This is a genomic window from Tenacibaculum sp. 1_MG-2023 (genome assembly GCF_030547425.1).
In the GTDB taxonomy this organism is placed as follows: Bacteria; Bacteroidota; Bacteroidia; order Flavobacteriales; family Flavobacteriaceae; genus Polaribacter.
The window spans coordinates 1-57,671 of sequence record NZ_JAUORH010000016.1 but is presented as its reverse complement, the minus strand read 5'-3'; the positions used below and the strand labels follow the sequence as shown (position 1 = coordinate 57,671).

Genomic DNA, 57,671 nt, shown 5'->3' with positions numbered 1-57,671 from the left:
CAAACCTGCAAATTTTGACACAAGTAAAAAATATCCAGTGTTAATGTATCAATACTCAGGACCAGGTTCTCAAAATGTAAAAAACAGCTGGAACGGTTCTAACGATTATTGGCATCAAATGTTAGCACAAGACGGTTATATAGTTGTTTGTGTTGATGGTAGAGGAACAGGCTTTAAAGGTCGTGATTTTAAGAAAGTTACTTACATGAACTTGGTAAAGCATGAAACTGAAGACCAAATCTCTGTGGCTAAAGAGTTAGCAAAATTACCGTATGTTGACGCGAATAGAATTGGTATTTGGGGATGGTCTTTTGGAGGACATATGAGTACTAACTGTTTATTGAAAGGAAATGATGTTTTTGCTGCAGCAATTGCAGTAGCTCCAGTTACTACATGGCGTTTTTACGACACAATTTATACAGAGCGTTACATGCGTACACCAGAGGAAAATCCAACAGGATATGATGATAACTCACCATTAAATTATCCAGAGTTATTAAAAGGAAAATATTTACTAATTCACGGAACTGGTGATGACAATGTACATGTTCAAAATGCTTATAGAATGGCAGAGGCTTTAATTCAAGCAAATAAGCAATTTGAATGGGGAATGTATCCAGATAAGAATCATGGTATTTATGGAGGCAACAATCGTTTACACCTGTATACCAAAATGACCAACTTTATTAAAAACAACTTATAAACTAAAACAATATATTATGGCTAAAAATATAGCAACCGAACGGGAAATATTTGGACACCCAGTAGGATTATTTATGTTGTTCTTTACAGAAATGTGGGAACGTTTTTCATACTACGGTATGAGAGCTTTACTGGTTTTATATTTAATTAGCGAAGTAGCAAGTGATAATCCAGGTTTAGGATGGACTAAAAGCGACGCTAGTAGTTTATACGGTTGGTATACAATGCTTGTTTATATTACTCCAATTATTGGAGGAATTATAGCCGATAAAATTTTAGGATTTAGAAAAGCAATTATCATAGGTGCTATATTAATGACTTTAGGGCACCTATCGTTAGCTTTTGAACCGATGCCAGCGTTTTACCTAGGACTTGGTTTATTAATTATAGGAAATGGTTTTTTTAAGCCAAATATTTCTTCAATTGTAGGGCAATTATACCCAGAAGGAAGTGATAAAAAAGATTCAGGATATACTATTTTTTATCAAGGAATTAACGTAGGAGCTTTCTTGGGATCAATTTTATGTGGTTATTTAGGAGAAACCCTAGGTTGGCATTATGGTTTTGGATTAGCAGGTATATTTATGTTTATAGGATTAATCCAGTTTCATTTAGCACAAAAAATGTTTGGAGAAATTGGATTAGCACCAAAGAAAGAAGTTTCTAAAGAAACTACAGAAACAGAAAAAAAGCCATTAACAAAAGTTGAAACTCAGAGGTTAATAGTTGTTGGTGTTTTAGCATTTTTCTCTATCTTTTTCTGGGCAGCTTTTGAGCAAGCAGGTTCAAGTATGAATATTTTTGCAAGTGAATATACCGATAGAAGTTTAGAAGGAACAGGAGTAATTATTTTTAAAATTTTCGGAGCTTTACTATCAGCTTTACCAGTAATAATTTTAACATGGTTATTTATAGGAATGTTTAAAGCAATTGGTAAAATGTATGCTACAGCAATGATGTTTATGGCACTAAGTGTTGTTATTTTGTGGGGAATTATTGGGTATATGATTTATAATCAGTTTTTTAACGAAAACCCTGAGGTGCCAGCAACATGGTTTCAAAGTTTAAATGCGTTATTTATCTTCACTTTAGCGCCATTATTTTCTTGGGTTTGGCAAAAATTAGCAAAAACAAAATACAACCCTAACGGACCTCAAAAGTTTGCTATTGGATTAATATTACTTGGATTAGGTTTTATACCAATGGTGTTTGGAGCAGCAAATGTTGGAGGAGATTCCATACAAAAGGCTAGTATGATCTTTTTAGTTTTAGCTTACCTATTACATACTATGGGAGAGTTAAGTTTATCACCAGTTGGACTTTCTTATGTAAATAAATTATCACCAAAAAGATTATTAGGTATTATGTTTGGTATTTGGTTTTTTGCCTCTGCCATGGGTAATATGATTGCAGGTACTTTTTCAAGTTATATGGAAAAGATAGCTCAAGAATCTTCTATGTCTGATTTCTTTAACATCTTAGTTTGGATTCCAATAGGAGGAGGTATAGTACTATTCCTTTTAAGTTTCCCACTTAAAAAGTTAATGCACGGAGTAAAATAATAAGGAACATTTAACCTCATGATAGTTTTTATCATGAGGTTTGTTATATATAAACGATAAATAAATATGAGTTCAGTTACATCAAATGATTTTTTTAAATCTAAGGTATTAGGGCATCCATCTGGGTTATTTGTCCTGTTTTTTACAGAAATGTGGGAGCGTTTTTCGTTTTATGGAATGCGTGTATTATTAATAAACTTTTTAACAGCAGCAGCAGTTGGAGCTAACCCAGGTTGGGAATGGTCTGCAGAAAACGCAGGGGCATTATTTGGGACCTATGCAATGTTGTTGTACTTAACACCAATTTTAGGAGGTATTATAGCTGATAAATTAACAGGATATCGTTGGGCAGTGGTTATAGGGTCGATAATTATGACTTTAGGGCATGCTGCTATGGCAATTGAAACAGAGTTTTGGCTATACGTAGGGTTGGCTTTATTAGTAATAGGTACAGGTTTCTTTAAACCTAATATGACTTCTATTATTTCTGAAATGTATAAAGATTTACCAGAAAAGAAAGATGGTGCTTATACCATTTTCTATATGGGAGTTAATGCGGGAGCATTTTTCGGAATGATGTTATGCGGATATTTAGCTGAAAAAGTAGGTTGGTCTTGGGGATTCGGTTTAGCAGGAATTTTTATGTTATTTGGGACTCTACAATTTTGGTTAGCGAAACCATTATTTGGTACTATTGGCGATGTTCCTTCTACAGAAGAAAAGGAAGAAAGTAGTGAAGTGTCTGTTGTAGAAACGACTAATGAAAGTGACAAAGCAAACCCTTTTACAAGCTTAGATAAAATTTTAATCGTTATTTCTTCAGTAATTGGTTTAGGGTATGCAATTAATGATCCATTATCAAAAATTGGAGGAATAGATGTTTTTGGTGCGTTAAAAGTAGGAGATTTTGATGGACAGTATGTAGCAGTGTTGTTTGGTTTAGCTGTCTTTTTGTTTTTAACAATTTCTCGTATATCTCGATATACAAAAGTTGTTAGAGACAGGATGATAGCAGTAATTATTTTCGCATTTTTCACAGTTTTCTTTTGGATGAGTTTCGAGCAAGGGGCAACTTCATTAATACTTTTTGCTCGTGATAATGTTGACAGAGTTTTAACAGGAAATGCACAAACAATTTTTAACATCGTAAATACATTATTAACAGTAATTCCTTTAGTAATTATTACATGGGTGTTGTATTTATTAGGAAAAGAGACAGGTAAAAGAATTCCAGTATCAAACTTTGTTTTGGCTATATGTTTCTTAGGAGTTTGGGTGTTAGTAGGATGGATGTTATATGCTGAGTTTTCTGCAGAAGCTTCAGAAATTACAGTATCATGGTTCTCAATCTTAAACTCATTTTTTATCATAGCCTTTGCTAATTTATTCTCTAAGTGGTGGGATTCAAAATACAATCCGTCTGCAGCTGTTAAATATGGCTTAGGTTTAATTATTATGGCTGTCGGATTCGGTTTGTTAGCTTTTGGAGCTTATGGAATTACCGATGGAGTAAAAGTAAGTATGGTGTGGTTAATCTTAGCATATCTATTCCATACATTAGGTGAATTATGCTTATCACCAGTAGGACTTTCTTATGTTTCTAAATTAGTACCAGCACGTATGATTGCATTTATGTTTGGTATGTGGTACTTAGCTATTGCAATAGGAAACAAGTTAGCAGCAGTATTTGGAGGTCAAATCGAAAATATTACTAAAGAATACAGTTTATCAACGTTCTTTTTAATTTTTACGATAGTACCAACAATAGCAGGTTTATTAGTTATAGCTTTAAATCCAGTAATTAAAAAATTAATGCATGGAGTTAAATAACTCTAAATAAACGTTAAAAGAATATTTTACAACCTGTCAACTTTAAATATTGGCAGGTTTTTTTGTAAATTTGGAACACTTATTGAGACTTAAGAAGTATGAAAAAAATAATATTAGTAGTAGTTTTAACCGTTATTTCACTAGGGGTAAAGGCACAGGATAAAGTAAATTGGTTAAGCTTTGAAAAGGCAATGGAAATGAGCAAGAAAGATCCAAAACCAATTTTAGTAGATATTTATACCGATTGGTGTGGTTGGTGTAAAAAAATGGATAAAACCACTTATAAAAATAAAACAATTGTTGAGTATATCAATACGCATTATTACCCAGTAAAATTAAACGGAGAAGCAAAACATGATATTACTTTTCAGGGAAAAACTTTTAAGTTTGAAGCTCAAGGGAGAAGAGGATATCATCAATTAGCAGCAGCGATTATGAAAGGGCAGTTAAGCTACCCGTCAACAGCTTTTTTTAATGCTGAAAGACAATTGTTACAAAATGTACCTGGGTACTTAGAAGAAAAAAGATTTGAAAAAATACTAGCATATTTTAATAAGGATAATTACAAGAATACACCATGGAAAGAGTTTGAAAAAAGCTTTAAAAGCGCCATGTAAAATCTAATCTTTAAAAATATAAGCACCATTTTGGCCAGTATACCAAAATGGTGTTTTTTGTTTATAACAAGTTTCTTTCCATCTAATAACATACGATTTGTAGTTACTGCCATCAGCAATAATTTGTTGAGGTTTTAGCGTAGAAATAAGTCTAGTTAAATTTATTTTGGGACTGTTTTGTAGAATAACTATTGGATTTTGAACGCCATTTATTTGATACACTCCTAAACTATCCACAATCAAAATTTGTTTGTTTTTGTATGGGATGATGTTAAAAACTGAATCAATACTTTTTGAGGAAACATCTTCACCAACCCTGTAAGATTGTAATAGTTTTTGCTGCAGAAGAACAGAGTCATTTAAAGAACTAAAAATTGATAATTCCTTACCACTTCTTTTTCCTAAAACAGACTGGCGGCTTTTATGAAATACAATGAACTCATCTTTGTTACTAATTTGATGTTTTTCATAAAAATAGACTCCTTGTAGAACTATAATTGAAGTCAATAAGAGAGTGATCCTTTTTAATGTTTTATGTACACAAGCTTTATATAAGAGAATAATAAAAATATACCAAGCTACCATAGTAGTTAAAGACATGGGGATCTCTTTCAATAAAAATACTTCCTGATGCGAAACCCAGTTGACAAAATAATTCATCAAAGAAATAATGAATCCATATATATCCGCCATGAATTGAGGTAATATACTAAACGTTGCTAGTAGAATAATTACAATTCCACCAAACAAAATTGCACTCAAAAAAGGAATAATAATTAAGTTAGACAGAATAAACAACCCTGGAAACTGATGAAAATAGTACAAGCTAACTGGTAAAATTCCTATTTGAGCTGCTACCGAAACAGTAAATAGTTGCCAACCCTTGTCGAGAAATCGTAATTTAGGTGTCCAAAGATTATAAAGTAAAGGTTGTACCCAAACAATACCAAAAACAGCTAAATAACTCAATTGAAATCCAACATCGAATAAAAACATCGGTTTTATTAAAAGTAAAAATAGCATGGAGCTTATTAAAGAAAACTCAATAACCTTTTTTCGTTTAAAGGATAACCCGAAAGCTACAAAAGTAAACATAGTTACTGCTCTAACTACTGAGGCAGATAAGCCAGCTATAAAAGCAAATGACCAAAGTAAGAAGATAAGACAGACGGTTTTAATGATTGTTCCATACGGAAGTTTTTCTAAAGGTTTAAATAGATAGGATAGTAGCCATAATAAAATACCAATATGCAACCCAGAAATGGCAAGAATATGAATAGCACCTGCGTTGGTATAACTTTCTAATAATTCTTTTGAAATTTCTTGACGTTGACCAAGCAATAGAGCATTAATCACAGCAAATTCATCGTTTGTAAAATGATACTTTTTTAAGGAAGCTTGTATTTTACCTCTAATATGAGCAGATAAATTGATTAAAGAAAGTTTTGAGTTTTCAAGTTTTTTGAATTGATGATCATCTATAAATACTTGATGATATACATACTGTTTTGCTAAATACTGTTTGTAGTTAAATTGATGTGGATTTAAAGGCGGAATTAATTCTTTAAAAGGAGTTTTGATAAATATTCGATTACCCACCTTTAATATAGGTGATAAACTGTCCTTTTGAATATTTAGAAGAATATATCCAGTGGTTTTAGTAGAATCTACTTGTGAAACTTTAACTACATATTTTGTATAGTAGTTCCCTGGTTTTAATACTTTTTGTACATCAAGTATATAAGTAGAATTCTTAGTTAATTGATGTTTATAATGGCTTACATAATTCTTCGGATTGTGAATATATGTGGTGCTAATTCCGATAAAAACAAAGAAAAGTAATGTAGCTATACTAAAAGTTTTTCGTGCTTGAGTTCTTTTTAAAAAATAAAGAATAACGAGAAATCCTATTAAAGAATAGAACAAGTATATAAAATTAAATTGCCAAATTTGTGTGTAAAACTGAAGTGCTATGCCAAGAATAAGGCACAACAAAAAGTGAAAAAGAGGATATTCTAACAGTTTTTTCATAGCTCTCTAAAGTTATGAAAAAAATCACTAACTATTTAACAAATATATTTAATCAATAGAATTCCCCGATGCTTGTGCGTCGGGTGTAGCGTAAAGATATGTAATTTGGGGTTTATGAGTGAGCATATTCATAAAAGCCATAATAAGAGTTTGCTGTTGTATCATTTGGTTTGTCCAATTAGATATAGAAGAAAAGTTTTGAGCGAAGAAGTCTCTGAGACCTTACGAGAAGTTTGTTTAGAAATATCACATCGTTACGAGGCTCATTTTTTGGAGATAGGTTGTGATTAAGATCACGTACATTTTTTGATTCAAAGTGTACCGATGTTATCACCTCAAAAGATAGTTAATACCATAAAAAGCATAACAGGGCGTGAGATTTTCAGATTACATCCAGAAGTAAAGCGATTTTTATGGGGCGGTAAATTTTGGACAAGTGGTTATTACATCAATACTATTGGTCAATATGCGAATGAAGAGGTTATAAAGAAGTACGTTCAAGGTCAAGGAAAAGGACAAGAGTATCAAAAGATACACAAGTCACAGCTTAAATTGTTTTGATACCTCGTACCCTTGGGTCGAGGTAGTTCATTTTACAAGTCTTATGTTTCTATATTATATTTTTTAAGCTTTTAATTTTATTAATACCCCATGCTATTATAATAGAAATGAATAATGTTACGCAAAATTTAACTGGAATTCCAACTACAGGATTGTTTAAAGTGTTTATATTCATTGTTTTCAATCCATGAACGAATACATATAGAACCCCTGCATGTATTAGATATATGCCAAATGTTAGATGAGCAATTTTTGAAAATAAATTTTCTTTCAAGTTTAATTGGAGGAAAATTTTGTAGAAGCTCAAGGATGCTATTATTACTAAAGGTGTAAGATAACCATAAAAATATAAGTTGTCATATACTTTGATAGTATAAAGAGATAGAACAGCAATTAAAAGGCTTGAGACAGTATAGATTAATAATAATAATAATAATGAAAAATTTCTTTTGTAGTCTTTAATTAAATATCCCAAAATAAAATACCCTAAGTAATCAATAAACCATAATAAAAATAAACTCTGATTATTGAATACTATATTTACACCATTATTAAGCGTTCCAAAGCATAGTAAAATTATAGCGACTATCCATAATGATTTTCTTGAAATTAAAGGGATAATATTGTTTATAACGGGAGTAATTAGGTATAGACCAATTAACATATATAAATACCACATATGATAAAAAGGTTTCCCTAAAAATATACTAAGGAATAACGATTTAATTTCAATTGGTTTATTTAATAATAAAAATAATGAAACTTTAAATAGTGTATATAGAATAGTCCAAAATATTAATGGAGTTAAAATTCTATTAGCTCTTTTTTCATATGATTGTTTAAATGTTTCATTTCTACCTATTAAGAACATTCCACTAATTAAGACAAAGAGAGGTACACATATTCTAGTAAAAGAATCAACAATATTACCAATCCAAAAAGCTTTATCAAAAGTAAGATTGTTTTTACCGGAGATAACATATTCTGCTGATACATGTAGTAAAATCACAAAAAGTGTTGCAGTTGTTCTTAAAGTATCAACTGTATAATTTCTTTTCATATATATATTATCATAAAATTAAAAAAGTAATTCCAAAGAAATCACTTTTTTAATTTTCTTGTGTTATTTGAGGAAGTTTATACGATTTCTACAAACAAACCTTCCTCTGTTTTTTCAACTTTAGCAAGACTGTTTTTTGTTAAGCCTTTAATAGTTTTGTCCCATTTTTTATTAGACAAACCACTTTGTGCTTTTAATTCGTTTAAATCTATTTTTTCTGCTTTTTCTAATAAGGTTAACAACGCTTTTTCATCATCGTTTAATTCAACTGTTGGAGCTTGTTTCTCAGGCTTCATCTGTGGGAAAAATAATACTTCTTGAATTGACGGATTGTTCGTTAAATACATAATTAAACGATCCATTCCAATTCCTAATCCAGAAGTAGGAGGCATACCATACTCTAAGGCACGTAAGAAATCTTGATCGATAAACTCACCAGCTTCATCATCTCCACGTGCTGCTAATTTTAACTGTGCTTCAAAACGCTCACGTTGGTCGATCGGGTCGTTTAACTCAGAATATGCGTTGGCAATTTCTTTACCACATACCATTAACTCAAAACGTTCTGTTAATTCAGGGTTGTCACGGTGCTCTTTACATAATGGAGACATTTCCTTTGGGTAATCAGTAATAAAAGTAGGATGTATGTAGTTCCCTTCACATTTTTCACCAAAAATTTCATCAATTAACTTTCCTTTACCCATGGTTTCATCCACTTCAATACCCATATCTTGAGCCGCTTTACGAATTTCATCTTCCGACTTTCCGTTGATGTCAAAACCAGTAAAGTGCTTAATAGAATCAGCCATAGTAACACGTGCATATGGAGCTTTAAAGTCAACTTTATGTTCTCCAAAAGTAGCTTCTGTAGTTCCATTAACCGCCAAAGCACAATGCTCTAGTAATTTTTCAGTGAACTCCATCATCCAGTTGTAGTCTTTGTAAGCTACATAAATTTCCATTGCGGTAAATTCAGGATTGTGTGTTCTATCCATTCCTTCGTTACGGAAGTTTTTAGAAAACTCATATACACCATCAAAACCACCAACAATCAAACGCTTTAAGTATAACTCATTCGCAATACGCATGTATAACGGAATATCTAAAGCATTGTGATGTGTAACAAAAGGTCTTGCAGCTGCACCACCAGGAATAGGTTGTAAAATAGGAGTCTCTACTTCAAAATATCCAGCATCGTTGAAAAACTGACGCATGGCATTGAATAACTTCGTACGTTTTACAAATACTTCTTTTACTTGCGGATTCACCACCAAATCAGCATAACGCTGACGGTAACGCATTTCAGGATCAGTAAAACCGTCAAAGGTATTTCCTTCAGCATCTATTTTTGGTAACGGTAACGGTTTTAAAGACTTACTTAATAATTTAAAGTCTTTTACCATTACAGTGATTTCTCCAACTTGAGTTTTAAATAACTCACCTTCAATACCTACAAAATCACCAATATCTAATAATTTCTTGTATATATCATTGTATAAAGTTTTGTCTTCTCCTGTACAGATTTCATCTCTGTTAAAGTAAACTTGAATGCGTCCTTCACTATCTTGCAATTCAGCAAAAGAAGCTTTTCCTTGAATACGACGAGACATTAATCTACCAGCAATAACTACCTTTTTACCTTCTTCAAACCCCTGTTTAATCTGTTTGGAATTTGAATTGAATGGAAATAAATCTGCTGGATATGGATTGATACCCAGTTCACGTAATTTTGATAGTTTTTCTCTACGTACAACTTCTTGTTCTGATAATTGCATTGACTTAATTTTTAAGTAATTTTAATTTAAAGGTGCAAAGATACAATCAATTACAAAATTAGACAATGGTAGTATCACATAGATTTTATAAAAAAAGTGAATTTTTATTTGTGGTTTTCTAAAAAGGATTTATATTTGCAGGCTGTCTAATTTTAAAAGGACAGCATTTAGTTGTGTTGTTAGATACTTTAAATAGTATCATGGTTTTGTTAACCAATGGAAAGCTTCCCTTAGATGGGTTGCTTTTTTTTTGCAGTTTAGTTACGTGTTTTATTGGTTATTTCCCACTTTCCGTACTCTCTCTTTTTGAGGAACTTAAATAAATGCTCCAATCGGGGCTAAGTGTATTTGCTAACTTTTTAAATTATGAATACCTGTCATTCCGAACGAGGTACGAGGAGGAATCTCATGATTGGAAGTAAAAAGCTAAATATAACGAGCTTATTCCTAAAAGAAAGCGGCTTTATACTCCCAGAACTTAACAAAAAACAGTACTAAGAATACTATAGATATAGAAAACTTAATAGTTGCAGAAGCTAAAAAACCTAAAAAGGCACCAAATGACGCCTTGATAGCTCTGTTAGTATCTTTATTATCATAAATTAATTCACCAACCAAAGCACCTACGAAAGCGCCAATTAAAATCCCGAAAGGAATAGGAGAGAGTAATCCAATAATTAAACCAATAGTAGTACCGTATACTCCATATTTCGTACCTCCAAAACGTTTGGTCCCCATAGCTGGAATAAAATAATCAAGAAAAAATATAATGACAGCAATGGCTAAAGTGATTCCTAAAAATGTCCAATTTTGAGGGATAGCTTCTGTTAAGTGTAATAATAACAAACCTACCCAGCTAGTAATAGGGCCAGGTAACACTGGTAAAAATGAACCAATAATCCCTAAACAAGCAAATACAAAACCGAGTATAACTAAAAATATATCCATTAACTTTTTTATAGATAAGACGAAGATAAGAAAGCTTTGTTACATATTTATTAACTAAAAAATTAGTTTAAACTAATTTTTTAGTTATATTTGTTTCAGAACATTTCATAAAAATATATAATGAGTAAACAATTAACGAAGGCAGAAGAGCAAATAATGCAGGTGTTATGGGAGTTGAAAAAAGCTTCAGTAAAAGAAGTTATAATAGAATTACCAGAACCAAAACCAGCATACAATACAGTTTCAACTATTATAAGAATTTTGGAGACTAAAGAATTTGTAGGGCATGAGCCAAAGGGTAGAGGTTATGTGTATTATCCGTTAGTGGAAAAGTCAGAGTATAGCAATGAGAGTTTGCACAAGTTAATGAATGGTTATTTTGGAGGGTCATTTAAGAGTATGGTATCATTTTTTATGAAAGAAAACAAAATGGATATTCAAGAATTAGAAAGTATTTTAAAAGAGGTGAATAAAAACAAGAAGCCATGATTAATTATATCATTCAAGTCATATTATTTCAAGTACTTTTTGTAGCAGTGTATGATTTCTTTTTAAGTAAAGAAACCTTTTTTGTAAAAAACAGATGGTATTTGTTAGGTACAGCAATACTTTCTTTCATATTACCATTGTTAAAAATTTCTACAGTTCAAAAAGCGGTGCCGCAAGAGTACTATATTTTATTACCAGAAGTAGTTTTATCTCCACAAAAAGTGATTGAAAAAGCTGCTTGGTATCAATCCTTCAATTATTTAGAGATATTGTTTTGGAGTGGTTGTATCTTCTTTTTTGTAGTGTTTTTAGTAAAGCTGGAGCGCATCGTCCGATTAGTTTTACAATATGGCGTTGCAAGAAAAGAAAATTATAAGTTGGTTTTATTGCCAAAAGAAACGAAGGCGTTTTCATTCTTCAATTATATTTTTTTAGGAAATGACATTTCTTCTCCAAAAAGAGAAAAAATCATTCAGCATGAGTTAGTGCATAGTGACCAAAAGCATACGATAGATTTATTGTTTTTTGAGTTTTTGAAAATAGTTATGTGGTTTAATCCTATGGTGTATGTGTATCAGAGTCGTATATCGTTAGTTCATGAATATATTTCAGATGCTGTTGCTAGTAAATCTGACCAAAAAGAAAATTATATCAACCATTTACTCTCTGATATTTTTCAGGTCGAGCATATTTCATTCATTAATCAATTTTATAAACATTCATTAATCAAAAAACGAATTATTATGATGACGAAAACACAATCAAAAAAAGTAAAACAACTAAAGTATTTGTTGTTAATTCCACTCTTAGGAAGCATGATTTTATATACGGCTTGCTCAGACGAGAATAAAAGTAGTGAAGCTATTGCGAAAAAAGAATTAGTAACAATTTATAACAGTAAAGATGGAGAAATTACTTCAGTTAAAGGAGAAAAAAGTACGTATTTAGATCGTTACTTTGGAGAGAAGATAGACTTAGGTAAAGAATTGTCAATTAATGATTTGTCTGAAGAAGAGAAGAATGAGTTTTTAGCTCTTAAAGAGAGTTTAGAGGACGAGGGTTCAGTGTTGGGAGTTAAAGTATATAAAGGAACAAGTAATAGGAAGATTATAGCTTATGACTTAGTTAAAATAAAAATAAAGGAAATGGTTGATAAAGGTGGAAGTATACCTTTTTCACTTTTAGAAAAAGTACCAACTTTCCCAGGATGTGCTGAAGGCGATAAAGATTGTTTTAATAGAAGTTTACAGGAGTTTGTAAAAGAGAATTTTGATACATCTATAGCAAATGAATTAGGTTTAGATTCAGGTAAGAAAAGACTTTATGTTCAATTTAAAATTGATAAAGAAGGTAACGTAATTGATGTAAAGGCAAGAGCACCACATCCAATACTACAACAGTATGCCGAAGAATTGGTACAAAAATTGCCACAAATGCAGCCAGGAGAGCAAAGAGGGAAAAAGGTACGAGTAGGCTATACATTACCCATCACATTTAACATAGAATAAAATAAGTATCTTGGTCACCAACAACCAACGAACAACACCAAAAATAGAAACGTGAGAAATAAAATTTTACTTATTGTTTTCGTAATAGTATTTCTAAAAGTCGAAGCACAAGTTTCGACTTTTAAAACTATTGATAGTTTAGTGAATATAGGACGTTACCAAACAGCATTAACAAAGTTACATGAGTTAGGTACTACTTTTCAATCAACTTCAAAAGTAGCATCTATTTACGCTTCAATTGATGATTATAAAAAAGCTTCTATATACTACGAAAAGGCATTGGAGTTAAAAGATGATTATTCAGTAAAAATAAAGTTAGCAAAAGCTTATAAAAAAGAGAAAAAACTACAAAAAGCTATTGATGTTTATGAAGGTGTTATAAATAATGATGCTGAAAACTTACTTATTAAGTATCAGCTAGGGAAATTGTACGCACAAACAAAACAACCAGCCAAAGCAATAGATACTTTTAAGAACGTCATTCAACAAGATAGTACAAATGCAAATTACCATTACCGGTTAGGAGTTGCTTATGGAATGTTAAAAAAGAGAAATCTAAAAATAAATAGTTTTTTAGAAGCCTATAAAAATGATACAACCCACATTAAATCTATTCACCACTTAGCATTAGCCTATACTTTATTACACGATAAAGATTCAGCAAATATTTTTATAAATAGAGGTTTGGCGGTAGATCCGAATCATATTAATTTGAATAAGTTAAAAATCAATAATTTATATAGAGAAGAAAAGTTTACAGAAGCTATTCAATTTTTACAACGATTAGATACTTTGGAACCCAACGAACATTACACGCAAAAAATGCTAGGGCGTAGTTATTTTAATCTAAAGAAATACGAAGAGGCAAAAAAGTATTTTAATAAGGCCATAAGAATAGATAAATCAGATTTTAAAGCATATACCTATCTAGGTGATATTAATTTTGAAAAGAAAAAATTTTACAAAGCCCAGTTAGACTATATGGTGGCAACTTTTGCTGGTAAAGAACCCAGAGATGTTGAATATTATCAATTAGCAAGAGTTTATAAAGAATTAGGTAACCCTAAAGAAGAACTTAAATCATATAAAAAAGCTTTTGAGGAAAATAGGAAAAATTATAAGGCTTTATATCAATTAGCTAAAACTAGCGAGGATTATTATAAAGATAAAAGAATAGCTTATAAACACTATAAGAATTATATAAATCGTTTTGAAAGAAAAGATTCAGTTTTAACGAAATATGCAAAAACGCGACTAAAAGAAATTAAAAAGTACTATTTTTTACAAGGAGAGATTTTACAATAGTATTTAATTTTGTATATTCATCTTAAAATCAATAAGATGAGTTTTCGCTATGTGACTTTTTTAGTTTGTGCTTTGCTATGTTTTTCTTGCGACTTTTTTTCATACTCAAAAAAGGATAGCGCTCAAGTTGTAGATACAGTAGTTGATTTTACAAAAGTAGATGAGTCTCCTTCTTTTAGTAAATGCAAAAACTTACTTAAAGAAGATAGAGTTAGTTGTTTTAGGGATGAAATTCATAAAAGAGTAACAGCGAGTTTAAAGGAATATAACTTTGTCATTAAAAATAGCCTAGATGAAGAAGTTTTAATTGATATTCTGATTAATAAAGAGGGAAAGTTTGTTTTAGGAAAGGTCACTACTTCTGATGTTGTTATCAATCAATTACCAGAATTAGATAGCATAATAAAGTTGGCAATAGAAAAATTACCAATTATAAGTCCAGCTACAAAAAGAGGGATTCTTGTAGTGACGAAATATCAGTTACCTATTAAAATTAAAACAGAATAGAGCGCTTATAATTTTAAAAGTTCCTCAACAAAATCACGATTATTTGATAAACGAGGAATTTTATGTTGTCCACCAAGTTTTCCTTTTTCTTTCATCCAATCGTAAAATAAGTCTTCACGAGCTTGATGTATTTTAGGCATTGCTAAAGTCATATTATTATAGCGTTTAGCTTCATAGTCAGAATTATAGTTTTTTAAAGCATTATCTAACTCTTCAGTAAAAGAGGTAAGGTTTTCAGGAGCTTTTTTAAACTCAATAATCCATTCATGGGCACCATTCTCTTTACCATTCATAAAAATAGGGCCAACAGTATATTCTTTAATTTCACAGTTGGTTTTATCACTCGCTACTTTTAAAGCATCTTCAGCATTTTCAATAATTAACTCTTCACCGAAAACATTGATATGGTGTTTAGTACGTCCTGTAATTTTTACACGATAAGGTTTGGTTGAGGTAAACTTAACAGTATCACCAATCAAATAACGCCATAAACCACCATTAGTGGTAATAATAATGGCGTAATTAACATCTTTTTTTACTTCTGAAAGAGGAATCGCTACAGAGTTTTCTCCATTGTATTCACTCATAGGAATAAACTCATAAAAAATCCCATAGTCTAGCATGAGTAACATTTCATCGGAATTGTTTCTATCTTGAATAGCAAAAAAACCTTCGGAAGCATTATAAGTTTCGTAATATTTAAAATCGTCTCTTGGAATGAGTTTCTTATACTGTTCTCTGTATGGGTTGAAGTTTATTCCTCCGTGAAAGTAAACCTCCAAATTAGGCCATACTTCCAAAATATTATCCTTACCAGTTTTTTCTAATACTCTATTCAATAAAACCAACATCCATGAAGGAACACCAACTAAGCTTGTAATATTTTCATGAATGGTTTCGTTAATAATAGCTTCCATTTTTGCCTCCCATTCACCCATCAATGCAGTTTCTTGCCTTGGAGCAGAGCTAAAATCTGCCCAAAAAGGCATGTTCTCAATGATTATGGCCGATAAATCACCAAAGTAAGTATTGTTATCTTCATATACAGCTGAGCTTCCACCTAAACGTAGTCCCTTACCAGTAAAAAGCTTTGCGTTTTCGTTATTGTTTATATATAAACATAACATGTCTTTTCCTGCTTTAAAATGACAATACTCAATGGCTTCATCACTTACAGGGATAAACTTACTTTTTGCATTAGTAGTACCACTTGATTTTGCAAACCAACGTATAGGCGTAGGCCAAAATAAGTTTTGCTCTCCTTTTCTACAACGTTCAATAAGCGGTTCAATACTTTCATAACGTTGAATGGGAACACTGTTAGCGAAGTCAGTATAATTTTTAATAGAAGAGAAATCTTGTTGTTTCCCAAACTCAGTATTTTTAGCAGCACTTACAAGCTTTAGTAATAGCTCATTTTGAACATCAATGGGGTATTTTAAAAATAGCTCTACTTGATGTTTGCGCTTTTTTAGGAACCAAGAAATGATTGAATTTATAAATGGAAACGTCATAGATTAACTATTAATTCAATTTTTTTACTGTAATTTTGTGAAGCTAAATGTAACAAAATTTAAGACATGCAATACCAAGGAGTTTTAAAAAAAATGCCCACTGAAAATTTAAGCACAGTTCAATATTATTTAAACATGGGGGCTGATTTTTTGAATATGAACCAGTTATTGAATAAAGAGTTAACCTTAAGTTTTGTTACTTACGAGTGTTTAAATTGCCATTTAGAAAAAAAAATATATCGTCAAGGATTTTGTAAAAAATGCTTTTTTGAAATTCCAACTGCAGGAGATTGGATTATGCGTCCTGAATTGAGTAAAGCGCATTTAGGAGAGGAAGATAGGGATTTAGAATATGAAAAAAAGGTACAGTTACAACCGCATATTGTGTATTTAGCAAACTCCAGCAATGTAAAGGTAGGGGTGACGAGAAAGCAACAAGTTCCGACTCGTTGGATAGATCAAGGAGCACATGAAGCTATTGAGATTGTAGAAGTACCTAATCGTTATTTAGCAGGAATTATCGAGGTAGCTTTAAAAGAACATGTAGCTGATAAAACAAATTGGAGAACCATGTTGAAAAATGATATTAAGGATGAAAACTTGGTGGAGTGGCGAGAAAAACTAAAAGAATTTATTCCTGATGAAGCAAAAGAATATTATATAGCCAATAATACTGAAACTAATATTCAGTTTCCTGTTGAAAAATTTCCTAAAAAACCTAAAAGTTTAAATTTAGAAAAAGAAGAAACATATACAGGGAAATTAGTAGGTGTTAAAGGGCAGTACTTAATTTTTGAGGATGAAACGGTATTTAATGTTCGTTCTAATGAAGGATTGGTAGTTAAAATTGAATTATTATAATAACTCAATTTCTCGTTGAATATTTTTGCGTGTAGTTTCTTCGAACTTTTGATAAAAATATTCGGTTTTGAATATGTTTTCCATTGTTAAAAAATGTTGTAATGCTTTTTTTCGTCCTGAATTATAAACCAAATTAGGATAAATAGCATATTCTTTTCGTACATTTTTATAATATTGAGTATATACTTCCCAGTCTTGACCTAAAATAGATAAATCAGCATCAGTAAAATAGTTAGTATCTGAATCTTTAGCTATTTTATGAGACTTAGTGGCTAAAATCTGAGAATAGCAATTCTCTATAATTTCTTTAGGAACAGAAAGTTGTTTCATTCTTTTAGTAGCTAATTCTGCACTTTTTTCTTCGTTGTTGCTTTTTAAAGAGCTATAGATAATATCATGATAAAATAGCGTGAATAAAACAGTGTTCCAATGACTTATTTTCTCTTTTATTGGTGTTAGTTGAAAAAGTAAATTCTTAAGATGTTCTAATGTGTGATAGTGTCTTTTTTTATCAGAATGATTTTTTTCTATCTCTTGCCATAACAAGGTGTTGAGACTGTTATCGTTTGAGTAAGTAGCCAACAAGTTTAAAAAAGTGTTCTTTAACATAAAATGAGTAAAAAAGAAAAAGGGTTCGAAAGAACCCTTTTTTTAATGTTTTACAGCAACATGATTGTTGTTCATTTTTAATTCGCTTAGTACGTTTAGCGCTTCATTTACATAAATATCTTTCTGAAGATTTTTATGCCATGCAACTCGTTTTCCTTCTAAAACAGTATCCTTTTTAAATAAATTTAATTCGTATTTAGGAGATACAAATGTTAAGTTAGAATCAAACTTAAAAATATCTTTAAACTGTTTTCCTTCTTTAGTTTTTGTTTCACTTTCTTTTTTAAAGGTGTCGTAGTTTAAAGAATACACTCTTTCATCTTGGTTTTTCTTTAACCACTTAGCGTAGTCGTTTATTTTATTAAACCTATTGTTATTCATAACACGTTGCTTACTGTTGTAAACTACATCAGCAAAATTACTGTAAGAATTAGTAGCGGTATATTTTGCTTGTTGTACCTTATCCCAAGGTAAAGCGCCATCTAAATCACGCTCCCCAAAATCCATATAACTATATCGGGTAGGTAAAGAAATATCAGAATAAACTCCTTCAATTTGAGTAGAACCACCATTAATTCTATAAAACTTTTGAATCGTCATTTTTAAAGCCCCTAAATCGTTAGGATACTGTTCGTAAAAGCGGTTTATAGGTAACACGTTTTGTACAGTTCCTTTACCATAAGTTTGTTTACCTCCAATTATAACACCACGCTTATAGTCTTGCATAGCAGCAGCAAAAATTTCAGAAGCAGAAGCAGAAAATTCATTTACCATTACTACCAAAGGTCCTTCCCATTGAATTTTTGGATCAGTATCAGCTTTTACCAAAGGATCTTCACCACGATATTTTACTTGAACAATTGGTCCTTTGTTAATGAATAAACCACCAATTTCAATAGCTGTTTTTAATGACCCACCACCATTGTCACGTAAATCAACAATTAAACCTTGAACATCTTCTTCTTTTAAACGTTCAATTTCTTTTTCCATGTCTTTGGCAGCATCTCTACGGCTCAAGTCATTAAAATCTATATAGAATCTCGGAAGGTTGATAACTCCGTATTTTTTACCATTCTTTTCAACAATACTCGACTTCACAAAAGTTTCTTCAAGCTCAACCACATCTCTAATAATTGGAATAATTTTAATAGATCCATCAATTTTTTTCTTTACGGTTAAACGAACTTCTGTCCCTTTTTTTCCTTTGATAAATTTTATGGCATCATCTAAACGCATTCCAACAATATCTAAAGGCTCCTCATCACCTTGTGCAACTTTTAAAATAATATCGTCAGCTTCTAATTCACCTTGTTTCCAAGCAGGTCCCCCAGAAATTAACTCAACAACATGAGTGTAAATTCCTTTTTTTTGTAAACGAGCTCCAATACCCTCTAGTTTACCAGACATTTCTTGGTCGAAACGTGTTTTAATACGAGGAGACATGTAGGTTGTATGCGGATCAAAACCACTAACAACACTGTTTAAAAAAGTAGAATACCAATCAGAATTCTCAAGTTCACCAATACGCATGTACAAGTCATCCATATTTTTTAAGACCTTTTTTCTTGCTTCAGATTCTAATTCTTTAAAGCTTTTCTTTTTAAAGGTTTTATCTTTTTTGAATTTTTCGTTCTGTTGATTTTCAGCATCTTCAATATTACTTAAAATCGATAATTTTAATTGTTTTCTCCAATAATTGATCAATTCAGTTTCGTTTTTAGCATACGGAACCTTATCATAATCAACATCAATAACCTCTTTCTTTTTATAATTGAAAGGTTGTTTTAATAAAGAACGATAGGTCTTTTTACCTGACTCCATCTTTTCTAGAAAACGTTTATACACCAATTTGTAAAAATCAATGTTAGATTCTTTTAATTGATTGTCGATTTGATATTTGTATTGAGAAAACTCTTTTAAATCTTCTTGAGTAAAATAACGTTTACTAGGATCTAATCCATCAATAAATGTAGTATATACATGCTCAGAAAAATCATCATTTAAGTTTTTTTGAACGTAATGATATCTACTTAAAATATTTTTTAAAACGTAAACAATTACACGATCTTTTTCTGGATCGCTGTTAGGAACTGTATTTGAACTAACAGAATTAGAAAATAAAAGTGTGATTGCTAAAAATGGTATAATAAACTTCGTCTTCATAAAACCTTCTGTCTTTTTAATTTGTGTTGAGTCGTTGTGTTGCTAAGCTACTAAAATAATGCCAATTTTTTAACATTATTACTTTTTATAAATGCCTCTAAAAACTTCTTTAATCTTTTTATCATCTTTATTAAGAAAACTCTAAACTTGAGTTACAGAACCATCTTAATTTTTTGTCCATGTAAATTTATTGTAATAATTGTAACTAATTCCTTTTCTTTTAAATGTTTTTGAGTTCCAATTTTTTTGAACAGCACAAGCATTTGGCATTTTTATAACGTTGTTATTACCAATTAATTCTCCTTCAGTGTTATAAATATTCCCATTTTCGACCCAAAAATCAAATTGGGTATAATCTATTTCGTTACATGGTATTGTGGGGACGTTTTGTGCTGAAATGATTGAAAAAAAAGAAGAAATTATAAAAATAGTTATATAAACAATAATCCGTACCATAATGCTTGGGTTTGATTACCACAATTTTACACATAAAATGAACCAATTTGTCTTTACAAAATGTTAAAAAAAGAATCCAATTTTTATGTTACATTTGTTGTAAAACTTACTTACTATGCAAGATAGACCTTTGATTTTAGTTACGAACGATGACGGAATTACAGCTCCTGGTATTCGTATGTTGATTGAAATTATGAATAAAATAGGGGATGTAGTAGTGGTAGCTCCTGATAGTCCACAAAGTGGAATGGGGCATGCTATTACGGTAAATAATGTGTTACATTGTAATCCTATTACCATTGATGAAGGTCCACAAATAGAGTACAGTTGTTCTGGTACACCGGCAGATTGTGTTAAAATGGCAAAGAATGAGATTTTAAACCGTACACCCGATTTATGTGTTTCAGGAATTAATCATGGAGCAAACTCATCAATTAATGTTATTTATTCAGGGACAATGAGTGCTGCAGTAGAGGCAGGAATTGAAGGAATTCCTGCAATAGGTTTTTCGTTGTTAGATTTTGATTGGCATGCTGATTTTAGAGCTGCACGTAAGTTTATAGAAAAAATAGCGTTGAATGTTTTATTAAACGGATTACCAGATGGTGTAATTTTAAATGTAAACATTCCGAAGTTAAAAGAAGACGAAATTAAAGGAGTTCGTATTTGTAGACAAGCGAATGGTTACTGGAAGGAAACGTTTGATAAGCGCAAAAGTCCATTTGGTAAAGAGTACTATTGGCTTTCTGGAGAGTTTATTAATAGAGATAAAGGACAAGATACTGATATTTGGGCGCTAGAAAATGGATTTATATCCTTAGTGCCAGTTCAATTTGATATGACAGCTCACCATGCAATTCAAAAATTACACACATGGGACATATAAAAAAAGAATTATTGATTGGGATTTTAGTCTCATTATTGGCAACTACTTGTGGTTTTTTTATCTACTTAGAGTATATTTCTGAACTAAGTATTTCAGAAACGATAGCAAAAATAAGAGAAGGAGGAGTATTAGGGTCTGTAATAGCACTAGCAGCAATACCTAACTTATTTGTTTTTTGGGTATTTTTAAAGAAGAAACAAGATTACAGGGCAAGAGGAGTATTAATAACTACAATAGCTGTGGCTTTATTAACAGCATATTTAAAGTTTTTTTAATTCTAATCACATGAAATATTACATTCTTGTTGGTGAAGCTTCGGGTGATTTACACGGGGCTAATTTGATGAAGGCTTTGTTAAAAGAAGACCCGAAAGCTGATATTCGTTTTTGGGGAGGTGACTTAATGCAAGAAGTTGGCGGTACACTTGTTAAGCATTACAAAGAGCGTGCTTTTATGGGCTTTGTTGAGGTGTTGATGAATTTACGAAAGATTTTAGGAATGATTTCTTTTTGTAAAAAAGATATTACTCAATTTAACCCTGATGTAATAATTTTTATTGATAACTCAGGTTTTAACCTTCGTATAGCTAAGTGGGCAAAAAAACAAGGTTTTAGAACCAATTATTATATTTCACCTCAAGTTTGGGCAAGTAGAGTGGGCAGAGTAAAAGATATTAAGCGAGACATTGATCAAATGTTTGTTATTCTTCCGTTTGAAAAAGAGTTTTACAAAAAACATGGTTATAATGTTCGTTTTGTAGGGCATCCTTTAATTGATGGAATTGCAGGAAGGGAACAAGTTTCTATCGAAAAGTTTAGAAAAGAACACAACTTGGGTCATAAAGAGGTGATAGCACTGTTACCAGGAAGTAGAAAGCAGGAAATAACAAAAATGCTATCGGTAATGCTTTCATTGGTAAAAGATTTTCCACAGTATCAGTTTGTAGTGGCAGGAGCACCAAGTCAATCGTATGAGTTTTACAAAGAAATTATTGGAGATATGAATGTGAAATTCATCAATAATAAGACTTATGATTTGTTAAGTGTTTCACATGCTGCTTTAGTGGCTTCAGGTACAGCAACTTTAGAAACAGCTTTGTTTAAAGTGCCTCAGGTAGTGTGCTATAAAGGAAGTAATATTTCTTATCAAATAGCTAAGCGAATAATAACATTAAAATATATATCGTTAGTAAATTTAATAATGGATAGAGAAGTGGTAAAAGAGTTGATACAAAATGATTTTACCAAAGAGAATTTAGAGCACGAATTAACACGTATTTTAGAATCAGAGCATCGTCAGAAATTATTTTTGTCATACTTTGATTTGGAGCAAAAATTAGGAGGTAAAGGAGCCTCCGAAAAAACAGCGAAGTCGATTGTTGCTGGATTAAAAAGTAAAGAATAGCATGATAAAAAAAATCTTATTTATATGTATAGTATCATTTTTAATGATTTCTTGTGGGTCATCAAAAAATGTAAGTAATACATACCAAACAAGAACAAAAAAAGTAGCAAAAGTTAAGAAAAAGACACATTTAGCAACAACTAAATCGTCAAGTAAAGTTACAGTTGCAGATAAAATAGTATGGACAGCAGTTACTTATAAAGGTGTGCCATATCGTTTTGGAGGAATGACAAAAAGAGGAATGGATTGTTCAGGATTGATTTTTACTTCGTTTAAGCAACGAAACATGCCTATCGCAAGAACGTCTCATCAAATGTATGTACAAGGAGAAAATATTTCTTTACGAGAAGTTCAAAGAGGAGATTTGTTATTTTTTAAAACCTCAAGAAAAAGAGGAAGAGTAAATCATGTAGGGTTGGTAACTTCTGTAGATAATGGAGATATTCGTTTTATACACTCAACTACATCACGAGGGGTAATTGTAACTTCACTACACGAAAACTATTGGAAACGTGCTTTTATTAAAGCAAAGCGAGTGTTGTAATTTATCTTTTATAACTGTACTACTACTCTTTAAAAATATAACTATATCATTTTTAAAGCTTCATTCTTTTTTGGACAGTGTTATGTGTTGTAGTAAAATATTTTAGTTTCGTACATAATCTGGTATTTTTACTTTATGAAATTTACAGAATTTTAAAACTTTTTGATTAAAATCTTCGTATTTGTTCATCATTTCTAAAAAATCGTCAATCAATATTTTGGATTCAGAGAAACTTTCACCTAGCTTGTTAATTTCTGTGTTAATACTGTCTGTATTGACATCAGACATAGATTCATTATTCTGTTGTTCTATTTTCGAAATCAATAGCTGACTTTCTTTTACAAATTTTTTAAAAGATAAAAGTATTTGAATGCTTTTATGCTTAAGACCAAAATCATTTTTTATATCCTCTAGGCTTTCAAGTTCTTTTAAGCTTTTGTCTATAGTGCTATTGATTTTATTAAATGAAGTAGAAGTTTTTTGTTCTTGAATTATAGTATTTAAAAAATTAGTATCAAAATTATTTATAAGACTAACAGTTATAACATTTAAATATTCTTCTTTAGTTAGTTTTTGTTGTGACATGCAGGACACAAAACAAATTGATAAGAGTAAATTAATAATTTTCATAGTATTTATTTAGTTTTTATGGTTGACTCAACCATACTTAATGGTTTTATATAGTAAATTTAATTTTTAATTAGAGCTGGTAGAACCATCACTATACATAATAAAATCTAAATTAGATAATTCTCCAAATGATATATGTATATTCTCTAAAGGAGACTCAATAGATAAATATTCCCTTTCTACGGCAGGAACTCCTTCAAACTTTTGTGTAAACGTTCTTTTTTTTGCCTTTGCCAGTATTCTGTTAAAAACTTCAATATCGGTGTCTTTATTAAGAGGTACACCGTCAATTAACATATAATCGTTATCTAAAATTTTAGGAGGAAACCCCCACGTTTCATTATCTGATTTATGATTAAGCATTTCTTGGTTGTAATAATACAGTTCAATATGAATGTTGTCTATTATGTCATCGGCACCTTTATTCATAGAAATGGGGAGGTTTTTGTAACGAATAATTGTTCCGTATCTCTTTGTATCATAATCTTTCCCAAAAATAGCTTCGTAATATGCCATATTTTGGTCTAGTTTTACATGCTGGTTGTTGTAAAAAAGTTTTTCTTCTTTAAACTCTAAACGATGTTGTTGGTTGTTAAAGTGTTTAAGTTGATTTTTTATACTGTTAGCTTCTTTGTTTTGTCCGTTGCACTGGGTGCACATAATGGCGCAAAATAATATAAAAATTTTTTTCATAACAAAATGTTTTCTAATCAGAAGTTGTCGCACCATCACTATACATAATAAAGTCTAAAATAGATAATTCTCCAAATGATATGTATATGTTTTTATCTCCTAAATAACCTCTTTGAACAGAATTTGCTCCTTCAAACTTTTGTGTAAACGTTCTTTTTTTTGCCTTTGCCAGTAGTCTGTTAAAAGCTTCAATATCGGTTTCTTTATTAAGAGGTACACCGTCAATTAACATATAATCGTTATCTAAAATTTTAGGAGGAAACCCCCACGTTTCATTATCTGATTTATGATTAAGCATTTCTTGGTTGTAATAATACAGTTCAATACGAATGTTGTCTATTATGTCATCGGCACCTTTATTCATAGAAATGGGGAGGTTTTTGTAACGAATAATTGTTCCGTATCTCTTTGTATCATAATCTTTCCCAAAAATAGCTTCGTAATATGCCATATTTTGGTCTAGTTTTACATGCTGGTTGTTGTAAAAAAGTTTTTCCTCTCTAAATTCTAAACGATGTTGTTGGTTGTTAAAATGTTTAAGTTGATTTTTTATACTGTTAGCTTCTTTGTTTTGTCCGTTGCACTGGGTGCACATAATGGCGCAAAATAATATAAAAATTTTTTTCATAACAAAATGTTTTCTAATCAGAAGTTGTCGCACCATCACTATACATAATAAAATCTAAATTAGATAATTCTCCAAATGATATGTATATGTTTTTATCTCCTAAATAACCTCTTTGAACAGAATTTGCTCCTTCAAACTTTTGTGTAAACGTTCTTTTTTTAGCATCAATAAGTAGTCTGTTAAAAGCTTCAATATCGGTGTCTTTATTAAGAGGTACACCGTCAATTAACATATAATCGTTACCTAAAATTTTAGGAGGAAACCCCCACGTTTCATTATCTGATTTATGATTGAGCATTTTTTGATTGTAATAATACAGTTCAATACGAATGTTGTCTATTATGTCATCGGCACCTTTGTTTATGGAAATGGGAATGTTGTTGTATTTAATTATATCTCCGTATGAATCACCAAGAATATAATCTTTCCCAAAAATAGCTTCATAATATGCCATGTTTTGGTCTAGTTTTACATGTGTATCATTATAAAATAGTTTTTCTTCCTTAAACTCTAAACGATGTTGTTGGTTGTTAAAGTGCTTAAGTTGATTTTTTATAGTGTTAGCTTCCATATTATTTTTTTTTGCTTGCCCATTGCACTGGGCGCAGACAATGACACAAAAGAGAATAAAAAGTTTTTTCATAGCGATACTATTTAATTTTTAATTAGAGCTGGTAGAACCATCACTGTATGATATATAACAAAGAGAACTTAATTGACCTCTGTTAATATATATACCTTCTTGAAACCCTTTTTCAATAGTAACGATAACTCTTTGAACAGAATTTGCTCCTTCAAACTTTTGTGTAAACGTTCTTTTTTTAGCATCAATAAGTAGTCTGTTAAAAGCTTCAATATCGGTGTCTTTATTAAGAGGTACACCGTCAATTAACATATAATCGTTATCTAAAATTTTAGGAGGAAACCCCCACGTTTCATTATCTGATTTATGATTAAGCATTTCTTGGTTGTAATAATACAGTTCAATACGAATGTTGTCAATAATGTCATCGGCACCTTTGTTTATGGAAATGGGAATGTTGTTGTATTTAATTATATCTCCGTATGAATCACCAAGAATATAATCTTTACCAAAAATAGCTTCGTAGTACGCCATATTTTGGTCTAATTTTACATGCGTGTCATTATAAAATAGTTTTTCTTCTTTAAACTCTAAACGATGTTGTTGGTTGTTAAAATGTTTAAGTTGATTTTTTATAGTGTTAGCTTTCATATTATTTTTTTTTGTTTGTCCGTTGCATTGAGTAAGTAGCCCAATGACACAAAAGAAAATAAAAAGTTTTTTCATAGTACTAATAGCTGTTTTTTAATCAGAAGTTGTTGCACCATCACTATACATAATAAAGTCTAAATTAGATAATTCTCCAAATGATATATGTATATTCTCTAAAGGAGACTCAATAGATAAATATTCCCTTTCTACGGCAGGAACTCCTTCAAATTTTTGTGTAAACGTTCTTTTTTTTGTTTTGGCAAGTATTTTGTTAAAGATTTCAATATCAGTATCTTTATTAAGAGGCACACCATCAATCAAAATATAATCGTTACCTAAAATTTTAGGAGGAAACCCCCACGTTTCATTATCTGATTTATGATTAAGCATTTCTTGGTTGTAATAATACAGTTCTATACGAATGTTGTCTACTTGATCGTCAATACCTTTATTCATAGAAATGGGGAGGTTTTTATAATCTATAATTCTACCTCGATCGTTAACCAAATAATCTTTTCCAAATATGGCTTCGTAGTACGCCATGTTTTGGTCTAGTTTTACAAGTGTATCATTATAAAATAGTTTTTCTTCTTTAAATTCTAAACGATGTTGTTGATTGTGAAAGTGTTTAAGTTGATTTTTTATACTGTTGACTTCTTTGGTTTGTCCTTTGCACTGGGCGCAGACAATGACACAAAAGAAAATAAAAAGTTTTTTCATAGCGATACTATTTAATTTTTAATCAGAACTGGTAGAACCATCACTGTATGATATATAACAAAGAGAACTTAATTGACCTCTGTTAATATATATACCTTCTTGAAACCCTTTTTCAATAGTAACGATAACTCTTTGAACAGAATTTGCTCCTTCAAACTTTTGTGTAAACGTTCTTTTTTTTGCCTTTGCCAGTATTCTGTTAAAAACTTCAATATCGGTGTCTTTATTAAGAGGTACACCGTCAATTAACATATAATCGTTATCTAAAATTTTAGGAGGAAACCCCCACGTTTCATTATCTGATTTATGATTAAGCATTTCTTGGTTGTAATAATACAGTTCTATACGAATGTTGTCTACTTGATCGTCAATACCTTTATTCATAGAAATGGGGAGGTTTTTATAATCTATAATTCTACCTCGATCGTTAACCAAATAATCTTTACCAAAAATAGCTTCATAGTACGCCATATTTTGGTCTAGTTTTACATGTGTGTTATTATAAAATAGTTTTTCCTCCTTAAATTCTAAACGATGTTGTTGGTTGTTAAAGTGTTTAAGTTGATTTTTTATACTGTTGACTTCTTTGGTTTGTCCGTTGCACTGGGTGCATATAATGGCGCAAAAGAAAATAAAAAGTTTTTTCATAGGGATACTATTTAATTTTTAATCAGAACTGGTAGAACCATCACTATAGGATACGTAGTCTAAAGAAGATAGTTCTCCAAAGGATATTGAAATGGTTTCACCATAACTATCAGGTTTGTAGTATTGTCTAACAACTGCATTAACCCCCTCAAACTTTTGTGTAAACGTTCTTTTTTTAGCATCAATAAGTAGTCTGTTAAAGGTTTCAATATCGGTGTCTTTATTAAGAGGTACACCATCAATTAACATATAATCGTTATCTAAAATTTTAGGAGGAAACCCCCAAGTTTCGTTATCTGATTTATGATTAAGCATCTCTTGGTTGTAATAATACAGTTCTATACGAATGTTGTCTACTTGATCGTCAATACCTTTATTCATAGAAATGGGGAGGTTATTATAAACTACAATGTCAATTGAGTTAATTGTATAATCTTTACCAAAAACAGCTTCGTAGTACGCCATATTTTGGTCTAATTTTACATGCGTGTCATTATAAAATAGTTTTTCTTCTTTAAACTCTAAACGATGTTGTTGGTTGTTAAAGTGTTTAAGTTTATTTTTTATGTTGTTGTCTTTCATATTATTTTTTTTTGTTTGTCCGTTGCATTGGGTAAACAGTCCAATAATTAAGAGGTACGATAAATATTTGTACATAGTTACTTAAATAATTTTTTAATGTTGTTTAATTGTTCGTCTATGGTTTTTGATATTTCTAAATCTTCTTCCATATCCTTTGCTTTTTCATACAATTTTTTTAACTCTTCTATTCCTTCTGAAATTTCTTCTAAAATTTTGTGGTTAACTTCTTTTAATTTTTTAATATGTTCGTGGTGCTTTTTTTGAAAGGCATCAAGATAGCCTTTGTTTTCTGAGTTTTTTATGTTACCTATATGGCTGCTTGCCCATTTCATAGTGGTTACATTCATCCAGTCTACATCAGCAGGATGTGATAAATATTCTTGAGAAAGGTTAATGAAATTATCTAAGTCAGTTTTGCCTTTTTTTAGATTATCATACTGCCTTCCAATATCAGCAACTGCAATTCGCGCCAAATTCCCTGCTAATAGATGTAGGGGGTGATCCATTTCGTCTTTGGCAATTTGTGTATGGGTAGGGTTGGTGTCTAATTTTTGTAAGTTTTGTGTTTCTCTTATGCCAATGGCTATACCGTGAATAACATTCTGTATTGTTTTTTTAACTACATTTAGTAACGCTTTTTCTACGGAATTGATCATAAAAATTAACGCCCAAGCACCTACTGCTCCCCAACCTTTTCCTCTTTTCGCCTTTTCTAGTACTCCTAATACAACGCCCCTAAAGGTAATAACGTACTCATAAAACTCTATAATGGTAGCATAACTTACTCCTTTGTGTTTTTTGTTTTTAGGATCTTCTGTTTCTTGTGCGTATTTTAAATCAGTTAAAACAGTAAGTACCAATAAATCTACAATTCGTACTACGGGTTTTCCTTCCCATTCAGACGATATAGCATCTTTCCAAGAGAAAGATTTGGTTTTAAACATGCCTTCTATTTTGTCAGAGAGTGAGTGAATCATGTCTAAAGGACCAAATTTACCCGTAACTATAGGTAAATGGTTTATATAATCACCTGCGCGTTTTTTATCTTTTATATAGGTAGCTCCTCTTAAAATATGCAATTCGCCACTAAGAGGAATTGTGAGTTTTTTGTAGATAAACTCATATGCTGCGCCTCCTTTTTCAAACAAAAAAGAATGTTTATTTTTTAAAATAGGTTTTTTGGCCTCTGGGTACGTAGTATATAGCGTATCAAGATTGTAGTCGCCAATTTTTGTTTTACTATCAAAATAGTTCTCTAAGGGAGCCCTATCATCAAAAGTATCTACCGTACGTGGTGTTTTATTAAAAGTTTTCGCTTTGGGGTCGTTACGGTTTACCCAAGGAATCACCTCACTATACCCTAATTTAATTAAAGATAGTTCTACAAAATTAGAGTGCGCAAAATAATCTTCAATGGTATGCATAGCGTTACCAAAATGTAGTAAGGATAGTTTTTTATTTCCTTGTTTATGTGCTGCAAAGCTTTTTTGTAACTGTGTTGTTAAATAAGCACTAGCAGTTGTTAGTTTTTGTGTTTGGGGTTTTACACCGTTTTCAGTAGTTTTAAAAGCTTCGTTCTTATTTTTTTCAGGATCGTAATTACGAATGTAATTTTTCATCCCAAAATGATTGTTAATACCAGGGTCCACGTTAGTAGGCCAATAGAGAAACTCGTTTTTTTCTAGGTCAACAACACAGGCACCCATGGGGTTGTCAATATGTTCTTCAGGGCGATATACCCCAATTAAGTCTGAGGTAATTTTAGGAAAATATTTATTGAAGATATAATATTCTGCAGAAAACTTAATTGCTTTTATACCTAAGTCTTCACTTTTACTTACAATCCACTGTTTAATGGAAGCGCTATCGCTAGTTGCTTCAGCAACGGTGTCTGTAACTTTTTTAGGGTTTACATCAATCCATTTATCACCACTACCCGAGCCAATTTGTTCTTTTTTTAACTCATCACCAACCAATTCGTGGCAGGCAATAAGCTCTATAACAAAAGACAGGTGTTTTCTAGAAAGTTTAATGGGGTTTAAAAATTCTAACCCAAAAAAGGTTTTCTTTTCTTCGTTTGTAAGCCCAAGCGATTCGGCGATACAGTCTTTTTGGTCTTTTGTATAACGTTCGGTACTAGGAGTAATTAATTGCGACCAATCTCTTAATAAATTTCCTAAGTAGATGTAGTTTAAATCTGTTTCGTTTTTAACTATTTGATTTTCAAAAAGTATTCGTTCAATACCATAATGCGTAAACCCACCTGCTTGTTTTAGTGTTTTTTTACCTGCCGAGAAGTATTCTTCGTCATCTTGTTGTTCATCTCTTTTAATGCGTTCTTGGGTTACAAGCTCGTTTATTTGTTGCTTAATTTCGGTAAGTTCTATTTTTAACTTATAGGTAGTACCATCAACAGTAGCAGTACCAAAATTAATGGTATCTTCTTCAAAAATATTAAATGTGGTTAAACAGTAGCCAAAAATGGCACCTTCATCCAGCTTTGCATCGCCCCCAAGTGTAGTGTAATGATTTCGTAATTGCCAATCAATAAAATGGCCAAACTCTTCCATTATAGCATGAAACAGTTTTCCCATGGCTTCAATATCTTTTTCTTCTGTAGCTTTTATAATAAGGTATTGAGCAATCCATATTGTATTTTCACTAGACTTGTATTTTGCTTCTGGGTGTTTACCGGTATGTATTTTTATTTCAGGCATTTCTACCTTTTGCTCACTTAAATCTCTATATAAATAATCAAAAGCATGCAAAGGGAGGTCTTTTCCTTGTGCAGATTCTCCAAAAATAGCTTGCATAGCATACATAAAAAAAGAAGCTCCAAATTGTTTGGCATATTCATTTAATTCATCAAGAGGATAGGTTGTTGTAAGGGTAATTTCTCTTTTTTCTTCTTGAGTTTCTTCTGCTAGTTTTTTTATCTTTTCTTGATTTTTTTCAGCTTCTTTTAGTTTTTTACTATTCCCAGTAACGGAAGCTCCTAAACGATCTTTAATGGTAATTGTAGGAAAAGGAATATGTTCAATTGAAGCAGCTACTTTAGGTGGTGTAATTGTACCGCTGCTAATAATAACATTGGTTTCTCCAGAAATTATAACTCCACCATGTGCTGTCATATCTCCAACAGCAGCTACGGGTTTTCCATTAACAAGAATGTTAGGAGCTCCTGTAACAACTACATCTGGAGGGCCAGAACAGGTACAAGCACTTCCTATGGTTGCCACAGGTTTTCCGTTTACTAAAACATTTGATTCTCCTTTGGTAATAGGGCCTCCAACATGTGGTGTTGATCCACTACACATTGGGCATTGATGATTACTTCCTAAAACAGCGACTGGTTTTCCTGACATACTATTTTTCTTTTTCAATACTCATAACAAAGGTGTTTACCTAAGTGTAGGTATTACTTTTCGTAGCTAAATTAATAAAATACAATGTGATAGTCAAACAAAAAAAAACGCTATTTGTTTTATAAATTAACATAAACATAACCTTTAGTTAAAGATAAAAATAATTTAATACTTTTGGAGAACCCTCTTAAATCTCTATAAAGTAAATGAAAATATTAGATGTAGTAATAATTGAAGATGAAGATTTAGCAGCAACTTCTTTAGAAAACTTATTGCTGAAAAGTCCTTATCCAATTTCTGTAAAAAAGCGATTGGAAAGTGTTGAAGATTCAATTCTTTGGCTTAAAGAAAACACTTGTGATTTAATTTTAAGTGATATTCACCTTGGTGATGGTTATAGTTTTGAGATTTTTGAGAATTTAAAAATTTCAATTCCTATTATTTTTACAACAGCTTTTGACGAGTATGCAATCAAGTCTTTTCAGTTTTTTGCTATAGACTACTTATTAAAGCCTTATAGTGAAGAGTTACTTAACAAAGCGATAGAAAAATATATAAATCTTAATGAGAATAAAGGGTACACTGACAAACTAGAGCAATTACTATTGCAAATGAATAGCAAAATACAGCATCAAAAAGAAAAAGAACGCTTTTTGGTGTCAAAAGGAAATTTATCTATTTCTATAAAACGAGAAGATGTAGCTTATTTTATGGCACAGGGAAAATACTTGTTCTTATTTACTTTTGATAACGAAAGTTATCTTTATGACGGAACAATTTCTAGTTTAGAAGAAGAGCTATCTGAAAAATACTTTTTCAAGATTAATAGGAAATATATTTTACAGCATTCAGCGATTAATAACATATCAAAATACAGTAATAATCGTATAAAAATAGAATTACAACCAAACTTAAATGTAGAAGAGATGCTTTTAGTGAGTGCTCAAAGAATTAAAGAGTTTAAAAAATGGTTGGATAATTAGTTCTTATGAAGTTTCCATTAAAAAAAAGAAAACATCAATACTACCTGCTGGTAAGTGTATCGTTAATAATGTTATTTTTTATTGGATACGAATTAATAACAAATAAAATTACGTCAGAAGCAGAGAGGTTAGTAGAAGAAGCAACAACCCAAAACCTAAGAGAGAAGAGAGGGGTACTGCAATTTGATTTTAACGAGTTTGATAAGTTTATTTCAGGAGCAAAAAATATTTTAGAAAATAGTACTGTTTTAAAGAGAGATCAACTTAAAAATAGGTTGATTTTTAATAGTGAGCTAGCTTTTTCTGAGGAAATGATTGATGTAAGTTTTATTTATTTTTTTAAAGAAAATGAGATTATATATACTTCTTTTTTAGGAGAAAAAAAATTTGAAGAAGAAACGCTACATAGAATTAGAAAATTAAAAAAAGAGAGTCAAGTCTTTGAGGTTGTTTTAACATTAAACAATACTACATACTATCAAAAAATTATTATAAGCAAACAACCAGATGATACTACAATAGTATATGGCTACAGTATTAATTTGTTAAAATATTGGAGTTATTTTTCACAAAAATATAGTGTTTATGGAGGGTATGTTATTGTAACAGATAAAACAGGTGTTTGTGTGTTGCATCCAGATACTAATTACATAGGAAAATATGAAAAGACATTTTTTAATACTATTTCACCCCAAAACATAATTAAAAAAACGAAGAGTAGTGAATTTAAAAATAATAAGCCAATAAAAGTAACAGTAAAATCAGAGTATTTAAACCTAGAAGTGGTAAGATATTATGATGTGTTACAAGTAGGTAACTCTGAGTTAATTTTAATAACAAGTTTCCCTTTAAATATTTCAATTAGAGAATCTGTTAACGATATTAAACAATATTTACTGTGGATGAGTTTGTTAGCATTGTTAACCTTTATGTTGATATTTGCTTTTTCTAGAAATCAGCTAAGGAATCAATATTTAAAAACGCTTCAGTACGAGCAAGAAAGAAAACGATTGGCTATAAGTAACGAACAATATCAACAAAAAAATGCACGATTACAGTTAAGTCAGTTGCGAAAAAAATTAAACCCTCATTTTCTATTCAACACGTTAAATTCTTTACATGTTCTAATAGGTTTAGATAAAACAACATCTCAACAGTTTGTACTAAAACTATCTGAAGTTTATAGGTACTTATTAAAAGAAAGAGAAGCTAATTTAGCAACGGTAAAAGAAGAGTTATATTTTTTAGAGCAATATTTCTTTTTGCAAAAAATCAGATTTAGTAATAGTATAAATCTATCTGTTGTAGATCATAGTGGAGGAAAAGCTTTATCAAAAAAAATTCCTTTTTTAGCATTAGAAACATTGGTTGAGAATGCTATTAAACATAATGAAATAACAAAAAAAAATCCTCTTTTTATTAAAGTTTTAATTGAAGAAGACCAGATAATAGTAAGTAACAATTATAATCCAAGAAAAAATAAGAAAGAAGCAAGTTATAGCGTAGGCTTAGGGTATTTAAGTAATTTCTACGCATTTTATAACGTAAAATCATTTAAGACAGAGGTTTTTAATGAAGATTTTAAATGTTATATGCCTTTGTTGTCAAAATAATAAAATTCACTCCTTTATAAAGTAACTTCACTCTCATTTAGTTTTAATCAAACATCTTCATTTCTACATTTGGTTTCTTCTTAATAACAACATAATTTATGAAGGGGCATTCTCAAATGAAGAACATTAATTTAAAAGTACTTAGTTTATTCTTGGTGTTTTTTACCACAATGGTAGCAGCACAAAAGAAAGAAGAAGAAAAAACAGATACTATTAAAAGTACTAGTAAAGTTTCGTACAAGAAATTACAAAAAGAGGGAAACAAAAAAGAGGGACTGTTTAATATTTACAGATTAAAAGAAGACATCTACTTTGAAATCCCAGATTCATTGCTTTCAAAAGATTTTTTAATAGTAAATAAAATATCTCAAGTTCCTTATGAATTTAATGGGTACGGATTGAACAAGGGTATGGCCTATGAAACTAAATTAATTAGGTTTTATAAAGATACCTTATTAAATAAAGTGTGGGTAAAAACAATTAATCCAAGAGTAACTTCTCCAAAAAATAATGCAATAACTCGTTCAGTACGTAATAATTTTGGAGAGTCTATTATAGAAGGTTTTAAAATAGAGTCGGAAAATGAGAAAAAAACATCTGCGTTTATAAAGGTAAATAGAATTTTTAATGGCGAAGATAAGAGCTTTAATGATTTATTTTCTAATCTAGGTTTACTACTAAGTGTAAAAACAAAACTATCTAAAATAGATGAGTTAAAAACTTTTTCTAAAAATATTGTAGTAAAATCGCTTTTTACTACTTCTGTAAAAGAAGGTAACAGACCAGTTTTACAGCAATCAATTGGAGTTACAACCAATATAGTTTTGTTACCAACAAATATAATGAAACCACGTTTTGGAGATAAAAGAATAGGGTATTTTAGTAAACCTATGGATTATTATTCTGATAGTCAGCATGAAGTAGAACATCGAGAATTAATTACGCGCTGGAGGCTTGAACCCAAAAAAGAAGATATCGAAAGATATAAAAAAGGAGAGTTAGTGATTCCTAAAAAACAAATAGTATATTATATAGATCCTGCAACTCCAAAAAAATGGATATCATATATTGAAAATGGAGTTTATGATTGGAATAAAGCTTTCGAACAGGCTGGTTTTAAAAACGCAGTAGTTGTCAAACAAGTTACCAAAGAAGATAAAGATTTTGATATTGACGATGTTCGTTATTCGGTAATTACCTACGTGGCTTCAGAAAGGCAAAATGCTATGGGACCTTCAATAGTAGACCCTAGAAGTGGAGAGATTTTAGAGTCAGATATCATTTGGTGGCATAATTTAATGAAAGGTCTACACCAATGGATTCGTGTTCAAACAGGACCTATAAACCTAGAAGCAAGAGCTAATGTTTTTTCAGATGAAATAATGGGGGAGTCTATTAAATTTGTATCATCTCATGAAGTAGGGCACACTTTTGGATTAAAACATAACATGGGAGCATCATTTAGTTACCCCGTAGATTCATTAAGATCAGCTAGTTTTACTAAGAAAATGGGAGGGACTGCACCATCTATAATGGATTACGCTCGTTATAATTATGTAGCTCAACCAGGTGATAATGTAACCGAAATTAGTCCGAAAATTGGAGTGTATGACAAGTATGCTATTAATTGGGGGTACCGTTGGTTAGAAGGAAAAACACCTCATGAAGAATTACCAATACTAAACCAGTGGATAAGAAAACATGAAAATGATCCATTATATTTCTATGGTCCTCAACAAAGAAATATTATAGATCCAAGGTCTCAAAGTGAAGATTTAGGTGATAACGCTGTGAAAGCAAGTGAGTATGGATTAGAGAACTTAAGAAGAATAGTTCCAAACATTATTAAATGGACGTATGAAGAAGGAGAAGATTATTATAAGGCAGCAAAGCTTTATAAAGCGGTGATTGATCAATGGCAACTATACAGCGGACATGTAATGGCAAACATAGGGGGTATATATATAAATAACACAATACATGGAGATGGTAAAAACACTTTCGTTCCAGTACCAACCAAAATACAAAAAGAAGCACTCGATTATATCATAAAAGAAACAATTTTACCACAAAAATGGTTGTTTGCTCCAGATCTTATACACAAAGTATATCCAGTAAGAGACGCTCCTGATGGTGAACGTTTTTACTCTCCAATTTCCATGCACCGTGCTTATCAAACAAATATGATTTATCGTTTAATCGAAACAGATAGATTAATGCGAATTATTGAGAACAAAGTACTGGCTTCAGACAAAAATGATGTGTTTACAGAAGAGTACTTATTCAATGAACTTTTCGAGGCTATTTTTAAGAAAACGATTAATAACAAACCTATAGATATGTTTGATCGTATGACCCAGAAAAATTACGTGGATGTATTAACAGTAGATAGAAATATATTATTAAAGAAAACTAAAGAAACAAACTTAAAAAGTAAGAACTTCAAAAATGTACATTTCTCTTATATACCAAGGGTATCAGACGTAGGTTCAAACAAGAGAGCTGAATTAGAAAGAATCTTAAAATTATTAAAAAGAAAAAGAAAGAAAGGGGACAAGGCTACTCAAAATCACTACAATGATTTAATAGCTAGAATTGAATATAATTTGAATAATTAAGATGATGAACAAAAAAATAATTTACTTACTGCTTCTTATACCATTTTCGGTTTTTGCACAAAACACAAAAACGATTAGTGGAACGGTAATAGACGAAGCTAGAAATGAAACTTTACCGGGGGTTAGTATCTACGCTTCAACCAAAGTAATTGGTAACAAAACGAATATAGAAGGAGTTATTCAAGCTTCAATGATTGGAACAACTACTGATTTCGACGGAAATTTCTCTTTTAAAGCACCAAAGGAAACAAAATATATTATAATATCATATATAGGTTTTGAAACAGAGAAAATAAATGTAGAAAATAGAAGTACAGATATGATAATAACACTAAAAGAAAAGGAAGAGCTTTTAGGGGAAGTTATCGTAACAGGTTATCAAAAAATAGAGAAACGTAAAATTACGTCGTCGTTTGCAAAAATTAAAACAGATGATGTTAAAAGAGCAGGAACAGCTAATATTGATCAGATGCTTTCTGGAGAAATTTCAGGAGTACTTGTTCAACCAACTAGTGGTGCTCCTGGTGCACCCGCTAAAATTCAAATTAGAGGTACTTCAACTTTAAACGGTTCTTCTGATCCTTTGTGGGTGTTAGATGGAATTCCTTTACAAGGAAATGATATCCCTAAAGATTTTAGAGATAAAGATAATATTGATAACTTAAAATCTTTTCCAATTGCAGGAATCAATCCTGAAGATATTGAAGAAATAACAGTTTTAAAAGACGCCTCTGCAACCTCTATTTATGGAGCAAGAGCTGCAAACGGAGTAATTGTAATTACGACTAAAAAAGGTAAAGAGGGGAATATGAGGATAAACTTTAATGCGAGCACATTCTTAACTTTACGTCCTGATTTTGATAGGTTAAACTTGATGAATGCTTCTGAGAAAGTAGATTTTGAATTAGGTTTAGCTCGTAGATCAGACTTAACTTATCAAAGTGAAAGAGGAGAAGTTTCTCGTATTTTACAGGCCTATGGAGAATATAATAATTTCCAAAATAATGGTTTTTCAAGTATAAATCCGCTAGCTCAGAATGCAATTAATAGCTTAAGAAACAAAGATACTAATTGGGGGAATGAGTTGTATCAAGCAGCAATAAATCAACAATACGGATTAACACTTTCAGGTGGAAGTGAAAAATCAAGATATTACTTCTCTTTAGGATATTTTGATGAAGAAGGAACAACAAAAGGTACTGGTTTAAACAGGTATAATCTTACGTTTAAAAATGACTATGATGTAAATGATAAATTAAATGTAGGGGTGTCTGTTTTTGCAAGTAGAAATAAAAGCACATCATATATTACTGGTGCAGATGCATACACTAACCCAGCAAATTACTCAAGAAGAGTAAACCCTTATTTCACTCCATACAACGCAGATGGAGGTTATAATTATGACCCAGACTTGATTGAAAGATCAGATTTAAATTTAAAATACAATCCATTAGAAGAAAGACAAAATACAAATCAAGAGTTAACATCGTATTCTATTAAACCAATAATTGATCTTACATATAAGTTTGATAATGCTTTAACATTATATACTCAATTAGGTATGCAGTTTGACTTTGATCAAACTGAAAAATTTGGAGATAAAAACAGTTACTACACTAGAAAATATAGATTTGGCTCTAGATACCAAGATGAAGACGGTAACGATGCCTTTTTTATGCCAGAAGGAGGTATTAATCAAAACTGGAATAGTGATGCTTTTCAATATAATTGGAAAACAACATTAAATTATAACACTTCTATAAATAATATTCATGAAGTTGATGTAATGTTAGGTACCGAGTTTAGAGAGGATAAACGAACTGAAATTCATACAAAAGGATTTGGTTTTAATACAAATACTTTAAGAACTATACCTATAACAGACGAAAGAGCTTTAGGAAATGAATTGTTTAACCCATATAAGAAAACAATTAATGAAAATGCTTACGCTTCTTTCTTCGGAACAGCTTCTTACACTTATGATAGAAAGTATACAGTATTTGGAAGTTTACGATATGATGGATCAAACTTATTTGGAGTAAATCCAGAGTTTAGGTACTTACCATTATGGTCTGTTGCAGGTTCTTGGAATGTAGCTAGAGAAAGCTTTTTTGATATAGATGCTGTTAATGAGTTTAAAATAAGAGGTTCATACGGGGTACAAGGAAATATAGACAAATCAACATCTCCCTTTGTAGTAGGGAATTATAAAGATGAAATTATTTTACCAGGGAATTCTGAACAAGGAATTAATGTAATATCTGCCCCTAACAAAGATTTACGTTGGGAAAAAACAATCTCATCAAATGTAGGGTTTGACTTAGGTTTATTTAATAATAGATTATACGTTTCAGCAGATTATTATTATCGTAAAAGCTCTGATTTAATAGGATTACAAGCAATACCACTAGAATCTGGCTTTAATTTTATTAATACCAATTGGGCAACATTAAATAATAAAGGTGTTGAATTAGCAATAAACTCTAGAAATATTGTCAAAGAAGATTTTAAGTGGAGTACAAGCTTTAATATATCACATAACAAAAATACAGTAGAAAGAATTCAAACCAAAGAAAACGATTTTAAACCTTCTTTATTAGGATACGGAGTAAATGCAGTTTTTGCAATAAAAACAGCAGGTTTAGATAGTAATGGTTTGCCTCTTTTTTGGAAAGATGGAAAAAAAGTAACAGCAGTAGATTTTTATAATCTATCAGAGGGGGTTGATGGAAGCCAGTTAACAAGAGAAGAGCATAGAGATTTATATACTTATGTGGGTAATGGAGATCCTGAATTTAGTGGAGGTTTCATAAATAAATTCCAGTACAAAGATTTTAGTTTAAGTGTTGCAACCAATTTTAACATAAACCAAACTATAAAGCGAACACCTTCGTATCATCCAACGCAAATAAGCCCAACACATAATTATAATAAAGAAGTTTTAAAGGCAGGTACAGGGAATTATCCAGCTTTTATAGGAAGTGCAACACCAGGTTTTGAAACAGATTTAGTGTATAGTTGGTATCATACTTACGATACAGGTAATACATACAGAGATTTAGATATTTGGGTAGATAAAATTTCATACATAAGAATTAATAGTATAAAGTTTGGATACAATGTACCAAGCAGATATTTAGAAAGTATGAATGTTTCAAGATTAAGCTTTAACCTAGAAGGAAGAAACTTATTTGTTTTCGGAACAGATTATGACGGATATTTTGATCCAGAAACCTTTGGTAGTCCATATTCTCAACCAATACCAAAAATTATTTCTTTTGGATTTAATCTTTCTTTTTAAAAAATACAGTAATGAAAAAACATATATACATATTATTAATTAGCATAGTAAGCATCTTTTCTTGTGATGATTACTTAGATATAGAACCGGTAGGACAAGTAATACCAAAATCGGTTGAAGATTACAGAAGCTTTTTAACAACAGCTTATGCAACAGAAAAAAACAACCATATATTAACTACTTATAGAGCAGATGAGCTTCAATTAACTAAAGCATCTTTTGCGTCTGAACTGTACGAAGATCTTTTTATTTGGAATGATGCCAATGCGTCACCACTAACAACACCTTTTTCGTATGCTAGTTTCTATAAAATAATTTTTCATGCAAACCATGTTATAGAAAAAGAAACAGAAATTACTGGAGATGCAGCAGCAATTACCCAATTAGTAGGAGAAGCTTACGCTTTACGAGCACTACAATATTTTCAGTTAATTAATTTGTATGCAAAGGCATATGATACAACAACGGCAGGGAATGATAATGGAGTCCCTATAGTTACTGAATATAACTTAGACCAAAAGTATGACATTCAATCAGTAGAAGAAGTATATACGCAAATATTAAGTGATCTTTCTAATGCCGAAGCACGTTTAAATATAGAACAGCAAGCTTCTGGTTTTAACTATAGATTTTCAAAAATTGCCTTAAAAAGTCTAAAAGCTAGAGTGTATTTGTATAAAAAGGAGTGGCAAAAAGCTATTGACGCAAGTAAAGAAGCTTTAGCTATAAAAAATACAATACAAGACTTAAATTCAGATAGTTCTATGATGCCTTCAGAGTTTAATTCAATAGAATCTATTTTGGCATTAGACATAGTATCTTCTAATAATATCACTACCGATGCTTCTATTTCTGATCAATTTTTAAATAAATATGATAGAATAAACGATTTAAGATTTAATATTTACTTTAAGAAAGACGGAACAGTATACAGAGCTGCTAAAACAGCTGATATTAAATATAAATCAACCTTCAGAGTAGCTGAACTATATTTAACCTTAGCAGAAGCATATACACAATTAAACGAATTAACATTTGCAAAAGAGCAACTGTTAGTATTAATAAAGAAAAGATATACACCAGCTAAAGTTGCAACTTATACTACTTATATTAATTCATTAACAAAGCAACAGTTATATGAAGAAATATTAGACGAGCGTGCACGTGAATTTGCAATTGAGGGGCAACGTTGGAATGACTTAAAAAGAACTACACAACCTGAAATAACAAAGTGGTACGAAGGAAAAAATTATACCCTAAATAAAAATGACAGTAGGTATGTCGTTCAGTTTCCAAACGATGCTAAGATAAATAACCCAAATTTTTAAGATAAAAATATCCGGCAAGTATCAAACGGATAAAAATAAATTGATACTTAATTACTAATTATTTAAATATTTACATTATGAAAAAAGTTTTCCCTTTTTTGTCTTTAATTATTGCACTTGTAATAGTAAGCTGCTCTAGTGATGATAACGATAAAGTAGTACAATCATCTTTAAACAGTATTACAAGTTTTAAAATAAACTTTGAAGGCTTAAGTGAAGATGATGTTATATACGATTTAGGAAATAACATTACAATAAGTGTTCCTTTTAAAACAGATATTACAGGTTTAGTTCCTAATATTACTATATCAGATAAAGCTACTATTTCACCAGCCTCAGGAGAAGCGGTAAATTTTGTTGACGGTGAAGCAATGCCTTTTACTGTTACTGCAGAAAATGGTGATGAGAAAGTATACAATGTTACTATTAATATTCGTGGAGAAGTAGGTAGTGGTTCTAAAATAAAGACTTTCCTTTTTAAAGACGATTATAGCGAGAGTTTAACTACTTATACATATGATGATGTATCTAACTTTATTAAGTCATATGAAATTGAAGAAGGTGGAGCAACTACAACGTACACATTGGTATATGATGATAAAAACCAAGTAATAGAAGTTAAAACTGATACGAAAAGTACAATTTACACTTACAATGATGCAGGTTTAATTGCAAGCGCTATTGAAAAAAAAGATGGTAAAGAGGTTTATACTTATACCTACACTTATGATTCTGATAATAGATTAGAAAAGAAGGTAAGGGTAAACAAAGAAAATGATAAAATAACTAATACAAGTTATGTATACAACAAAGAAGGAAATGTAAAGTCTCAAACTATTGGAGCTGAAACATTGGAAAACACTTATGATGATAAAAATAATCCTTTTAAAGGTGTTTATCCATCAGCTTTTTCAAAGATAAATATAGGAATAGGGTTAGATGCAGTAAACGTAAACAACCCAACACAAGGTAGTTTTTCAAGTGATACACCTGTAACGTACACATATAACACAGATAACTATCCTGTAACAGCGTCATATGTAGTATTTGGATTCATTAACACTGACATTACGTACACTTATTTTGATTAATTGATTATTCCCCTAGTTAAGCACTCTTAGAATTTATTTTAAGGGTGTTTTTTTATGCAAATTTATAATGAATAAAGTAACCATATTATTAATAGCCATTTTACTAGTAACTTGTAAAACAAGTGCTATAAAAAATGAAGACATAGTTCTAGAATTAACTAAAGAAGAACAGCTAAATAAACTGTATCAAGAAAGAATAAAACCTTTATTTAGTTCGTACAAAGACATACAAATACCTAATGAGTTTAGGATAGATAAAAATGACAACTCTATTAATGCTGGAGCAGCAGATAATTATATTGAAGTAAGTCAGGGATTAGTAGATTATGATAAAGATTATATAAAAGTTTATGTACTATCTCACGAGATAGGTCACATCGTAACACTTAATCAAGCAAAAAAGTTTAAATTTGGTTTACAAATACCTTCTGGGATTGAAACAAATGATTATAAAAAAGCAGAGTATTTAGCAGATTTAATTGCGATACATTTAATGCTAACCAAAGAGAAAACTTTAGGAGAAGAATTAAAACAGAATTTAGAAGTAGTTCAATCTTTATTAGGGCCAGAAATATTTACACATCCAAGTGCTGTAGATAGAGTAGAACTAATGAATTTGTATATTGAAAAAAGCTCTAAAGAAGATCCTAACGTAGCTTTTAAAGAAATTTTTGAAAAGGTATGGAATATGGATTAAAACAAAAGCGCCCCATAGGGCGCCTTTGTTTTTTATAAGAGATTATAGAGCTTTTAGAAAACAACAGATAAGACAGCTATCTGTGTTTTAACTATTTTAATCCTATAAAATCTGTAACACTTTTTTAAGAAGACACATATAGTTATAGTTATTAACAGTTGTTACTCCTTAAAATCATATGTAATGTGCTTTCTTTTACAATGTTATAATCACTTAAGGTTCTTCCGTCCTCAAGTTGTCTACCTACATACAAAATTCTCATACATTCAGGGGGGACTCCAGTTTTGTCTTGTAGTTTTAATTTAACATTCTCAATTGTATCGCTAGATTCAACTTCTATAGTATAAGTTTTACCAGTTAAAGTTTTGACGAAAATTTGCATCGAGAAAGCATTAAAAGAAATAGTTAAAAAAAGTAGTGTAATAAATATTTTTTTCATTTTAATGTTTTTTTAGTTTATTGATAATGAATGGGGTGGTTTTTTAAAACTTGTTTAATTTAATAAGGTTCCTCCTGAACCTTCATATGTAAGTCTATGTTGTTCATAATTATATACACTCCATTCGAGATGTTCCTCTGTGTAAACAGTGCCAATTCCTTCAACTACAATGTTGTAGTGGATTAACCCTCTGGTAAATAATTCTATTTCTCTAGAATTTCTAGCATAACCTCTGATGTTTAAATGATCGTAAGAAACCCCTAAAGTAAAACCTGTAAAATAAGAAGTTTGATTACCCCATACAACAGGTCCTTGAGAACCACCAGACTTAACTGTACATCTACTTACTATTTGTAAGTTAATAGCTGCTTGAGGATATTCTATTACGACAAGTTGTTGACCAAATCTTTCATTTATTTTTTTGTTTAAGCCCGATTTGTCTTTCAAATCGAGTGAATTTAATTTCTTTTTGAGGAACTCATAATTATTAGATTTTTTCTTTTCTAAAAAAGTTTTAAATTCATCTATTGTTTTGAATATCATAGGGCTACTTTCTTTTTGTGCCTCTGATTCTTTAATAGAGTAATTTGATCCCTGAGATAGAATTAATTCATGAATAGCTTTTTTTGTTAAAGTGTCTTGTTCTATTTCATCATTTTTAGAACATGATAGAATGGTTAAGATTGTAACCAGTAGAAATGTTTTTTTCATTTTTTTTTAAATTTATCGTAAATATAAAAAAAAAAGGAAATTTAATATCAGTATTAAAAATATTTTACGTTTTTAATTTAAAATAATTTGTTATTACAAAGACATGTAAAGATAAATTAATAAAAGTTTATGTACTATCTCACGAGATAGGTCACATCGTAACACTTAATCAAGCAAAAAAGTTTAAATTGGGTTCACAAATACCTTCTGGGATTGAAACAAATGATTATAAAAAAGCAGAGTATTTAGCAGATTTAATTGCGATACATTTAATGCTAACCCAAGAGAAAACTTTAGGAGAAGAATTAAAACAGAATTTAGAAGTAGTTCAATCTTTATTAGGGCCAGAAATATTTACACATCCAAGTGCTGTAGATAGAGTAGAGCTAATGAATTTGTATATTGAAAAAAGCTCTAAAGAAGATCCTAAAGTAGCTTTTAAAGAAATTTTTGAAAAGGTATGGAATATGGATTAAAACAAAAGCGCCCCATAGGGCGCTTTTGTTACTTTCTTATTAACTCAATTCCTTAATTCAACATTTGCCACAATTTATCCTTGAGCTCCATTAAGCCTTGTTGAGCTACAGATGAAATAAATAACGCTTCAATGCCTTCTGGTAATTCTTGTTTAATTTCTTCTTTCAATTCGTCGTCTAGCATATCTGATTTTGATATAGCTAATAAACGGTCTTTATCCAATAATTCAGGATTGTGTTTGCGAAGCTCATTCAATAAAATTTCATACTCCTTTTTTATATCCTCGCTATCAGCAGGAATTAAAAAGAGTAGGGTAGAGTTACGTTCTATATGACGTAAAAAGTGATGCCCTAAACCTTTTCCCTCAGCAGCTCCTTCAATAATTCCAGGAATATCTGCCATTACAAAACTTTGATGATTTCTGTATTCTACAATTCCTAAGTTAGGTTTTAAGGTTGTAAAAGCGTAATCAGCAATTTTTGGTTTTGCTGCAGTTATTACCGATAATAAAGTAGACTTTCCAGCATTTGGGAAACCTACTAAACCAACATCAGCTAAAACTTTCAATTCGATACGATACCAACCTTCTTGGCCGTCAATACCTGGTTGCGCATAACGAGGTGTTTGATTAGTTGACGATTTAAAGTGCCAGTTACCACGACCACCTTTACCACCTTCTAATAAGATAATTTCTTGTCCGTCTTCAACAACTTCGTGTAAAACTTCATCGGTATCTGCATTACGGATAATAGTTCCTAAAGGAACAGGAACAATAACATCGGAACCATCCTGTCCGGTACTTCTACTACTACTACCATCGCCACCGTGTTCTGCTCTAAAATGACGTTTAAATTTTAAATGGAAAAGCGTCCACATATTTTTATCGCCACGTAATATAATATGACCACCACGACCACCATCACCGCCATCAGGACCACCTTTCGTGATGTACTTTTCGCGATGTAAGTGTGCAGATCCACGACCACCTTTACCCGATGATGCGTAGATTTTAATATAGTCGACAAAATTTCCTTCAGTCATCTCTTCTATAATGTTATTCCTACGAAAGCAGGAATTTTGTTAATATTATATTATTTATACAATGAAATTCCTGTTCTAGTCGGGAATAACAAAGTACTGTAATTTATAACGTATCAAATACGTCAGATAAACGCTGTGTAATCTCTTCAATAGAACCAACACCGTTTACACCATAATAATTACCTTGCGCTTGATAATAGTCTTTTAAAATAGCTGTTTTAGTGTTATATTCATTAAAACGATTACGAATTTTACTTTCATCCATATCGTCAGAACGACCACTAGTTTTTCCTCTTTCTAACAAACGTTCAACTAATAAATCTTCTGGTACTTCTAAAGCAACCATTCCGTTAATACGTTCACCTTTCTCAGCTAAAAAAGTATCTAACGCTTCTGCTTGTGATTCTGTACGGGGGAAGCCATCGAAAATAAACCCAGCAGCATCAGCATTTTTATTTACCTCCTCTTTTAACATGTTAATGGTAACTTCATCAGGAACTAAATCTCCAGCATCAATATATTTTTTTGCTAATACACCTAGTTCAGTTTCATTTTTGATATTAAATCGGAAAACTTCTCCAGTTGAAATGTGTACTAAATTATATTTTTCTTTTAAAACTTCTGCTTGAGTACCTTTTCCTGCACCAGGAGGGCCGAATAATACGACATTTTTCATATTGGGTTGTGTTGTTAATTGATAAATAGCAGGCAAATTTCTACCATACCCTTTGTAATCTAATCCATAACCTACAATAAATTTATCGTCAATACTTTTTCCGATATAGTCTATATGTAACTCTTTACGGTAAACATCAGGTTTGTAAAAAAGTGTTACTATTTTTAATTCTTTTATGTTTTTTGTTTTAAAGATTTCATAAATCTCTTGAAGGGTTGTACCAGTATCAATAATATCTTCTAAAATTACAACGGTACGACCAGATAAATCTTCGTTAAGACCAATTAAACTCTTTACGTTTTCTGTTGAAGATGTGCCTTGGTAAGAAGACAGCTTAACAAAACTAATTTCACAATTACCTTTATACTGACGTAAAAAATCAGCAGTAAAAACAAAGCATCCATTTAAAATACCTATAAAGACAGGAACTTCATTTGGAGGTAAATCGTTTTTTAACTGTTCAGCCAAAGAGCTTACAGTAGTAGAAATTTCATCAGCTGAAATAAATTCTTTAAAGTATAAATCGTGGAGTTTTGTAATTTTCATCAGATTGCAAAGATAGTTGCTTGATATTAAATGAAAAAACCGTTTTGAATAAACTTCAAAACGGTTTTATGTATGTTTTTATATGAGTTACTTGTTTTCCTCTTTTTTAGAAACGTCAAACATAATTGGCGTTGCAACAAATAAAGAAGAGTAAGTACCTACTACTACACCTACGATTAATGCGAACATAAATCCTTTAATACTATCTCCCCCAAAGAAGAAAATAGCTAACATTACTAATAATGTTGTTAAAGAGGTATTGATAGTTCTTCCTAACGTACTGTTTAGTGCTTTGTTTACTAAACTAGCAGTAACTGTATTTTTACCTTCTGTAAATTCTCTAATTCTATCAAAAATTACCACGGTATCATTTAACGAGTATCCTACAACTGTTAAGATAGCAGCAATGAATGATTGACCGATTTCCATATCAAATGGCATGAATTTGTATAATAAAGAGAACACACCTAATACAACTAATACATCGTGGAAAACAGCTACTACCGCACCGATAGAATATGCCATTTTTCTAAAACGTAATAAGATGTATAAGAAAACCACAATTAATGAACCTAAAACTGCCCATAAAGCTGATTGCTTAATGTCATCAGCAATAGTAGGTTCTACTTTCATGTAGCTCATAATTCCATTTCCTGCTTTTTCAAAACCAGGTTTAAAGTCTTCGTATGAAGTATTACCTAAATGAGGCTTTAATCCTTTATACAGAGCTGTTTGTACAGCTTCATCAACTTCCGTGCCTTCTTCGTCAATTTTGAACGCAGTAGTAATTTTTAATTGGTGATCAGATCCATAAGTTTTTACTTCTGGAGCTGTACCAAATACATCTTTCAATTGTTCAGCTACTTCGTTTCCTTTCATAGCTTCATCAAAACGTACAACATAAGAACGACCTCCTTTAAAATCTACTCCCTGTTTTAATCCTACAGTAAAAATAGAAACTAAACCAATTACAATGAAGAATCCTGAAATGATATAAGCAATTTTACGTTTTTGTAAGAATTCAACACTAATATTTCTGAACCAGTTTTTAGAGAACCCAGTATTGAAAGGTAAACTAGTTCCTTTAGCAACTGCACCGTCAATAAATAAACGAGTAATAAATACAGCTGTAAATAAAGAAGTAGCAATACCAATCATTAAGGTTAAAGCGAAACCTTTAATAGGTCCTGTACCAAAAGTATATAATATAATACCTGTTAGTAAAGTAGTAATATTGGCATCAATAATTGCAGATAACGCCCCCTTAATACTAAATCCTTCATCTACAGATTCACCTAAGTTTTTCCCTCCGTATAAGGCTTCTTTAATTCTTTCGAAAATAATTACGTTTGCATCTACTGACATACCTATGGTTAAGATAATACCTGCAATACCGGGTAATGTCAATACAGAGTTAAATGAAGCTAAAATCCCGAAAATAAATAAGATGTTTACTACTAAAGCAATGTTAGCATATATACCAGCTCTTCCATAGTATAAGAACATCCAAACTAATACTAAAATAATAGCTAATCCGAATGACCACATACTCGCATCAATAGATTCCTTACCTAATGATGGTCCAACAACCTGCGCTTGGATAATACGAGCCGGAGCAGGTAATTTACCAGCTTTTAATACAGTTGAAATATCCTGTGCTTCAGCTACGGTCATTGTACCTCCTGAAATTTGAGTGCTACCATTAGGAATTACTCCATTTACTACAGGTGCAGTATATACGTAGTTATCTAACACTACGGCAACAAATTTACCAACATTTTCGCTAGTCATTTTCGCCCACTGCTTAGTTCCTGAGCCATTCATTAACATAGACACAACAGGTTTACTTAACTGGTCGTATTCTTGTTTTGCGTCAGCAATTACATCTCCATCAATAGGAGCTTTGTCTTTTCTGTTAGATTTAATAGCATATAAACCAATAATCTCCGTTCCATCAGCTCCAGCTTGAGATTTGTAATCCCATAAAAACTTAGTGTATTTTAAGTTATTAGGTAATAAAGCTCTTACCTCTTTGTTGTGTAAGAAACTATTTACTTTCGCTGTATCTTGAACCCTAGCTTGTGCAACTAAAGAGCTTACTTGTTGTTGATTTTGAGCTACATTTGGAAATAAATAAGTAAATAAGTTCTTTTGAGTTTTAACATTTGTTGAATCAGCTGACTCACCTAGTAAGTCATCAATATCGTTGTCTGCTTTAGCAGTATCTTTAACTTGCTCAGTAGCTGAATCATCTTTTAACATTTCAGCAACTTTAGCATTGGCTGTAAAGAAAAAGTTTTGAACGTCAGCATTTGTGTATACTTCCCAAAATTGTAATTCAGCAGTACTTTGTAATAATTTTTCTACACGATCAATGTCTTTCGCTCCTGGTAATTCTACTTGAATTCTCCCAGAGTTTCCAATTCGTTGAATATTTGGTTGTACAACTCCAAATTTATCAATACGGCTACGTAATACTTCAAAAGCAGTGTTGATAGAAGTGTTGATTTCTTCTTGTAAAGTCGATTTAACCTGCTCGTTTGTTTTGTTGAAGTCTATTTTATCACGTAAAGCCTTTGTTCCAAAAATGCTTGGGTCGCTTAATTTAAGGCTACCATTACTTAATTTTTCGAACTCGTTATAGAATAAATCTAAGTAGTTCTCTTGACTGTCTTTTTGAGCTTCATCAGCATTAACTAATGCTTGCTTAAAAGTTGTGTTTTGAGAATCGTTAGATAATCCGATTAAGATATCTTTTACTGATACTTGTAAAATTGCATTAATACCCCCTTTTAAATCAAGACCAAGGTTCATTTCCTTGTTTCTGATGTCATTGTAAGTGTATTGTGTAAACCACAAATCTACTACCTCTTTGTTAGCTACGCTATCTAAGTATTTTCTTTCATATCTAGCCAAAGCCCTACCATTGTTATCACTAACATTAGCCTTAGCATACTGTTTCGCACTATCTTCTACCTTATTGGCAAAGAACGTAAACGATAATTGATAAATACTTACTAAACCAAAAAGTATAGCAAATAATTTAATTAATCCTTTGTTTTGCATTGTAAATAATTTAAATCGACTTTATTTTAAAAACGTGCAAATATAGCGTTTCATTAAAAGAAAAGCGAATTCTTTTACCATATTTATGTGATTAGATAATAATTAGGGAATATTTGCTAACAAATGTCAGTTTTTACAGGGATTATATTACGTATATTTACCTACTTTTTAGCAAAACAAATAACTTAAAATTTTAAATAATTTGCCATGGCGCATTTAACCGATATAGAGATTGCTCAAGCAAAAGAATTACAACATATTAAGCATATTGCAAGTAAGTTACAAATAGAAGAAGATGATTTAGAAATGTATGGGAAATACAAAGCTAAATTACCCCTAAGCTTAATAGATGAAGAGAAAATAAAAGAAAATAACTTAGTATTGGTAACAGCATTAACTCCAACGCCAGCTGGCGAAGGAAAAACTACTGTTTCTATAGGTTTAACAGAAGGGTTGAATAAAGTAGGAAAACAGGCAACAGTAGTATTGAGAGAGCCTTCATTAGGGCCAGTTTTTGGAATCAAAGGAGGAGCAGCTGGAGGTGGATATTCTCAAGTTGTACCTATGGAGGACATCAACCTACATTTTACAGGAGATTTCAATGCTATTGAGAAAGCAAATAATTTACTCTCAGCTTTAATAGATAACAATTTACAGAGCAGAACTAATAATTTAAATATCGATCCTCGTACTATTTTATGGAAACGTGTGATTGATATGAACGATCGTTCGTTACGCCAAATCACAATAGGTTTAGGAGGTACAGCTAACGGAATTCCACGTGAAGATGGGTTTAATATTACGCCAGCCTCTGAAGTAATGGCCATTCTTTGTATGGCAACTTCTTTTGATGATTTAAAAGAACGTTTAGGAAATATCTTTATAGGGTTCACTTTTGATAAAAAGCCAGTTTTTGCACGTGACTTAAAAGCACAAGATGCCATGGCTATTTTGTTGAAAGATGCTGTAAAACCAAACTTGGTACAAACGTTAGAAGAAAATCCAGCAATAATTCATGGAGGACCTTTTGCCAATATAGCACAAGGGACAAATACAATTATTGCGACTAAAATGGGATTATCTTTATCAAATTATGTGGTAACAGAAGCTGGTTTTGGGGCTGATTTAGGAGCAGAAAAATTCTTAAATATCAAATCACAATATGCAGGGTTAAATCCTAAATGTGTAGTATTAGTTGCTACTATTAGAGCATTGCGTCACCATGGAGGTTCTCCAAAAGAAGAATATAATACGCCAAGTTTAGAACGTGTACAAAACGGATTTAAAAATTTAGAGAAGCATATTGAAAATATTAGAAAGTTCAATATTGAGCCTGTCGTAGCAATAAATTCTTTCATTTCTGATTCTGATGAAGAAGTACAGTTTGTAATTGATGCTTGTGATAAGTTAAGAGTACAAGCTGTCGTTTCTGAAGGATGGACGAAAGGAGGAGAAGGAACTAAAGATTTAGCAAAAGCTGTAGTTGACGTAGTTGAAAATAAAGCAACACAGTACAAACCACTGTACGACTGGAAGAGTCCAGTAAAAGAAAAGATAGAAATTATAGCTAAAGAAGTTTATGGCGCAGACGGAGTAACTTATGATAAAAAGGCAGAGCTAAACCTACGTAGAATTGACCGTTTAGGGTTTAACGACTTTGCTATTTGTATGGCAAAAACGCAAAAATCATTTTCTGATGATGATAAGTTAATTGGAAAACCTGAAGGGTTTACGATTACGGTTAGAGAAATTGAGATTGCGGCAGGAGCACAGTTCATCATTCCAATTTTAGGAAAAATGATGCGTATGCCAGGGTTGCCTGCAACACCAGCATCTGAAAATATGACAATTGATAACAACGGAGTAATTTCAGGGTTGTCATAAGAAATACAATGCTAGATAATGGTAGTTTTAACAAAAGTCCCGAGTGATAAACTCGGGATTTTTATTAAAAAAAATTGAAACTAAAACTTATTCGCTGATAAGATTGTTTAGTTCTGTGTCTTTTAAAGTTTTTAAACTTCCTTTTATAGAGTTTAAATTTCCTTTTAAATCGTAATTCTTACCATTTACAGTAACAAGTATACCAATGTTATTAACTTTGTTTTCTTTACTTTTTTGATAGATTTGGTAAGTTGCATTCCTGTTTTTAAAGGTTAATGTATTATCTGTTTTATTGAGGTTGAAATTATAATTTTCTTGCATCATTTCAAGAGGAAATGAAAACTCTACAACTCCGTTAGGTTTTATCAAGGCATAATTAAGTACTTGATTATCGATGCTGAATAGAACAACTTGTTTTTGGTTTCTAATAAGTTTGAATGATAATATTTCAGAAACACCATCATATTTAAGGTTTAATGTTTTAATAATTTTTGTATTCTTTTTATTACCATTCCACTGTGTTGTAGTTGTAGAGAAAAAAGGAGCAAATGTAGCGTTTTCTTCTATAATTAAAGTAGGAGTAGGTACGTCGTTAACAACTTTAAAAGTTGAATATTGATGCCAGCAACAACCACTTTTTGTGATAGTGTGAATAGTTTTTGTTTTGGCGTTCGTTTGAAACATACCACAATATTCTTGCGCTAATCGAGTAAACTCAGGGCTAAATGTTAGTTTGTTGTTAATTTCTAGATAAACGTTAAAAGATGGTCCATGATAGCAGCTAAACTGTCCATTCATAATGGCTAAATCTTTAATACCATCAAAATTGAAATCTTTAGATATTAAAATATTTTGTTTTCCATATGGAAGTTCTAAAATATTAGTTTTAACATGTTTTGTAGTTTCTAAATCAAAAGTTAATTCGTCGGATTGAATTTCTATTATTTTTGTATTTGTTTTAGATTCAAAAATAGCAATACACCCTTTTTTAAAAATTTCATTTTCATAACCTTTCTCAATAGTCAACAATCCTTTATACTTATTTGAGAAACCTTTAATTTCATATTTGTTTTGGCAATAAATGCTGAAAGAAATCAAAATAAATAATAGAGTAAAATTCTTTTTCATTGATGTATTTGTTAGGTGTAGTAACTTTAAATAGCTTTTTTCTAATGACAAAACTATCTTAAAAAGGGAAGAATACAAATATAAAAAACAACCCTTAGGTTACTAAAGTAGCCGAACAAGAGTTGCTTTTTTATGTAAATTAGGGATGGAATATTAATTCACACCACGTTGTTTATTAATTTCGTCTTGTAACTGTCTACGTAGTTTTTGTTCTTTTTCAATAGACTTTCTCTTATACTGCTCAAACTCCTCTTCAGTATCAGTTAGTAAACTTTTAGTCTCTTTAGTAATTACATTACTGTTTTTAAACCTGTAGATAAAAAAAGTTAACCCAGCAAGTAAAACAAAAATAATCCCCCATACGATAGAATTGTAAGTGGATTTGTTTAGAGGAATACCAATAAAAGAAATAGCATCCTCCTTGTCAATAGAAGTGGTCAAGTCTTTATTTAATGTATCTATTTTAGTTTGTAATTCAGTAATACTTTTTTGCTGCTCATTTATTTTTACTTGTTTAGCAGCTGCATCAGTTTTAATAACTTTTATACTATCTAAAATACTATTCTGTAGTCTTAAGTATTCATTTTTTTTTACAACCTTATAAATTTGATAGTTGTTTGATTTTTTGTAAAGCTCTTTAAATTGGTTTTCAACAGTATTGGGCTGCTCAATAGAGCTGTCTTGAGCAATAATACTTTGAGTAAAAATAAAGATGAATACTATTTTAAAAAATTTCATAGGATTGATATTTTAGTTCAATTGATGAATATAGATGGTTTAAAAAAACCCAAACGTTAAGGTTTGGGTTTTTAGTATAAGCAAGGTTATGAAACTTATTTTACTTTTTCTACAATGGCCTTAAAAGCTTCTGGGTTGTTCATAGCTAAATCAGCTAAAACCTTACGGTTTAACTCAATGTTATTAGCTTTAACTTTCCCCATAAACTGTGAGTAAGACATTCCGAATTGACGGGCTCCAGCGTTAATACGTTGAATCCATAATGAACGGAAGTTTCTCTTATTGTTTTTACGGTCACGGTATGCATATAGCATTCCTTTTTCAACCGCATTCTTTGCTACTGTATAAACGTTTTTACGACGTCCAAAGTAACCTTTTGCTTGCTTCAAGATTTTTTTTCTTCTATTTCTTGAAGCTACTGAATTTACTGATCTTGGCATAATTCAAATGTGTTTTTGTAGTAGGCGACTATTAAAAAATGAATTGATAATTACGAATTAATATAACTCTTAATTTAAAATTCATAGTTCATAATTCTTAAATGAGCCTAACTCCATGGTTAATAATTAAATTCCCTGTGCTAACAATTATTTTAAAACTAATTGTTGCTTAATGTTAGCTTCATCTGACTTGTGTACTAAAGTCGAATGAGTTAATGCAAGCTTACGTTTTTTAGACTTCTTTGTTAAAATGTGACTTTTAAACGCGTGCTTTCTTTTGATTTTCCCAGAACCAGTTAACTTGAAACGTTTTTTGGCACTAGACTTTGTTTTAATTTTAGGCATCTTTGTTCTTAGTTTTATCTTGCTTATATTATCGTTGTATTTGTTTATTTAACCTTTTTAGGGGCAATAAACATAATCATACGTTTTCCTTCCAATTTAGGCATTTGTTCTACCTTACCGTATTCTTCTAATTCTTGAGCTAATTTTAGTAGTAAAATTTGTCCTTGTTCTTTAAATACAATCGAACGCCCTTTGAAGAATACAAAAGCCTTTAATTTAGCTCCGTCTTTCAAGAACTTAATAGCGTGCTTCTTTTTAAATTCGTAATCATGTTCGTCAGTCTGAGGTCCAAAACGAATCTCCTTAACGGTAACCTTAGTCGCTTTTGACTTTAAGGCTTTTTCACGTTTCTTTTGCTCATATAAGAACTTTTTGTAATCAATAACTTTACATACAGGAGGAACAGCTTTAGGTGAAATTTCAACTAAATCTAATTCTAACTCTCGTGCAATCTCTCTAGCTTTAGCTAATGGATATACACCAACTTCAAGGTTATCGCCTACAAGACGAACTTCTTCAACATGTCTAATTTTTTCATTAATTCTATGTTGATCTTCTTTAATTACTCTTGCGGGTCTTCTACCGCCTTTTCTTCTAATTGCTATGACTTATAAATTTTAAATTACTATTTATTTTTAACTTCCAAAAGGAACTAATGTTTTACTAATTTCTTTCTGTATTAGAGAAACGAACTCTTCTATAGTAAATGTTCCTAAATCACCTTCACCATGTTTTCTTACAGATACTGTGCCGTCTTTTTCTTCCTGTTCTCCAACAATAACCATAAAAGGTATTTTGCTAACTTCTGCATCGCGTATCTTTCTTCCTGTCTTCTCGTTACGGTTATCAACGAGGGCGCGAATTTCGGAATTTTCTAACAAAGTTAAAACTTTTTCTGTATAATTTTGATATTTCTCACTGATTGGCAGTACAATAACTTGCTCAGGGGTTAGCCAAAGCGGGAAATTACCTCCTGTATGCTCCAGTAGAACTGCAATGAAACGCTCCATAGAACCAAATGGCGCACGGTGAATCATTACAGGTCTGTGTAATTGGTTGTCAGCGCCCTTATACTGTAAATCAAAACGTTCAGGTAAATTATAATCTACTTGAATAGTCCCTAATTGCCAACTTCTGCCTAAAGCATCTTTAACCATAAAGTCTAATTTGGGACCATAAAAGGCAGCTTCGCCTTCTTCAATCACATAATCTAAACCTTTATCTTTTGCTGCATTGATAATTGCTTGTTCTGCTTTTTCCCAGTTTTCAACTGAACCAATATACTTGTCAAGATCATCCATGTCTCTAATAGATACTTGTGCAGTAAATTTTTCAAAACCTAAAGAACCAAATACATATAGTACTAAATCAATTACATTTTTAAACTCTTCATCTAATTGTTCAGGGGTACAAAAAATATGAGCATCATCTTGAGTAAAACCACGTACACGAGTTAAACCGTGTAATTCACCACTTTGCTCATATCTATATACAGTACCAAATTCAGCAAAACGTTTTGGTAAATCTTTGTACGAATAAGGTTTGTGATTATAGACCTCACAGTGATGCGGACAGTTCATCGGTTTTAATAAAAACTCTTCGTCAGCCTTCGGAGTAGTAATCGGCTGAAAACTATCTTCACCGTATTTAGCATAGTGTCCTGAAGTTACATATAGTTCTTTCTGACCAATATGTGGTGTCATTACCATTTCGTAACCAGCTTTCTTCTGAGCAGCTTTTAAGAAATCTTCTAAACGTCCACGTAAAGCAGCGCCTTTAGGTAACCATAAAGGTAAACCTTGTCCAACTTTTTGAGAAAACGTAAATAACTCCAACTCTTTCCCAAGTTTTCTATGGTCACGTTTTTTAGCCTCTTCAAGTAGTTCTAAATATTGCTTTAACTCTTTTTGTTTAGGGAAAGAAATTCCATACACACGAGTTAACTGATTGTTCTTTTCATCACCACGCCAATAAGCACCAGCAACATTCATAATTTTTACAGCCTTAATAATTCCTGTATTAGGAATGTGCCCACCACGACATAAATCAGTAAAATCACTGTGATCACAAAAAGTAATGTCACCATCTTCTAACCCTTCAATAAGCTCTACCTTATATTGATTATCTTGGGCTTTATAATAAGCTAAAGCATCAGCTTTAGAAATAGAACGTAGTTTAAATTCTGCTTTTTCACGAGTACGTTCTAAAAACTTCTTTTCTATTTTGTCAAAGTCTTTTTCTGAAATAGACTCGTCTCCAAAATCAATATCGTAATAAAACCCATTTTCAATAGCGGGACCAATAGTTAATTTTACATTAGGATAAAAATCTAAAATAGCTTGAGCCAATACGTGAGCAGAAGAATGCCAGAAAGCTTTTTTTCCTTCAGGGTTGTTAAATGTGTATAAAACTAACGAGCCATCTGTGGTTAGAGGAGTAGAGGTTTCAACGGTAGTTCCATTAAAGCTCGCAGAAATAACATTTCTAGCTAAACCTTCACTAATACTTCTAGCAACATCCATTGGAGTGCTGTTCATTTCAAATTCTTTGATGCTCCCGTCGGGTAATGTAATCTTTATCATTATATAATATAGTTGTTATAAATAATTTCCTTACAAGTGGAAATTTTGAATCGCAAAGATATTGTAAAAGCATTTTTCCTACAATATATATATAATGTATTTCACATAAGATGATTTGTTGGTGTTGGTTTTTCA

At 31.1% G+C, this 57,671-nt stretch carries 50 protein-coding genes and 1 pseudogene (1 of these 51 running past the window's edge); 23 read left to right on the top strand and 28 right to left on the bottom strand.

What is annotated here, in order from left to right; all coding sequences use genetic code 11:
* The 4 genes from Q4517_RS11610 to Q4517_RS11595 all read left to right on the top strand — a co-directional run.
* Window positions 1-703 carry the final stretch of a S9 family peptidase gene (locus tag Q4517_RS11610; RefSeq protein WP_303509474.1) on the top strand. It extends 1,445 nt beyond the left edge of the window, so only the last 703 of its 2,148 coding nucleotides appear in the window; its start codon lies beyond the left edge, outside the window; its stop codon occupies window positions 701-703.
* Window positions 704-719: 16 nt separating this feature from the next.
* Window positions 720-2,264, top strand: a complete 1,545-nt coding sequence (locus Q4517_RS11605) for a peptide MFS transporter (protein ID WP_303509471.1) — start codon at window positions 720-722, stop codon at window positions 2,262-2,264.
* Window positions 2,265-2,330: 66 nt separating this feature from the next.
* The gene (locus tag Q4517_RS11600; RefSeq protein WP_303509468.1) at window positions 2,331-4,094 is read left to right on the top strand and encodes a peptide MFS transporter; all 1,764 of its coding nucleotides are present in this window, start codon (window positions 2,331-2,333) and stop codon (window positions 4,092-4,094) included.
* Between the two features lie 98 nt (window positions 4,095-4,192).
* On the top strand, window positions 4,193-4,711 hold the full coding sequence (locus Q4517_RS11595; protein ID WP_303509466.1) for a DUF255 domain-containing protein: 519 nt from the start codon (window positions 4,193-4,195) through the stop codon (window positions 4,709-4,711).
* A gap of 3 nt (window positions 4,712-4,714) precedes the next feature.
* On the opposite strand, the gene Q4517_RS11590 is transcribed toward Q4517_RS11595, so the two are convergent.
* A complete protein-coding gene (locus tag Q4517_RS11590; protein WP_303509463.1) occupies window positions 4,715-6,742 on the bottom strand; it encodes a ComEC/Rec2 family competence protein in 2,028 nt (675 codons plus the stop codon).
* Window positions 6,743-6,856: 114 nt separating this feature from the next.
* Between Q4517_RS11590 and tnpA the strand changes: the two are divergent.
* A pseudogene (tnpA, locus tag Q4517_RS11585) lies at window positions 6,857-7,303 on the top strand (IS200/IS605 family transposase).
* 49 nt (window positions 7,304-7,352) lie between these two features.
* Here tnpA and Q4517_RS11580 read toward each other — a convergent pair.
* The 3 genes from Q4517_RS11580 to Q4517_RS11570 form a co-directional block, all read right to left on the bottom strand.
* Complete coding sequence (locus Q4517_RS11580; protein WP_303509462.1) at window positions 7,353-8,363, bottom strand: acyltransferase; 1,011 nt, start codon at window positions 8,361-8,363, stop codon at window positions 7,353-7,355.
* A 77-nt stretch (window positions 8,364-8,440) separates the two neighbouring features.
* The gene (gene lysS / locus Q4517_RS11575) at window positions 8,441-10,138 is read right to left on the bottom strand and encodes a lysine--tRNA ligase (RefSeq protein ID WP_303509461.1); all 1,698 of its coding nucleotides are present in this window, start codon (window positions 10,136-10,138) and stop codon (window positions 8,441-8,443) included.
* Between the two features lie 447 nt (window positions 10,139-10,585).
* Window positions 10,586-11,086 (bottom strand): DUF456 domain-containing protein, encoded by a 501-nt coding sequence (locus Q4517_RS11570; protein WP_303509459.1) that lies wholly within the window; start codon window positions 11,084-11,086, stop codon window positions 10,586-10,588.
* Between the two features lie 120 nt (window positions 11,087-11,206).
* On the opposite strand from Q4517_RS11570, the gene Q4517_RS11565 reads away from it, so the two are divergent.
* The 4 genes from Q4517_RS11565 to Q4517_RS11550 are packed head-to-tail and all read left to right on the top strand — an operon-like array spanning window position 11,207 to window position 14,895.
* Window positions 11,207-11,575 (top strand): BlaI/MecI/CopY family transcriptional regulator, encoded by a 369-nt coding sequence (locus Q4517_RS11565; protein ID WP_303509457.1) that lies wholly within the window; start codon window positions 11,207-11,209, stop codon window positions 11,573-11,575.
* Window positions 11,572-13,083, top strand: a complete 1,512-nt coding sequence (locus Q4517_RS11560; RefSeq protein WP_303509454.1) for a M56 family metallopeptidase — start codon at window positions 11,572-11,574, stop codon at window positions 13,081-13,083. The genes Q4517_RS11565 and Q4517_RS11560 overlap by 4 nt, the downstream gene beginning before the upstream one ends.
* A 51-nt stretch (window positions 13,084-13,134) precedes the next feature.
* Window positions 13,135-14,388, top strand: coding sequence for a tetratricopeptide repeat protein (locus tag Q4517_RS11555; protein WP_303509451.1), 1,254 nt, complete (start codon window positions 13,135-13,137; stop codon window positions 14,386-14,388).
* Window positions 14,389-14,424: 36 nt separating this feature from the next.
* Window positions 14,425-14,895 (top strand): hypothetical protein, encoded by a 471-nt coding sequence (locus Q4517_RS11550; RefSeq protein WP_303509449.1) that lies wholly within the window; start codon window positions 14,425-14,427, stop codon window positions 14,893-14,895.
* 5 nt (window positions 14,896-14,900) lie between these two features.
* On the opposite strand, the gene Q4517_RS11545 is transcribed toward Q4517_RS11550, so the two are convergent.
* Complete coding sequence (locus Q4517_RS11545; protein WP_303509448.1) at window positions 14,901-16,409, bottom strand: GH3 auxin-responsive promoter family protein; 1,509 nt, start codon at window positions 16,407-16,409, stop codon at window positions 14,901-14,903.
* A 66-nt stretch (window positions 16,410-16,475) separates the two neighbouring features.
* Between Q4517_RS11545 and Q4517_RS11540 the strand changes: the two genes are divergently transcribed.
* Window positions 16,476-17,270, top strand: coding sequence for a DUF2797 domain-containing protein (locus Q4517_RS11540; protein WP_303509446.1), 795 nt, complete (start codon window positions 16,476-16,478; stop codon window positions 17,268-17,270).
* Here Q4517_RS11540 and Q4517_RS11535 read toward each other — a convergent pair.
* From Q4517_RS11535 to Q4517_RS11525, 3 genes are all read right to left on the bottom strand, one after another.
* A complete protein-coding gene (locus tag Q4517_RS11535; protein WP_303509443.1) occupies window positions 17,265-17,879 on the bottom strand; it encodes a hypothetical protein in 615 nt (204 codons plus the stop codon). The genes Q4517_RS11540 and Q4517_RS11535 overlap by 6 nt on opposite strands.
* A gap of 42 nt (window positions 17,880-17,921) precedes the next feature.
* Complete coding sequence (locus Q4517_RS11530) at window positions 17,922-20,042, bottom strand: carboxy terminal-processing peptidase (protein ID WP_303509441.1); 2,121 nt, start codon at window positions 20,040-20,042, stop codon at window positions 17,922-17,924.
* A 165-nt stretch (window positions 20,043-20,207) separates the two neighbouring features.
* Window positions 20,208-20,498, bottom strand: coding sequence for a hypothetical protein (locus Q4517_RS11525; protein ID WP_303509439.1), 291 nt, complete (start codon window positions 20,496-20,498; stop codon window positions 20,208-20,210).
* A 115-nt stretch (window positions 20,499-20,613) separates the two neighbouring features.
* On the opposite strand from Q4517_RS11525, the gene surE reads away from it, so the two are divergent.
* Genes surE through Q4517_RS11505 form a run of 4 tightly spaced genes read left to right on the top strand, consistent with a single transcriptional unit; the run spans window position 20,614 to window position 23,332 of the window.
* Window positions 20,614-21,384, top strand: coding sequence for a 5'/3'-nucleotidase SurE (surE, locus tag Q4517_RS11520; RefSeq protein ID WP_303509437.1), 771 nt, complete (start codon window positions 20,614-20,616; stop codon window positions 21,382-21,384).
* Window positions 21,372-21,659 (top strand): hypothetical protein, encoded by a 288-nt coding sequence (locus Q4517_RS11515; RefSeq protein ID WP_115901696.1) that lies wholly within the window; start codon window positions 21,372-21,374, stop codon window positions 21,657-21,659. Before surE ends, Q4517_RS11515 begins: the two co-directional genes overlap by 13 nt.
* Window positions 21,660-21,669: 10 nt before the next feature.
* On the top strand, window positions 21,670-22,788 hold the full coding sequence (gene lpxB / locus Q4517_RS11510; protein WP_303509433.1) for a lipid-A-disaccharide synthase: 1,119 nt from the start codon (window positions 21,670-21,672) through the stop codon (window positions 22,786-22,788).
* 1 nt (window position 22,789) lies between these two features.
* Window positions 22,790-23,332, top strand: coding sequence for a C40 family peptidase (locus tag Q4517_RS11505; RefSeq protein ID WP_303509431.1), 543 nt, complete (start codon window positions 22,790-22,792; stop codon window positions 23,330-23,332).
* A 102-nt stretch (window positions 23,333-23,434) separates the two neighbouring features.
* On the opposite strand, the gene Q4517_RS11500 is transcribed toward Q4517_RS11505, so the two are convergent.
* The 9 genes from Q4517_RS11500 to Q4517_RS11460 form a co-directional block, all read right to left on the bottom strand.
* Window positions 23,435-23,962 (bottom strand): hypothetical protein, encoded by a 528-nt coding sequence (locus Q4517_RS11500; protein WP_303509430.1) that lies wholly within the window; start codon window positions 23,960-23,962, stop codon window positions 23,435-23,437.
* A gap of 66 nt (window positions 23,963-24,028) precedes the next feature.
* A complete protein-coding gene (locus Q4517_RS11495; RefSeq protein ID WP_303509427.1) occupies window positions 24,029-24,655 on the bottom strand; it encodes a hypothetical protein in 627 nt (208 codons plus the stop codon).
* A 13-nt stretch (window positions 24,656-24,668) separates the two neighbouring features.
* Entirely contained in the window at window positions 24,669-25,283 is a 615-nt protein-coding gene (locus Q4517_RS11490; protein WP_303509425.1) for a hypothetical protein, read from the bottom strand.
* A gap of 13 nt (window positions 25,284-25,296) precedes the next feature.
* On the bottom strand, window positions 25,297-25,854 hold the full coding sequence (locus Q4517_RS11485; RefSeq protein WP_303509422.1) for a hypothetical protein: 558 nt from the start codon (window positions 25,852-25,854) through the stop codon (window positions 25,297-25,299).
* 90 nt (window positions 25,855-25,944) lie between these two features.
* Window positions 25,945-26,517, bottom strand: coding sequence for a hypothetical protein (locus Q4517_RS11480; RefSeq protein WP_303509420.1), 573 nt, complete (start codon window positions 26,515-26,517; stop codon window positions 25,945-25,947).
* A 93-nt stretch (window positions 26,518-26,610) separates the two neighbouring features.
* Window positions 26,611-27,237, bottom strand: coding sequence for a hypothetical protein (locus tag Q4517_RS11475; protein WP_303509417.1), 627 nt, complete (start codon window positions 27,235-27,237; stop codon window positions 26,611-26,613).
* An 18-nt stretch (window positions 27,238-27,255) separates the two neighbouring features.
* Entirely contained in the window at window positions 27,256-27,885 is a 630-nt protein-coding gene (locus tag Q4517_RS11470) for a hypothetical protein (RefSeq protein ID WP_303509414.1), read from the bottom strand.
* An 18-nt stretch (window positions 27,886-27,903) separates the two neighbouring features.
* Window positions 27,904-28,467 (bottom strand): hypothetical protein, encoded by a 564-nt coding sequence (locus Q4517_RS11465; protein ID WP_303509411.1) that lies wholly within the window; start codon window positions 28,465-28,467, stop codon window positions 27,904-27,906.
* A gap of 77 nt (window positions 28,468-28,544) precedes the next feature.
* Window positions 28,545-31,832 carry an HET-C-related protein gene (locus Q4517_RS11460; protein WP_303509408.1) on the bottom strand — a complete coding sequence of 1,096 codons (3,288 nt, stop codon included), beginning with the start codon at window positions 31,830-31,832 and terminating at the stop codon, window positions 28,545-28,547.
* Between the two features lie 206 nt (window positions 31,833-32,038).
* Here Q4517_RS11460 and Q4517_RS11455 point away from each other — a divergent pair, with 206 nt between their 5' ends.
* The 7 genes from Q4517_RS11455 to Q4517_RS11425 all read left to right on the top strand — a co-directional run bounded on the left by Q4517_RS11455 (window position 32,039) and on the right by Q4517_RS11425 (window position 43,463).
* Window positions 32,039-32,815 carry a LytTR family DNA-binding domain-containing protein gene (locus tag Q4517_RS11455; RefSeq protein ID WP_303509406.1) on the top strand — a complete coding sequence of 259 codons (777 nt, stop codon included), beginning with the start codon at window positions 32,039-32,041 and terminating at the stop codon, window positions 32,813-32,815.
* Between the two features lie 5 nt (window positions 32,816-32,820).
* Window positions 32,821-34,428 carry a sensor histidine kinase gene (locus Q4517_RS11450; protein WP_303509404.1) on the top strand — a complete coding sequence of 536 codons (1,608 nt, stop codon included), beginning with the start codon at window positions 32,821-32,823 and terminating at the stop codon, window positions 34,426-34,428.
* 98 nt (window positions 34,429-34,526) lie between these two features.
* A complete protein-coding gene (locus tag Q4517_RS11445) occupies window positions 34,527-37,046 on the top strand; it encodes a zinc-dependent metalloprotease (protein ID WP_303509402.1) in 2,520 nt (839 codons plus the stop codon).
* A 1-nt stretch (window position 37,047) separates the two neighbouring features.
* Window positions 37,048-40,347, top strand: coding sequence for a SusC/RagA family TonB-linked outer membrane protein (locus Q4517_RS11440; protein WP_366329156.1), 3,300 nt, complete (start codon window positions 37,048-37,050; stop codon window positions 40,345-40,347).
* An 11-nt stretch (window positions 40,348-40,358) separates the two neighbouring features.
* Window positions 40,359-41,675, top strand: a complete 1,317-nt coding sequence (locus Q4517_RS11435; RefSeq protein ID WP_303509400.1) for a RagB/SusD family nutrient uptake outer membrane protein — start codon at window positions 40,359-40,361, stop codon at window positions 41,673-41,675.
* A 77-nt stretch (window positions 41,676-41,752) separates the two neighbouring features.
* Window positions 41,753-42,766: a hypothetical protein gene (locus Q4517_RS11430; RefSeq protein ID WP_303509397.1), complete on the top strand. Its 1,014-nt coding sequence runs from the start codon at window positions 41,753-41,755 to the stop codon at window positions 42,764-42,766.
* A 67-nt stretch (window positions 42,767-42,833) separates the two neighbouring features.
* On the top strand, window positions 42,834-43,463 hold the full coding sequence (locus Q4517_RS11425; RefSeq protein ID WP_303509394.1) for a hypothetical protein: 630 nt from the start codon (window positions 42,834-42,836) through the stop codon (window positions 43,461-43,463).
* Between the two features lie 151 nt (window positions 43,464-43,614).
* Here Q4517_RS11425 and Q4517_RS11420 read toward each other — a convergent pair whose 3' ends face one another.
* Both Q4517_RS11420 and Q4517_RS11415 read right to left on the bottom strand, forming a co-directional pair.
* The gene (locus Q4517_RS11420; RefSeq protein WP_303509391.1) at window positions 43,615-43,902 is read right to left on the bottom strand and encodes a ubiquitin-like protein; all 288 of its coding nucleotides are present in this window, start codon (window positions 43,900-43,902) and stop codon (window positions 43,615-43,617) included.
* 54 nt (window positions 43,903-43,956) lie between these two features.
* Window positions 43,957-44,613, bottom strand: coding sequence for a hypothetical protein (locus Q4517_RS11415; protein WP_303509388.1), 657 nt, complete (start codon window positions 44,611-44,613; stop codon window positions 43,957-43,959).
* A 188-nt stretch (window positions 44,614-44,801) separates the two neighbouring features.
* Here Q4517_RS11415 and Q4517_RS11410 point away from each other — a divergent pair, with 188 nt between their 5' ends.
* Complete coding sequence (locus Q4517_RS11410; protein ID WP_303509386.1) at window positions 44,802-45,089, top strand: hypothetical protein; 288 nt, start codon at window positions 44,802-44,804, stop codon at window positions 45,087-45,089.
* Between the two features lie 52 nt (window positions 45,090-45,141).
* On the opposite strand, the gene obgE is transcribed toward Q4517_RS11410, so the two are convergent.
* The 3 genes from obgE to secDF all read right to left on the bottom strand — a co-directional run bounded on the left by obgE (window position 45,142) and on the right by secDF (window position 50,419).
* On the bottom strand, window positions 45,142-46,131 hold the full coding sequence (gene obgE / locus Q4517_RS11405; protein WP_303509383.1) for a GTPase ObgE: 990 nt from the start codon (window positions 46,129-46,131) through the stop codon (window positions 45,142-45,144).
* A 103-nt stretch (window positions 46,132-46,234) separates the two neighbouring features.
* A complete protein-coding gene (locus tag Q4517_RS11400) occupies window positions 46,235-47,353 on the bottom strand; it encodes an adenylate kinase (RefSeq protein WP_303509380.1) in 1,119 nt (372 codons plus the stop codon).
* 87 nt (window positions 47,354-47,440) lie between these two features.
* Window positions 47,441-50,419 (bottom strand): protein translocase subunit SecDF, encoded by a 2,979-nt coding sequence (gene secDF, locus Q4517_RS11395; protein ID WP_303509378.1) that lies wholly within the window; start codon window positions 50,417-50,419, stop codon window positions 47,441-47,443.
* 207 nt (window positions 50,420-50,626) lie between these two features.
* Here secDF and Q4517_RS11390 point away from each other — a divergent pair, with 207 nt between their 5' ends.
* Window positions 50,627-52,303, top strand: a complete 1,677-nt coding sequence (locus Q4517_RS11390) for a formate--tetrahydrofolate ligase (protein ID WP_303509376.1) — start codon at window positions 50,627-50,629, stop codon at window positions 52,301-52,303.
* 87 nt (window positions 52,304-52,390) lie between these two features.
* Here Q4517_RS11390 and Q4517_RS11385 read toward each other — a convergent pair whose 3' ends face one another.
* From Q4517_RS11385 to thrS, 6 genes are all read right to left on the bottom strand, one after another.
* On the bottom strand, window positions 52,391-53,431 hold the full coding sequence (locus Q4517_RS11385) for an XAC2610-related protein (protein ID WP_303509373.1): 1,041 nt from the start codon (window positions 53,429-53,431) through the stop codon (window positions 52,391-52,393).
* A 153-nt stretch (window positions 53,432-53,584) separates the two neighbouring features.
* The gene (locus Q4517_RS11380; protein ID WP_115901683.1) at window positions 53,585-54,169 is read right to left on the bottom strand and encodes a tRNA (guanine-N1)-methyltransferase; all 585 of its coding nucleotides are present in this window, start codon (window positions 54,167-54,169) and stop codon (window positions 53,585-53,587) included.
* 95 nt (window positions 54,170-54,264) lie between these two features.
* Entirely contained in the window at window positions 54,265-54,609 is a 345-nt protein-coding gene (gene rplT, locus Q4517_RS11375) for a 50S ribosomal protein L20 (RefSeq protein WP_028891166.1), read from the bottom strand.
* 147 nt (window positions 54,610-54,756) lie between these two features.
* Entirely contained in the window at window positions 54,757-54,954 is a 198-nt protein-coding gene (gene rpmI, locus Q4517_RS11370) for a 50S ribosomal protein L35 (protein ID WP_099215431.1), read from the bottom strand.
* A 44-nt stretch (window positions 54,955-54,998) separates the two neighbouring features.
* Entirely contained in the window at window positions 54,999-55,517 is a 519-nt protein-coding gene (gene infC / locus Q4517_RS11365) for a translation initiation factor IF-3 (RefSeq protein ID WP_303509533.1), read from the bottom strand.
* A gap of 72 nt (window positions 55,518-55,589) precedes the next feature.
* Window positions 55,590-57,536, bottom strand: a complete 1,947-nt coding sequence (thrS, locus tag Q4517_RS11360; protein ID WP_303509362.1) for a threonine--tRNA ligase — start codon at window positions 57,534-57,536, stop codon at window positions 55,590-55,592.
* Between the last annotated feature and the right edge of the window lie 135 nt (window positions 57,537-57,671).

Bases quoted from the DNA above. Each gene is read 5' to 3' on its own strand.
- Q4517_RS11605 (WP_303509471.1), top strand. From the start codon at position 720: ATGGCTAAAAATATAGCAACCGAACGGGAAATATTTGGACACCCAGTA.
- Q4517_RS11600 (WP_303509468.1), top strand. From the start codon at position 2,331: ATGAGTTCAGTTACATCAAATGATTTTTTTAAATCTAAGGTATTAGGG.
- Q4517_RS11595 (WP_303509466.1), top strand. From the start codon at position 4,193: ATGAAAAAAATAATATTAGTAGTAGTTTTAACCGTTATTTCACTAGGG.
- Q4517_RS11590 (WP_303509463.1), bottom strand. From the start codon at position 6,742: ATGAAAAAACTGTTAGAATATCCTCTTTTTCACTTTTTGTTGTGCCTT.
- Q4517_RS11580 (WP_303509462.1), bottom strand. From the start codon at position 8,363: ATGAAAAGAAATTATACAGTTGATACTTTAAGAACAACTGCAACACTT.
- lysS (WP_303509461.1), bottom strand. From the start codon at position 10,138: ATGCAATTATCAGAACAAGAAGTTGTACGTAGAGAAAAACTATCAAAA.
- Q4517_RS11570 (WP_303509459.1), bottom strand. From the start codon at position 11,086: ATGGATATATTTTTAGTTATACTCGGTTTTGTATTTGCTTGTTTAGGG.
- Q4517_RS11565 (WP_303509457.1), top strand. From the start codon at position 11,207: ATGAGTAAACAATTAACGAAGGCAGAAGAGCAAATAATGCAGGTGTTA.
- Q4517_RS11560 (WP_303509454.1), top strand. From the start codon at position 11,572: ATGATTAATTATATCATTCAAGTCATATTATTTCAAGTACTTTTTGTA.
- Q4517_RS11550 (WP_303509449.1), top strand. From the start codon at position 14,425: ATGAGTTTTCGCTATGTGACTTTTTTAGTTTGTGCTTTGCTATGTTTT.
- Q4517_RS11545 (WP_303509448.1), bottom strand. From the start codon at position 16,409: ATGACGTTTCCATTTATAAATTCAATCATTTCTTGGTTCCTAAAAAAG.
- Q4517_RS11540 (WP_303509446.1), top strand. From the start codon at position 16,476: ATGCAATACCAAGGAGTTTTAAAAAAAATGCCCACTGAAAATTTAAGC.
- Q4517_RS11535 (WP_303509443.1), bottom strand. From the start codon at position 17,879: ATGTTAAAGAACACTTTTTTAAACTTGTTGGCTACTTACTCAAACGAT.
- Q4517_RS11530 (WP_303509441.1), bottom strand. From the start codon at position 20,042: ATGAAGACGAAGTTTATTATACCATTTTTAGCAATCACACTTTTATTT.
- Q4517_RS11525 (WP_303509439.1), bottom strand. From the start codon at position 20,498: ATGGTACGGATTATTGTTTATATAACTATTTTTATAATTTCTTCTTTT.
- surE (WP_303509437.1), top strand. From the start codon at position 20,614: ATGCAAGATAGACCTTTGATTTTAGTTACGAACGATGACGGAATTACA.
- Q4517_RS11515 (WP_115901696.1), top strand. From the start codon at position 21,372: ATGGGACATATAAAAAAAGAATTATTGATTGGGATTTTAGTCTCATTA.
- lpxB (WP_303509433.1), top strand. From the start codon at position 21,670: ATGAAATATTACATTCTTGTTGGTGAAGCTTCGGGTGATTTACACGGG.
- Q4517_RS11505 (WP_303509431.1), top strand. From the start codon at position 22,790: ATGATAAAAAAAATCTTATTTATATGTATAGTATCATTTTTAATGATT.
- Q4517_RS11500 (WP_303509430.1), bottom strand. From the start codon at position 23,962: ATGAAAATTATTAATTTACTCTTATCAATTTGTTTTGTGTCCTGCATG.
- Q4517_RS11495 (WP_303509427.1), bottom strand. From the start codon at position 24,655: ATGAAAAAAATTTTTATATTATTTTGCGCCATTATGTGCACCCAGTGC.
- Q4517_RS11490 (WP_303509425.1), bottom strand. From the start codon at position 25,283: ATGAAAAAAATTTTTATATTATTTTGCGCCATTATGTGCACCCAGTGC.
- Q4517_RS11485 (WP_303509422.1), bottom strand. From the start codon at position 25,854: ATGGAAGCTAACACTATAAAAAATCAACTTAAGCACTTTAACAACCAA.
- Q4517_RS11480 (WP_303509420.1), bottom strand. From the start codon at position 26,517: ATGAAAGCTAACACTATAAAAAATCAACTTAAACATTTTAACAACCAA.
- Q4517_RS11475 (WP_303509417.1), bottom strand. From the start codon at position 27,237: ATGAAAAAACTTTTTATTTTCTTTTGTGTCATTGTCTGCGCCCAGTGC.
- Q4517_RS11470 (WP_303509414.1), bottom strand. From the start codon at position 27,885: ATGAAAAAACTTTTTATTTTCTTTTGCGCCATTATATGCACCCAGTGC.
- Q4517_RS11465 (WP_303509411.1), bottom strand. From the start codon at position 28,467: ATGAAAGACAACAACATAAAAAATAAACTTAAACACTTTAACAACCAA.
- Q4517_RS11460 (WP_303509408.1), bottom strand. From the start codon at position 31,832: ATGTCAGGAAAACCAGTCGCTGTTTTAGGAAGTAATCATCAATGCCCA.
- Q4517_RS11455 (WP_303509406.1), top strand. From the start codon at position 32,039: ATGAAAATATTAGATGTAGTAATAATTGAAGATGAAGATTTAGCAGCA.
- Q4517_RS11450 (WP_303509404.1), top strand. From the start codon at position 32,821: ATGAAGTTTCCATTAAAAAAAAGAAAACATCAATACTACCTGCTGGTA.
- Q4517_RS11445 (WP_303509402.1), top strand. From the start codon at position 34,527: ATGAAGGGGCATTCTCAAATGAAGAACATTAATTTAAAAGTACTTAGT.
- Q4517_RS11440 (WP_366329156.1), top strand. From the start codon at position 37,048: ATGATGAACAAAAAAATAATTTACTTACTGCTTCTTATACCATTTTCG.
- Q4517_RS11435 (WP_303509400.1), top strand. From the start codon at position 40,359: ATGAAAAAACATATATACATATTATTAATTAGCATAGTAAGCATCTTT.
- Q4517_RS11430 (WP_303509397.1), top strand. From the start codon at position 41,753: ATGAAAAAAGTTTTCCCTTTTTTGTCTTTAATTATTGCACTTGTAATA.
- Q4517_RS11425 (WP_303509394.1), top strand. From the start codon at position 42,834: ATGAATAAAGTAACCATATTATTAATAGCCATTTTACTAGTAACTTGT.
- Q4517_RS11420 (WP_303509391.1), bottom strand. From the start codon at position 43,902: ATGAAAAAAATATTTATTACACTACTTTTTTTAACTATTTCTTTTAAT.
- Q4517_RS11415 (WP_303509388.1), bottom strand. From the start codon at position 44,613: ATGAAAAAAACATTTCTACTGGTTACAATCTTAACCATTCTATCATGT.
- obgE (WP_303509383.1), bottom strand. From the start codon at position 46,131: ATGACTGAAGGAAATTTTGTCGACTATATTAAAATCTACGCATCATCG.
- Q4517_RS11400 (WP_303509380.1), bottom strand. From the start codon at position 47,353: ATGAAAATTACAAAACTCCACGATTTATACTTTAAAGAATTTATTTCA.
- secDF (WP_303509378.1), bottom strand. From the start codon at position 50,419: ATGCAAAACAAAGGATTAATTAAATTATTTGCTATACTTTTTGGTTTA.
- Q4517_RS11390 (WP_303509376.1), top strand. From the start codon at position 50,627: ATGGCGCATTTAACCGATATAGAGATTGCTCAAGCAAAAGAATTACAA.
- Q4517_RS11385 (WP_303509373.1), bottom strand. From the start codon at position 53,431: ATGAAAAAGAATTTTACTCTATTATTTATTTTGATTTCTTTCAGCATT.
- Q4517_RS11380 (WP_115901683.1), bottom strand. From the start codon at position 54,169: ATGAAATTTTTTAAAATAGTATTCATCTTTATTTTTACTCAAAGTATT.
- rplT (WP_028891166.1), bottom strand. From the start codon at position 54,609: ATGCCAAGATCAGTAAATTCAGTAGCTTCAAGAAATAGAAGAAAAAAA.
- rpmI (WP_099215431.1), bottom strand. From the start codon at position 54,954: ATGCCTAAAATTAAAACAAAGTCTAGTGCCAAAAAACGTTTCAAGTTA.
- thrS (WP_303509362.1), bottom strand. From the start codon at position 57,536: ATGATAAAGATTACATTACCCGACGGGAGCATCAAAGAATTTGAAATG.